57 protein-coding genes and 1 tRNA gene are annotated in these 55147 nt (G+C 70.5%); 29 read left to right on the forward strand and 29 right to left on the reverse strand.

Annotation, left to right across the window (positions count from 1 at the left end; translation table 11 throughout):
• Window positions 1-141: 141 nt before the first annotated feature.
• On the forward strand, window positions 142-315 hold the full coding sequence (locus EZM51_RS15435; RefSeq protein WP_136709211.1) for a CsbD family protein: 174 nt from the start codon (window positions 142-144) through the stop codon (window positions 313-315).
• A gap of 83 nt (window positions 316-398) precedes the next feature.
• On the opposite strand, the gene EZM51_RS15440 is transcribed toward EZM51_RS15435, so the two are convergent.
• The 3 genes from EZM51_RS15440 to EZM51_RS15450 form a co-directional block, all read right to left on the reverse strand.
• Window positions 399-611 (reverse strand): dodecin, encoded by a 213-nt coding sequence (locus EZM51_RS15440; RefSeq protein WP_136709212.1) that lies wholly within the window; start codon window positions 609-611, stop codon window positions 399-401.
• A 143-nt stretch (window positions 612-754) separates the two neighbouring features.
• Entirely contained in the window at window positions 755-1450 is a 696-nt protein-coding gene (locus EZM51_RS15445; RefSeq protein WP_136709213.1) for a hypothetical protein, read from the reverse strand.
• A 22-nt stretch (window positions 1451-1472) separates the two neighbouring features.
• On the reverse strand, window positions 1473-2690 hold the full coding sequence (locus EZM51_RS15450) for a pyridoxal phosphate-dependent aminotransferase (protein WP_248305690.1): 1218 nt from the start codon (window positions 2688-2690) through the stop codon (window positions 1473-1475).
• 232 nt (window positions 2691-2922) lie between these two features.
• Between EZM51_RS15450 and EZM51_RS15455 the strand changes: the two genes are divergently transcribed.
• From EZM51_RS15455 to EZM51_RS15480, 6 genes are all read left to right on the forward strand, one after another.
• A tRNA-Trp gene (locus tag EZM51_RS15455) sits at window positions 2923-2995 on the forward strand.
• Window positions 2996-3035: 40 nt separating this feature from the next.
• A complete protein-coding gene (gene secE, locus EZM51_RS15460) occupies window positions 3036-3311 on the forward strand; it encodes a preprotein translocase subunit SecE (protein WP_136709215.1) in 276 nt (91 codons plus the stop codon).
• A 64-nt stretch (window positions 3312-3375) separates the two neighbouring features.
• Complete coding sequence (nusG, locus tag EZM51_RS15465; protein WP_136709216.1) at window positions 3376-4290, forward strand: transcription termination/antitermination protein NusG; 915 nt, start codon at window positions 3376-3378, stop codon at window positions 4288-4290.
• Window positions 4291-4464: 174 nt separating this feature from the next.
• Window positions 4465-4893 (forward strand): 50S ribosomal protein L11, encoded by a 429-nt coding sequence (rplK, locus tag EZM51_RS15470; RefSeq protein WP_136709217.1) that lies wholly within the window; start codon window positions 4465-4467, stop codon window positions 4891-4893.
• Between the two features lie 133 nt (window positions 4894-5026).
• Window positions 5027-5716, forward strand: coding sequence for a 50S ribosomal protein L1 (gene rplA / locus EZM51_RS15475; RefSeq protein WP_136709218.1), 690 nt, complete (start codon window positions 5027-5029; stop codon window positions 5714-5716).
• A gap of 121 nt (window positions 5717-5837) precedes the next feature.
• A complete protein-coding gene (locus tag EZM51_RS15480; RefSeq protein ID WP_136709219.1) occupies window positions 5838-6059 on the forward strand; it encodes a hypothetical protein in 222 nt (73 codons plus the stop codon).
• A gap of 21 nt (window positions 6060-6080) precedes the next feature.
• Here the strand turns inward: EZM51_RS15480 and EZM51_RS15485 are convergent, their stop codons facing one another.
• Both EZM51_RS15485 and EZM51_RS15490 read right to left on the reverse strand, forming a co-directional pair.
• Entirely contained in the window at window positions 6081-6266 is a 186-nt protein-coding gene (locus EZM51_RS15485) for a hypothetical protein (RefSeq protein WP_136709220.1), read from the reverse strand.
• 39 nt (window positions 6267-6305) lie between these two features.
• Window positions 6306-6575 carry an acylphosphatase gene (locus tag EZM51_RS15490; protein ID WP_136709221.1) on the reverse strand — a complete coding sequence of 90 codons (270 nt, stop codon included), beginning with the start codon at window positions 6573-6575 and terminating at the stop codon, window positions 6306-6308.
• A gap of 38 nt (window positions 6576-6613) precedes the next feature.
• On the opposite strand from EZM51_RS15490, the gene EZM51_RS15495 reads away from it, so the two are divergent.
• The gene (locus tag EZM51_RS15495; protein ID WP_136709222.1) at window positions 6614-6970 is read left to right on the forward strand and encodes a DUF1801 domain-containing protein; all 357 of its coding nucleotides are present in this window, start codon (window positions 6614-6616) and stop codon (window positions 6968-6970) included.
• A gap of 59 nt (window positions 6971-7029) precedes the next feature.
• Here EZM51_RS15495 and EZM51_RS15500 read toward each other — a convergent pair whose 3' ends face one another.
• Window positions 7030-8271 (reverse strand): alkaline phosphatase PhoX, encoded by a 1242-nt coding sequence (locus EZM51_RS15500; protein WP_136709223.1) that lies wholly within the window; start codon window positions 8269-8271, stop codon window positions 7030-7032.
• A 177-nt stretch (window positions 8272-8448) separates the two neighbouring features.
• Here EZM51_RS15500 and EZM51_RS15505 point away from each other — a divergent pair, with 177 nt between their 5' ends.
• The 3 genes from EZM51_RS15505 to EZM51_RS15515 all read left to right on the forward strand — a co-directional run bounded on the left by EZM51_RS15505 (window position 8449) and on the right by EZM51_RS15515 (window position 10989).
• Window positions 8449-9291 (forward strand): glutaminase, encoded by an 843-nt coding sequence (locus EZM51_RS15505; RefSeq protein WP_248305691.1) that lies wholly within the window; start codon window positions 8449-8451, stop codon window positions 9289-9291.
• A 111-nt stretch (window positions 9292-9402) separates the two neighbouring features.
• Window positions 9403-9762, forward strand: a complete 360-nt coding sequence (locus EZM51_RS15510; protein ID WP_136709225.1) for a hypothetical protein — start codon at window positions 9403-9405, stop codon at window positions 9760-9762.
• A 168-nt stretch (window positions 9763-9930) separates the two neighbouring features.
• Window positions 9931-10989 (forward strand): hypothetical protein, encoded by a 1059-nt coding sequence (locus EZM51_RS15515; protein WP_136709226.1) that lies wholly within the window; start codon window positions 9931-9933, stop codon window positions 10987-10989.
• Between the two features lie 86 nt (window positions 10990-11075).
• On the opposite strand, the gene EZM51_RS15520 is transcribed toward EZM51_RS15515, so the two are convergent.
• On the reverse strand, window positions 11076-12440 hold the full coding sequence (locus tag EZM51_RS15520) for an NAD-dependent succinate-semialdehyde dehydrogenase (RefSeq protein ID WP_136709227.1): 1365 nt from the start codon (window positions 12438-12440) through the stop codon (window positions 11076-11078).
• A gap of 202 nt (window positions 12441-12642) precedes the next feature.
• Here EZM51_RS15520 and EZM51_RS15525 point away from each other — a divergent pair, with 202 nt between their 5' ends.
• From EZM51_RS15525 to EZM51_RS15535, 3 genes are all read left to right on the forward strand, one after another.
• The gene (locus EZM51_RS15525) at window positions 12643-13833 is read left to right on the forward strand and encodes a CoA transferase (protein ID WP_248305692.1); all 1191 of its coding nucleotides are present in this window, start codon (window positions 12643-12645) and stop codon (window positions 13831-13833) included.
• A gap of 29 nt (window positions 13834-13862) precedes the next feature.
• Window positions 13863-15098 carry an acyl-CoA dehydrogenase family protein gene (locus EZM51_RS15530; protein WP_136709228.1) on the forward strand — a complete coding sequence of 412 codons (1236 nt, stop codon included), beginning with the start codon at window positions 13863-13865 and terminating at the stop codon, window positions 15096-15098.
• 87 nt (window positions 15099-15185) lie between these two features.
• The gene (locus tag EZM51_RS15535) at window positions 15186-15440 is read left to right on the forward strand and encodes a hypothetical protein (RefSeq protein WP_136709229.1); all 255 of its coding nucleotides are present in this window, start codon (window positions 15186-15188) and stop codon (window positions 15438-15440) included.
• Window positions 15441-15524: 84 nt separating this feature from the next.
• Here EZM51_RS15535 and EZM51_RS15540 read toward each other — a convergent pair whose 3' ends face one another.
• The 4 genes from EZM51_RS15540 to EZM51_RS15555 form a co-directional block, all read right to left on the reverse strand.
• Window positions 15525-15851 (reverse strand): hypothetical protein, encoded by a 327-nt coding sequence (locus EZM51_RS15540; protein WP_136709230.1) that lies wholly within the window; start codon window positions 15849-15851, stop codon window positions 15525-15527.
• 149 nt (window positions 15852-16000) lie between these two features.
• Window positions 16001-16651, reverse strand: a complete 651-nt coding sequence (locus EZM51_RS15545; protein WP_136709231.1) for a response regulator transcription factor — start codon at window positions 16649-16651, stop codon at window positions 16001-16003.
• Window positions 16648-17778, reverse strand: a complete 1131-nt coding sequence (locus tag EZM51_RS15550) for a histidine kinase (RefSeq protein ID WP_136709232.1) — start codon at window positions 17776-17778, stop codon at window positions 16648-16650. The genes EZM51_RS15545 and EZM51_RS15550 overlap by 4 nt, the downstream gene beginning before the upstream one ends.
• 13 nt (window positions 17779-17791) lie before the next feature.
• A complete protein-coding gene (locus EZM51_RS15555; RefSeq protein ID WP_211195941.1) occupies window positions 17792-18247 on the reverse strand; it encodes a DUF6069 family protein in 456 nt (151 codons plus the stop codon).
• A 182-nt stretch (window positions 18248-18429) separates the two neighbouring features.
• Here EZM51_RS15555 and EZM51_RS15560 point away from each other — a divergent pair, with 182 nt between their 5' ends.
• On the forward strand, window positions 18430-19179 hold the full coding sequence (locus EZM51_RS15560) for a Pr6Pr family membrane protein (protein ID WP_136709233.1): 750 nt from the start codon (window positions 18430-18432) through the stop codon (window positions 19177-19179).
• Here EZM51_RS15560 and EZM51_RS15565 read toward each other — a convergent pair.
• The 3 genes from EZM51_RS15565 to EZM51_RS15575 all read right to left on the reverse strand — a co-directional run bounded on the left by EZM51_RS15565 (window position 19076) and on the right by EZM51_RS15575 (window position 23712).
• On the reverse strand, window positions 19076-20560 hold the full coding sequence (locus tag EZM51_RS15565; protein WP_136709234.1) for an FAD-dependent oxidoreductase: 1485 nt from the start codon (window positions 20558-20560) through the stop codon (window positions 19076-19078). The two genes, EZM51_RS15560 and EZM51_RS15565, sit on opposite strands and share 104 nt — an antisense overlap.
• A 35-nt stretch (window positions 20561-20595) precedes the next feature.
• Window positions 20596-22032 carry an aspartate aminotransferase family protein gene (locus tag EZM51_RS15570; RefSeq protein WP_136709235.1) on the reverse strand — a complete coding sequence of 479 codons (1437 nt, stop codon included), beginning with the start codon at window positions 22030-22032 and terminating at the stop codon, window positions 20596-20598.
• Window positions 22033-22227: 195 nt separating this feature from the next.
• On the reverse strand, window positions 22228-23712 hold the full coding sequence (locus tag EZM51_RS15575) for a CoA-acylating methylmalonate-semialdehyde dehydrogenase (protein ID WP_136709236.1): 1485 nt from the start codon (window positions 23710-23712) through the stop codon (window positions 22228-22230).
• Window positions 23713-23803: 91 nt separating this feature from the next.
• Between EZM51_RS15575 and EZM51_RS15580 the strand changes: the two genes are divergently transcribed.
• The 3 genes from EZM51_RS15580 (at window position 23804) to EZM51_RS15590 (ending at window position 26775) form a co-directional block, all read left to right on the forward strand.
• Complete coding sequence (locus EZM51_RS15580; protein ID WP_248305693.1) at window positions 23804-25471, forward strand: PucR family transcriptional regulator; 1668 nt, start codon at window positions 23804-23806, stop codon at window positions 25469-25471.
• A 93-nt stretch (window positions 25472-25564) separates the two neighbouring features.
• Window positions 25565-26008, forward strand: coding sequence for a VOC family protein (locus EZM51_RS15585; protein ID WP_136709237.1), 444 nt, complete (start codon window positions 25565-25567; stop codon window positions 26006-26008).
• Between the two features lie 11 nt (window positions 26009-26019).
• Window positions 26020-26775 carry a helix-turn-helix domain-containing protein gene (locus tag EZM51_RS15590; RefSeq protein WP_136709238.1) on the forward strand — a complete coding sequence of 252 codons (756 nt, stop codon included), beginning with the start codon at window positions 26020-26022 and terminating at the stop codon, window positions 26773-26775.
• 43 nt (window positions 26776-26818) lie between these two features.
• Here the strand turns inward: EZM51_RS15590 and EZM51_RS15595 are convergent, their stop codons facing one another.
• The 3 genes from EZM51_RS15595 to EZM51_RS15605 form a co-directional block, all read right to left on the reverse strand.
• The gene (locus EZM51_RS15595) at window positions 26819-27178 is read right to left on the reverse strand and encodes a cupin domain-containing protein (RefSeq protein WP_248305694.1); all 360 of its coding nucleotides are present in this window, start codon (window positions 27176-27178) and stop codon (window positions 26819-26821) included.
• Window positions 27175-28623 (reverse strand): FAD-dependent oxidoreductase, encoded by a 1449-nt coding sequence (locus EZM51_RS15600; RefSeq protein WP_136709239.1) that lies wholly within the window; start codon window positions 28621-28623, stop codon window positions 27175-27177. The genes EZM51_RS15595 and EZM51_RS15600 overlap by 4 nt, the downstream gene beginning before the upstream one ends.
• A gap of 282 nt (window positions 28624-28905) precedes the next feature.
• Complete coding sequence (locus EZM51_RS15605) at window positions 28906-30039, reverse strand: serine hydrolase domain-containing protein (protein ID WP_136709240.1); 1134 nt, start codon at window positions 30037-30039, stop codon at window positions 28906-28908.
• Between the two features lie 124 nt (window positions 30040-30163).
• Here EZM51_RS15605 and EZM51_RS15610 point away from each other — a divergent pair, with 124 nt between their 5' ends.
• Complete coding sequence (locus tag EZM51_RS15610; RefSeq protein WP_136709241.1) at window positions 30164-30709, forward strand: PadR family transcriptional regulator; 546 nt, start codon at window positions 30164-30166, stop codon at window positions 30707-30709.
• A 35-nt stretch (window positions 30710-30744) separates the two neighbouring features.
• Here the strand turns inward: EZM51_RS15610 and EZM51_RS15615 are convergent, their stop codons facing one another.
• Window positions 30745-32253, reverse strand: a complete 1509-nt coding sequence (locus EZM51_RS15615; RefSeq protein WP_136709242.1) for a helix-turn-helix transcriptional regulator — start codon at window positions 32251-32253, stop codon at window positions 30745-30747.
• A gap of 135 nt (window positions 32254-32388) precedes the next feature.
• Entirely contained in the window at window positions 32389-32829 is a 441-nt protein-coding gene (locus EZM51_RS15620; RefSeq protein WP_349236071.1) for a helix-turn-helix domain-containing protein, read from the reverse strand.
• A gap of 67 nt (window positions 32830-32896) precedes the next feature.
• Between EZM51_RS15620 and EZM51_RS15625 the strand changes: the two genes are divergently transcribed.
• Window positions 32897-33760 (forward strand): NAD-dependent epimerase/dehydratase family protein, encoded by an 864-nt coding sequence (locus tag EZM51_RS15625; protein WP_136709243.1) that lies wholly within the window; start codon window positions 32897-32899, stop codon window positions 33758-33760.
• Window positions 33761-33842: 82 nt separating this feature from the next.
• Here the strand turns inward: EZM51_RS15625 and EZM51_RS15630 are convergent, their stop codons facing one another.
• From EZM51_RS15630 to EZM51_RS15650, 5 genes are all read right to left on the reverse strand, one after another.
• The gene (locus tag EZM51_RS15630) at window positions 33843-35501 is read right to left on the reverse strand and encodes an amidohydrolase (RefSeq protein WP_136709244.1); all 1659 of its coding nucleotides are present in this window, start codon (window positions 35499-35501) and stop codon (window positions 33843-33845) included.
• Between the two features lie 58 nt (window positions 35502-35559).
• Window positions 35560-36423, reverse strand: coding sequence for an ABC transporter permease (locus tag EZM51_RS15635; RefSeq protein ID WP_136709245.1), 864 nt, complete (start codon window positions 36421-36423; stop codon window positions 35560-35562).
• Window positions 36420-37355: an ABC transporter permease subunit gene (locus tag EZM51_RS15640; RefSeq protein WP_136709246.1), complete on the reverse strand. Its 936-nt coding sequence runs from the start codon at window positions 37353-37355 to the stop codon at window positions 36420-36422. Before EZM51_RS15640 ends, EZM51_RS15635 begins: the two co-directional genes overlap by 4 nt.
• Window positions 37356-37362: 7 nt before the next feature.
• Complete coding sequence (locus EZM51_RS15645; RefSeq protein WP_136709247.1) at window positions 37363-38547, reverse strand: spermidine/putrescine ABC transporter substrate-binding protein; 1185 nt, start codon at window positions 38545-38547, stop codon at window positions 37363-37365.
• Window positions 38548-38647: 100 nt separating this feature from the next.
• Window positions 38648-39832, reverse strand: coding sequence for an ABC transporter ATP-binding protein (locus EZM51_RS15650; RefSeq protein WP_248305695.1), 1185 nt, complete (start codon window positions 39830-39832; stop codon window positions 38648-38650).
• Between the two features lie 327 nt (window positions 39833-40159).
• On the opposite strand from EZM51_RS15650, the gene aceA reads away from it, so the two are divergent.
• The gene (gene aceA / locus EZM51_RS15655; RefSeq protein WP_136709249.1) at window positions 40160-41482 is read left to right on the forward strand and encodes an isocitrate lyase; all 1323 of its coding nucleotides are present in this window, start codon (window positions 40160-40162) and stop codon (window positions 41480-41482) included.
• 107 nt (window positions 41483-41589) lie between these two features.
• On the forward strand, window positions 41590-43293 hold the full coding sequence (gene aceB, locus EZM51_RS15660; RefSeq protein WP_136709250.1) for a malate synthase A: 1704 nt from the start codon (window positions 41590-41592) through the stop codon (window positions 43291-43293).
• Between the two features lie 181 nt (window positions 43294-43474).
• On the opposite strand, the gene EZM51_RS15665 is transcribed toward aceB, so the two are convergent.
• The gene (locus EZM51_RS15665; protein WP_136709251.1) at window positions 43475-45871 is read right to left on the reverse strand and encodes a hypothetical protein; all 2397 of its coding nucleotides are present in this window, start codon (window positions 45869-45871) and stop codon (window positions 43475-43477) included.
• A 177-nt stretch (window positions 45872-46048) separates the two neighbouring features.
• Between EZM51_RS15665 and EZM51_RS20620 the strand changes: the two genes are divergently transcribed.
• Window positions 46049-47839 (forward strand): helix-turn-helix transcriptional regulator, encoded by a 1791-nt coding sequence (locus tag EZM51_RS20620; protein WP_169053940.1) that lies wholly within the window; start codon window positions 46049-46051, stop codon window positions 47837-47839.
• A gap of 16 nt (window positions 47840-47855) precedes the next feature.
• On the opposite strand, the gene EZM51_RS15675 is transcribed toward EZM51_RS20620, so the two are convergent.
• Complete coding sequence (locus EZM51_RS15675; protein ID WP_136709252.1) at window positions 47856-49235, reverse strand: ATP-binding protein; 1380 nt, start codon at window positions 49233-49235, stop codon at window positions 47856-47858.
• A 48-nt stretch (window positions 49236-49283) separates the two neighbouring features.
• Here EZM51_RS15675 and EZM51_RS15680 point away from each other — a divergent pair, with 48 nt between their 5' ends.
• The 3 genes from EZM51_RS15680 (at window position 49284) to EZM51_RS15690 (ending at window position 51491) form a co-directional block, all read left to right on the forward strand.
• Entirely contained in the window at window positions 49284-49724 is a 441-nt protein-coding gene (locus tag EZM51_RS15680) for a GNAT family N-acetyltransferase (RefSeq protein WP_248305696.1), read from the forward strand.
• A 14-nt stretch (window positions 49725-49738) separates the two neighbouring features.
• Window positions 49739-50635: a helix-turn-helix domain-containing GNAT family N-acetyltransferase gene (locus tag EZM51_RS15685; protein WP_136709253.1), complete on the forward strand. Its 897-nt coding sequence runs from the start codon at window positions 49739-49741 to the stop codon at window positions 50633-50635.
• A 487-nt stretch (window positions 50636-51122) separates the two neighbouring features.
• Window positions 51123-51491: a type II toxin-antitoxin system PemK/MazF family toxin gene (locus EZM51_RS15690; RefSeq protein WP_248305697.1), complete on the forward strand. Its 369-nt coding sequence runs from the start codon at window positions 51123-51125 to the stop codon at window positions 51489-51491.
• Here EZM51_RS15690 and EZM51_RS20625 read toward each other — a convergent pair.
• Both EZM51_RS20625 and EZM51_RS15695 read right to left on the reverse strand, forming a co-directional pair.
• Window positions 51405-51692: a hypothetical protein gene (locus EZM51_RS20625; protein ID WP_169053939.1), complete on the reverse strand. Its 288-nt coding sequence runs from the start codon at window positions 51690-51692 to the stop codon at window positions 51405-51407. The genes EZM51_RS15690 and EZM51_RS20625 overlap by 87 nt on opposite strands.
• Window positions 51693-51787: 95 nt before the next feature.
• On the reverse strand, window positions 51788-52198 hold the full coding sequence (locus tag EZM51_RS15695; RefSeq protein ID WP_136709254.1) for a hypothetical protein: 411 nt from the start codon (window positions 52196-52198) through the stop codon (window positions 51788-51790).
• Between the two features lie 70 nt (window positions 52199-52268).
• Here EZM51_RS15695 and EZM51_RS15700 point away from each other — a divergent pair, with 70 nt between their 5' ends.
• The 3 genes from EZM51_RS15700 to EZM51_RS15710 all read left to right on the forward strand — a co-directional run bounded on the left by EZM51_RS15700 (window position 52269) and on the right by EZM51_RS15710 (window position 53785).
• Window positions 52269-52508, forward strand: a complete 240-nt coding sequence (locus EZM51_RS15700) for a hypothetical protein (RefSeq protein ID WP_136709255.1) — start codon at window positions 52269-52271, stop codon at window positions 52506-52508.
• Entirely contained in the window at window positions 52508-52813 is a 306-nt protein-coding gene (locus EZM51_RS15705) for a type II toxin-antitoxin system PemK/MazF family toxin (RefSeq protein ID WP_136709256.1), read from the forward strand. The genes EZM51_RS15700 and EZM51_RS15705 overlap by 1 nt, the downstream gene beginning before the upstream one ends.
• 282 nt (window positions 52814-53095) lie before the next feature.
• Window positions 53096-53785 carry a DUF4386 family protein gene (locus EZM51_RS15710; protein ID WP_169053941.1) on the forward strand — a complete coding sequence of 230 codons (690 nt, stop codon included), beginning with the start codon at window positions 53096-53098 and terminating at the stop codon, window positions 53783-53785.
• Between the two features lie 54 nt (window positions 53786-53839).
• On the opposite strand, the gene EZM51_RS15715 is transcribed toward EZM51_RS15710, so the two are convergent.
• On the reverse strand, window positions 53840-55054 hold the full coding sequence (locus tag EZM51_RS15715) for an MFS transporter (RefSeq protein ID WP_136709258.1): 1215 nt from the start codon (window positions 55052-55054) through the stop codon (window positions 53840-53842).
• Window positions 55055-55147 lie beyond the last annotated feature (93 nt).

The raw sequence follows: 55147 nt of genomic DNA on the forward strand, positions 1-55147 counted from the left end.
AACCCCCTCACCCAGAAGGGGTCACTACATACCGTCTAGCGCGTGGTTCCGCCAGTGGCAAGCCCCTGCCGTTTCGCGCGTTCGTCACCTTCACTGGAATCGGGGCACGGCAGACCGCCGCCCGCTGGAAGGAGTTCGACGATGGGTATCGACGACCGCATTGAGAACAAGGCCGAGGACCTCGGCGGCAAGGCCAAGGAAGCCAAGGGCAAGATGACCGACGACGAGCGTCTCGAGGCAGAGGGCAAGGCCCAGCAGGCGAAGGCCGACCTGAAGGACGCCGCGGAGGACGTCAAGGACGCGTTCAAGCACTGACGAGTCCACTGACGAGAGGCGAACGCCCGTCGTTCGGAGCCGTAGGCCCGACGGCGGGCGTTCCCCATGCCCGCCCGCGACGATCAGGCGTCTTCGATCCGGAAGCCGACCTTGAGCGTCACCTGGTAGTGCGCGACGGCGCCGTCCTCGATCTCGCCGCGCACCGAGACCACCTCGAACCAGTCCATGTGGCGGATGGTCGCCGCCGCGCGTGCGATGCCGTTGCTGATCGCGGTGTCGACGCCCTCGGGCGACGTGCCCACGATCTCGGTGACCCGATAGGTGTGATTGCTCATCGTGCCCTCCTCGGTACGGGACACGTCGTCGTGCCCGCTGGTGCCGACGTTACCCCACGCGCCGGGCCCGGTCTCGGCACGAAGCGGACGAGCGCCTCGAGCGCGAGGGCAAGCGCGACCAGGCGAAGGCCGACCTGAAGTGCTCAGCGCAACCACACGCGGAGCGGGCCGATGCGGTGGAAGCCCGCGGCGAGCGGCGCCGCGAGGTCGCCGTCGGTCTCCCAGCCCACGACGGGCCTGCCGGGGCGGCGTCGCCGGGCATCGGCGGCGGCCGCCGGGTACACGGATGCCGCACCGAACACGTTCGACACCCCGATGACGTTCTCGCCGACGCTGAGGATGGCTCCTGCGACCACCGCGCCGCCACGGCGCTCGCCCAGGATCACGACCGTCGGATCGTCGAGCAGCGCCGAGGCGAATGCCTCGGTGCCGCCGTGCGATGCCGCCCACTCGGCGAGGTGTCCCGGCGTGCGGATCGGCGTGAGCACGGGCAGGTCGGGCCCGTCGATGCCGGCGGCGCCCGCGCTCGGCCCGGATGCCGGGAGCATGATCCACTGCGCCTCGAACTGCACGCGGAACCCGCCCGCGGTGAGGTCCACGTCGGCGAAGGAGTCCTTCACGCTCGTCGAGCCCGTCGGAAGGGCGGCGAGCACGACCTCGGGATCGAGCCCGGGTTCGAGCGTCACCGCCTCGGGATAGCCGGCGGGCGTCGGGGCATCTGCGCGCCAGACCCCCTCGGCCTCGTCGGAGCCGATGCCGTGGGCCGCGCACACCGAGGCGCACCACGCGGCGTTGTCCCGCGCCGCGATCGCTGCGGAGAATGCGTCGTGACCCGGCATCCGCTCGCCCGGTGCGCCCGGCTCAGGCGAACAGGCGCTGCAGGCGCTGCACGCCCTCGAGCAGGGGCGCGTCGCCGAGGGCGTAGCTGAAGCGCAGGTAACCGCTCGGTCCGAACGCCTCGCCCGGCACGGCGGCCACCTGCGCCTGCTCCAGCATGAGGTCGGCGAGCTCGAGGGAGGTGGTCGGCGTGACGCCGCCCCATTCGCGGTCGAGCAGCCCCGAGACATCCGGATACACGTAGAACGCGCCCTGCGGCACCGGCACCGTCACGCCCTCGATCTTCGAGAGCTCCGCCACGATGGTGCGGCGGCGGCGGTCGAACGCCCGGCGCATCTCCTCGACCGCGTCCTGCGGGCCCGTGAGCGCCGCGATCGCGGCACGCTGGGAGATGTTCGACACGTTCGAGGAGAGGTGCGACTGCAGGTTCGCGGCGCCCTTGATGACATCGGCGGGACCCACCATCCAGCCGAGCCGCCACCCGGTCATCGCGTACGACTTCGCCACGCCGTTCACGAGGATGGCCTGGTTCGCGAGCGCGGGCACCGCCTCGACGACGGAGACCGCACGAGGGGGCACGCCGTCGGCGTCGTCGGCGTAGGTGAGGTTCTGGTAGATCTCGTCGGACACCACCCAGATGCCGTGCTCGAGCGCCCACTCGCCGATCGCGCGCACCTGCTCCGCCGGGTAGACGGCGCCCGTCGGGTTCGACGGCGACACGAACAGCAGCGCCTTGGTGCGGTCGGTGCGCGCGGCCTCGAGCTGCTCGACCGTGACGAGGTAGCCCTGGTCGGCGCCTGCGAAGACGTCGACCTGCCGGCCGCCGGCCAGCTTGATCGCCTCGGGATACGTGGTCCAGTAGGGCGTCGGCACCAGCACCTCGTCGCCCGGGTCGAGCAGCACCTGGAAGGACTGGTAGACGGCCTGCTTGCCGCCGTTCGTCACCACGATCTGCCCGGTGCCGACCTCGAGGCCCGAGTCGCGCAGTGTCTTCGCCGCGATCGCCTCGCGGAGCTCGGGCAGGCCGGCCGCGGGCGTGTACCGGTAGTTCTTCGGGTCGCGCGTGGCCGCGAGCGCCGCCTCGACGATGTACTCGGGCGTCGGGAAGTCGGGCTCGCCCGCCGCGTAGGAGATGACCGGATGCCCCTCGGCCTGGAGGGCTTTGGCCTTCGCATCGACCTTGAGCGTCGCGGACTCGGCGATGGCGGCGATTCGGGCGGACAGGCGCGGGTGTTCGGTCACGCTGCCAAGCCTACGGCGCGCCGTCGTCGTAGGACAGGGCGGATGCCGCGGGCCGCGGCCGGGGCATCCGCTCGGCTTTACTCTGCCCCGGCGGTCGCATACACTTGCTGAGGTTGTTGAAGTCAGCCAAGCTTGTCTGCGCCTATTTTCAGGGCTCATCCCCAGAAGAACGTGGTCGACTTGTGCTGTCCAGGCAGCGGTGGAACACCGCCGGCATGTCCGGTGGTTCCATAGGGCGGTGGCTCAATTGGTAGAGCAGCGGTCTCCAAAACCGCAGGTTGCAGGTTCGAGTCCTGTCCGCCCTGCGAGCCGGCAGTGAATGCCGGCCCACGAAAGGTGTACGAGGTGGCACGGAAGATCATCGACGAACCCAGCGAGGACGTCGTCGCCAACGCGAAGCGAGACCGCGCCGCGAGGCGCAACCCGTTCGCGCGGATCGCCCTGTTCATCCGGCAGGTCATCGCCGAACTGAAGAAGGTCGTCACTCCGACCCGCAAGGAGCTCGCGAGCTTCACGGTCGTGGTGCTCGTGTTCGTCATCATCATGATGGCGATCGTGTGGGGTCTCGACCAGCTGTTCGGATGGCTCGTGCTGTACGTCTTCGGAACTCCGGGGGTCTGATCGGGCCGTCGGCACCGAGACCTCGGCGCTCGCAGGCGCACGGGAGAGTAAGGAATCGAGAGAAGTGTCAAGGACTGAGCGCGACGACGTCGACTGGGCCACGGCTGCCGAGCAGTCGTCGGAGGAAGACGAGGTGCAGGAGGGCTCGACCCTCGAGCACGATGAGGAGTCGGTCGAGGCGGCCGAGCACCGCGCCGTGCACGTCGTGGACGACGAGGGCGCCGAGGTCGACCTCGTCGCCGTGCTCGACGCGATGGCCGAGGCATCCGACGCCGTGATCGACGACGCCCTCGACATCGACTCGCCCGAAGAGGCCGAGGCGGCGTTCGATGCCGTGATCGAGGAGGACGCCGAGGTCGTCGACCCGTATGCGGAGTTCCGCAGCGAGCTGCGCTTCCTCCCCGGCAAGTGGTACGTCATCCACTCCTACGCCGGCTTCGAGCGCCGCGTGAAGGCGAACATCGAGCAGCGCCGCGAGTCCATGGCCATGGCCGACTACATCTTCCAGGTCGAGGTTCCGATGGAAGACGTGGTCGAGATCAAGAACGGCCAGCGCAAGATGGTGACGCGCGTGCGCATCCCCGGCTACGTGCTCGTGCGCATGGAGCTCAACGAGGAGAGCTGGTCGGTCATCCGGCACACTCCCGGTGTCACGGGCTTCGTCGGCAACGCGCACAACCCGACGCCGCTGCGTTTCGAAGAGGCCTTCAACATGCTGAAGCCCCTCGTCGACATCAAGGACGTCGCACCCGCCAAGGGCGCGAAGGCCGGTGCCGCCGCCGGTGCGACCCGGGCCATCCCCGCCGAGGTCGACTTCGAGATCGGCGAGACCATCACCATCAAGGACGGCTCGTTCGCGGGCCTGCCCGGCACGATCAGCGAGATCAAGCCCGAGAGCGGCAAGCTCACCGTGCTCGTCTCGCTCTTCGAGCGCGAGACCCCGGTCGAGCTGAGCTTCGACCAGGTCACCAAGTTGTAACGTCCACAGTCGAGCAGCAGCGACCCTCCGGTATCATCGGAGGGTTGTGCTGCGTCAGGCACACCGACCACCGCGGCCCGGATCCGCCGGAACTGCGGGAGAGTGCCCCGGCACTCGGCCCTTCGACAAGCTCAGGGGCCGATCGCCGGGCGTTCGAACAGAAAGAGAGAAATCATGGCACCGAAGAAGAAGGTCACTGGTCTGATCAAGCTTCAGATCAAGGCCGGCGCCGCGAACCCGGCCCCGCCCATCGGCCCGGCCCTGGGTCAGCACGGCGTGAACATCATGGAGTTCTGCAAGGCGTACAACGCCGCGACCGAGTCGCAGCGCGGCAACGTCATCCCGGTCGAGATCACCGTCTACGAGGACCGTTCCTTCACGTTCATCCTCAAGACCCCGCCTGCCGCCGAGCTCATCAAGAAGGCCGCCGGCGTCGCGAAGGGCTCGGGCGTTCCGCACACCACCAAGGTCGGCAAGATCAGCCAGGCCCAGGTGCGCGAGATCGCCGAGACCAAGATGGCCGACCTGAACGCGAACGACGTCGACGCCGCCTCGAAGATCATCGCGGGCACCGCCCGTTCGATGGGCATCACGGTCGAATGACCCCGTCCGGTCCCTGAGCTCGTCGAAGGGACCTGCGTTCGCTTCGACCTGCTCGGCGAACGCGCCAGAACTCACGCATTCGTGGCAGCGCCTGCCAGGCGCAGATGACCACACTCTCTCAAGGAGAAGCAACATGGCACAGAAGTCCAAGGCCTACCGGGCCGCGGCCGAGAAGATCGAGGCCGGCAAGTACTACACCCCGAGCGAGGCCGTCGCCCTCGCCAAGGAGACCGGCTCGGCGAGGTTCGACTCGACCGTCGAGGTCGCGCTGAAGCTCGGCGTCGACCCCCGCAAGGCCGACCAGATGGTGCGCGGCACCGTCATCCTCCCGCACGGCACCGGCAAGACCGCCCGCGTCATCGTCTTCGCGACCGGCCCCGCGGCCGAGGCCGCGATCGCGGCCGGTGCCGACGAGGTCGGCGGCGCCGAGCTCATCGAGAAGGTCGCCGGCGGTTACACGTCGTTCGACGCGGCCGTCGCCACGCCCGAGCTCATGGGCCAGGTCGGCCGTCTCGGCAAGGTGCTCGGCCCCCGCGGCCTCATGCCGAACCCCAAGACCGGCACCGTGACGCCCAACCCGGCCAAGGCCGTGGAAGACATCAAGGGCGGCAAGATCGAGTTCCGCGTCGACAAGCACGCCAACGTGCACTTCGTCGTCGGCAAGTCGTCGTTCACCGCGCAGCAGCTCGAGGAGAACGCCAAGGCCGCCCTCGAGGAGGTCGTGCGCCTCAAGCCGTCGAGCGCCAAGGGCCGGTACATCCAGAAGGGCGCCGTGTCGACCACGTTCGGCCCCGGCATCCCGCTGGACGTCAACGCCATCTAGTCTCACACGCTGATCGAGGAGCGCGAAGCGCGCCTCGAGATTGCGAAGGGCTCGCCGGTTCGCCGGCGGGCCCTTCGTCGTCGGCCCTCAGCGTGTCGGTGGGTCGGCGTAGTCTCCAGTCATGAGCGAGCGAACGAACGTGATCTTCGCGTCGGTCGGCACCATCGCCGTCGCGGCCGTCTCGGCGTGGTGGATGATCTCGATCGGAGGCTGGGGGCCTGCCGTCTACTCACTGGTGCTGGCGGGCGTCGTCGTGTGGCGGCTCCTCGTCGCCGAACGCCGCCGCGTCGGCGATGGCTTCGACGAGCGGTCGGCGCAGCGACTCCCCGACGTGTGGAGCTGAGCACGCGGTCGCGACATCCGGTCAGACCTCGTCGAGGCCGTCGTCCGGCGGCTCCTCCTCGTCGTGGAGACCCTCATGCTCGAGCCTCTCCAGGTCGAGCTCGTCGTCGGTGGGCACGTGCTCGCCCGCCACGGCGTCGTTGACCGCCCGCTCGCGCCACTGCTCCTCGTCCTCGGCGGCGGGATCGTCATACCCGGGTTCGGTCACGGCGGCTCCTTCCGTGGTCGCCTCTGCCGGGGCATCCGCTCAGCCCGTCACCCGGAAGCCGGCCTCGCCGACCGGCTCCGCCTCCGAGACGTCGGTGCCGCGCACGACCGCTCCCGGCGGGCCCCCCGCGAGCCATTCCAGCATGGCGGTGACGGATGCCTCGTCGCCCTCGACCTCGGCCTCGACCGTGCCGTCGGGACGGTTCCGCACCCAGCCGGCGACCCCGAGCCGCGCAGCCTCGAAGCGGGCGGAGTAGCGGAAGCCCACGCCCTGGACCTCGCCGTGCACGATCACCCGTCTCCGGATCATGATCCCAGCGTAGGACGCCGGGCGTACCATGAGGGCCCATGGGGGAGATGAGCGACTACATCGCAGGGCTCGAGAGCCCTGAGCGCGACCTGATCGAACGCATCCGGGCCCGGGCGGTCGCGCTCGTGCCCGATGCCGTGGAGGGCCGGAGCTATGGGATGCCGGCGCTGCGCTACCGCGGTTCTCCGCTGCTCAGCGTCATGTCGACGAAGGACCACATCGGCCTGTACCCGTTCAGTCCGCCCGTGGTGAGTGCCGTCGAGGCCGAGCTCGACGGCTGGTCGTGGTCGAAGGGCACCATCCGGTTCACCCCGGAGCATCCGCTGCCCGACTCGGTCGTCGACCGCATCGTGCTGCTCCGCCGCGACGAGATCGGCGCCGCGAAGAAGCGCTGACGCACGGCGAAGGGGCGGGCACCGGATGTCCCGGCCGCCCGCCCCTCGTCGTCAGCGCGTCAGCGCTTGGTGATCATCCACGTGCCGTCCGCGAGGTCCTTCGTGGGGTGCTGCACGTTCAGGAACAGCGTCTTCGGGTCCTTGCCGAAGTAGATGCCCGAGATCTCTGCGCCCGTGTCGCGGATCGACGCGAACTGCTCGACCACGTCGGCGGCGCCATCCTGGTCGTTGTCGAGCCCGGCGACCCACACGTCCGAGAGGTAGTTGTCCTCGACCATCCAGAGACGGCCGGCGGGGCCCTGCGCGAGGTTGTCGGGGTTGTTGAACCCGGTCACGCCCGCGCCCGCGTTCTCGACCGGCGCGTTCACGCCCTTCTCGACGAACGAGCTGAGCTCCTGCTTCGCGAGGTCGATCGCGACGACGCGGTCCTCAGAGGTGTTGGCGACGTAGAGCACGTTGCCGATGACCTCGACGTCCTCGGGGCGGCCGAACTCGGTCGCGGCGACGGCGTTCGCCGCGGCATCCGCGTCGACGACGACCTGGTCCATGTCGAGCGCGACCCACTCGAAGGCGCCGACCTTCTGCTGGTAGGTGCCCGAGTTCCAGAGCTGCTCGGCGTCGCCGAGGCCGGTGAGCTTCAGCGCGTAGAGCTGGCCGTCGGAGAGGTCGCCGCGCGTGGTGGGCTCGAACTTGAAGATCGAGCCGCCGTTGAGCTCGTCGATGACGAAGACGCTGCCGTCGGCGAGCGCCTCGATGCCCTCGTGGCGGAGGATGCCGACCTCGCGACGCTCCTCGATGCGGGTGACGACCGTCGGGTCCTTCGGGTCGAGGAACGCCTCGAAGAGGCGACCGCCCGAGGTCTCCTCGGCGAAGAGCACCGTGCCCCACGGGGTCCAGCGGATGCCGTCGAGACGACGCCAGCCGGCGTCCTGCGCGATGACCTTCGCCTCGCCGGTCTTGAGGTCGACGACCGAGAGCGAGCCGTTCGAGCCCACCTCGTGGGTGCGGTACAGGTAGCGGCCGGCCTCGGGGCCGGTCTCGTTGACGGTGTTCATGTCGGTGAGGTCGTCGGCCCCGGCGTAGATGTCGAGCACGGTCTCGTCGGCCACGAGCTGCTGCGTGAAGCCGGTCGGGATGACGAAGGGCTCGGTCCAGGCGGCGGTGGCCGTGGCGTACGGCGTGCCGTCGATCGGGTCGAAGCCGATCGGGCCGTTGGCGGCGGTGGCCGCCCCGGCGGGGATGAGGGCGAAGGCGGTCGCGCAGAGCGCGGCGCCGGCGATGGTACGGATGCGCATGGTCATACGTGCTTCCTGTTCGGTTGGGGGAACAGTGCTCACGGTAGGCAGGTCAGGATGTCGCGAACGTTCCAGCGGGTGAGCGGCGGCTGATGTTTCGGTGAACAGGACGTGACCCGCGGCGCGGGTCGCCGGGGCCGGGCACGGATGTCGCAGCGGGTCGTGGCGCGTAGCATGACGGCCATGGGGGAACCGACGGGCGACGCCAGGTACGACACCGACACCGCCCTGCTCGGCCGGCCGGTCGACGATGCGCTCGGCGACGCCCTGGTCGAGGTGGCCTCCCGCGTCGCCGACGGGGTGATCGCGGACTACATCCCCGAGCTCGCGGGCGCCGACGACGACGCGACCGACCCGTACTTCCGCCAGTGTGCGCTGCTGGTCACCACGACCGACCTCGCGCTGATGGGGGCGACGCTGGCGAACGGCGGGGTGCACCCGCTGACGCACGATCGGGTCGTCGATGAGGTCGTCGCCCGCGACACGCTCTCGCTCATGGCGACGTGCGGCATGTACGACCGATCGGGGGCGTGGATCTTCCGCGTCGGGATGCCCGCGAAATCCGGCGTGGGCGGCGGCATCGTCGCGGTGAAGCCCGGCGAGTTCGGGGTGGGCGTATTCAGCCCGCCGCTGGATCCGGCCGGCAACAGCAGCCGGGGCGTCGCGCTCCTCGAGATGCTCTCGGCTCGTTCGGGCCTGCACATGTTCGACCACACCGCCGGGCCCCCATCGCCGACGGGCGCCGTCACCGTCGATCGTGCCTCGGGCGTGACGATCGCGCTGCGCGGCGAACTCGACTTCGTCGCGGCCGAGCAGATCGTGCACGACAGCGGCCGCCTCCTCGAGCACACCGGTGCGACGACACTCGGCCTCGACTTCGAGGACGTCACGCGAGTGGCGCCGATCGCGGAACGGCTGCTCGCGGCGACGGTGCGCGAGGCGGATGCCGCGGGCATCACGGTGCGGGTGATCAACGCCGGATCGCTCGACCTCGACCTCGGCCTCGGCTCGTCGGCAGTGAGCTGAGGGCACGGCATCGTCCGGCCCCGCCCTGCACAGAATCACCCATGCCCCATCCGGCAGGATGCGGAATTCGTTCGAGGCGGACGAGGGGATGCCGCGCCTACCGTTCAGAGCATGGACATCCCACTGATCGCCGGCGCGGTCTCGACCGTCGCGTTCGCGGTCAGCAACCTGCCGATGCTGCGCAAGGCGCTGCGCACGCGGGATGTCTCGTCGTACAGCCTCTCGAGCATCGCGATGATCAACGTCGCGAACGCCGTGTACTCGCTCTACGTGATCAGCCTCCCCGTCGGCCCCGTCTGGGCGCTGCACGCCTTCTATCTCGTCTCCTGCGCGATCATGCTCGTGCTCTGCGTGGCTCAGCGACGCGCCTCGGCCCGACGGGTTCCTCGTGCCGAGCACTCCGGGGCCCGCGGGGCCAGCGCGGTCCGAACGCCTCGTCGACGCGTGCCCGCCGGCTCGTCGGGACGCTGAATCCGTCGCACCCGATCCCGGCCCGCAGCACGAGCCGCGTGGTCGCGTGAGCGGTCGGGGGTGGTTGTTCACCGCGGCGCCACCTGGGCTTCGCGGCGTCGTCGCTCGCCGTGCCTACCGTGGCGGTCGCCCTGACGTATTCACCCCGACCCAGCAATGGAGCCCGTCATGTCGTTGTCCAGAACCCAACAGCTCGCGGGGATCGCCACCGTCGCGCTGGCCCTCCTCGTGTCGACCGCAGTTCCCGCCCACGCCGCACCCGGATCCGCGGATGCCCCGAACGACGAGTCGTTCAGCTTCGCCGTGATCGGCGACGTGCCCTACGGCTCCGCCCAGATCGCCCGGTTCCCCGCGATGGTGTCCGAGCTCAACGAGCAGGACGAGCTCCGCTTCGTCGCGCACGTCGGCGACATCAAGGCGGGATCGGCCCAGTGCACCGACGACTACTTCGCCGCCATCAAGGCGCAGTTCGATCGGTTCGAGGCCCCGCTGGTCTACACGCCCGGCGACAACGAATGGGTCGACTGCCACCGGACCAACAACGGCTCCTATGATCCGCTCGAGCGCCTCGACGCGTTGCGCTCCGTGTTCTTCGCCGACCCCGGAAAGACGCTCGGGGCCAACATGCCCGTCACGGTTCCCGACCCGTCCCTCCCCGAGAACGTCACGTTCGGCGCGCAGCGCGTGGCCTTCTCCGTGCTGAACATCCAGGGCTCAAACAACTCGCTGATGCCCTGGACCGGCCTCGGCCTGACCGAGCCCACCACCGCCCAGCTGCAGGAGGTGGCTTCCCGGACCGCCGCGGACGTTGCGCAGCTCGAGCGCACCTTCGCCGACGCGAAGCGGACCAATGCCCGGGCGGTCGTCATCATGGCCCAGGCGGACATGTTCGACCCGTTCCTGCTGCAGCTCGGGGCCGCCGAGCACCCGGAGCTGGTGAGCGGCTTCCGCCCGATCGTCGAGGCACTGGCCGAGGGCGCCCGCGAGTTCGGCGGCGAGGTCTACCTGTTCAACGGCGACAGCCACGTCTACACCGACGACTCGCCGCTGGCGACCGGCTCGCCCTGGCTGGAGATCTACGGCCAGGACGGCGTCGACACGCTCCGCCGGGTGACCGTGCAGGGTGCCGCGACGTCGAACGAGTGGCTGCGGGTCTCGGTGCGGTCGAACTCGGCCCACGGTGACGACGTGCTGAGCTGGGAGCGCGTGCCCTACACCGCGTCCTGAGCGGCTCGTCACGACGACGAGCCCCGGCATGACGCGCGCCCCCGGAACCTTCGGCTCCGGGGGCGCGCGTCGCGTTCGGACCGCGATCAGGCGATGCGGATCATCTTCTTGTTGACGAACTCGTCGGCGCCGAGGCGACCCATCTCGCGACCGGTGCCCGATCGCTTGACGCCGCCGAACGGCAGCTCGGCGCCGTCGGCGAGCACGACGTTCACGAAGACCATGCCGGCCTCGATCGCGTTCGCGACGCGGTCGGCCTGCTCGGGGTCGGTCGTGTAGACGTAGGAGCCGAGGCCGAACGGGATGTCGTTGGCGATGCGCACCGCCTCCGCTTCGTCGGCGGCGCGATACACCTGCGCGACGGGCCCGAAGAACTCCTCCTTCGATGCGGGGTTGTCGCTCGCGACATCCGTCAGCACCGTCGTCTGGAAGAACGCGCCCTCGCGAGTGCCGCCGTGCACGAGCTTCGCGCCGTGCTCGACCGCGCGCTCGACCTGCTTCTCGAGGCCCTCTGCCGCCCTCAGCGACGAAAGCGGTCCGAGTGCCGAGTCGCTCGAGGTGGGATCGGTCGCCTCGACCTCGGCGATCTTGGCGGTGAACTTCTCGAGGAACGGCTCGTAGAGCTCGTCGATCACGATGAAGCGCTTCGCCGCGTTGCACGACTGGCCGCTGTTGTCGAGGCGTGCGTCGACGGCGTTCTGCACGGCCGCGTCGAGGTCGTCGGTCGAGAGCAGGATGAACGGGTCGGACCCACCGAGTTCGAGCACGACCTTCTTCAGGTGCCGACCGGCGACCTCGGCGACCGCCGCGCCGGCACGCTCGGAGCCGGTGAGCGAGACGCCCTGCACGCGCGGGTCGGCGATGACGGTCGCGATCTGGTCGTGCGTCGCGTAGAGGTTCACGTACGCGCCGGCGGGGAAGCCCGCGTCGAGGAAGATCTGCTGGATCGCTTCGGCCGACTCGGGGCACTGCTCGGCGTGCTTCAGCAGGATCGTGTTGCCGATGATGAGATTGGGACCTGCGAACCTCGCGACCTGGTAGTACGGGAAGTTCCACGGCATGACACCGAGCAGCACGCCGAGCGAACTGCGTCGGATGACCGCCGAGCCTTCGCCGGCGAGCAACTGCACCGGCTCGTCCTTCAGGAACTCGGCGGCGTTGTCGGCGTAGTACGTGTAGATGTCACCGGCGAAATCGGCCTCGGCGAGGGCCTGCTCGATGGGCTTGCCCATCTCGCGCACGATGATCTCGGCGAGCTCCTGGCGGCGCTCGACGTGCAGTTCGCCGACGCGCCGGATGAGCGCGGCACGCTCTTCGACGGTCGTGGACTTCGACCAGGTGCGGTGCGCCTCGTCGGCCGACGCGATCGCCGACTCGAGCTCCGAGTCGGTGATCGTGGGGTACGTCTTGAGGACCTCACCGGTCGCAGGATTGGTCACGGCATAGCTCATGGGGCTCCTCTGTCGCTGAGTGCACCTCGGATACGCCGACCGGTCGGCGACGACGGTGCACACCTGCCACCAGCCTAAGCGGCGACCGGATGCCGCGGTACCGACGCGATGGCGGATTCCGCGCGTGGCTTCGACGGAATGTACAACGGCGGGGTGAGGTCTGCTGGGTATGGTGGCGAGTGATCGAGCCGAGGAGGACGCAGTGGGTCACGGCGTGCTGGGCGACATCCGCGTCGCGGACTTCTCCCGGGTGCTCGCCGGCCCCTATGCGACGATGCTGCTCGCCGACTTCGGCGCCGACGTCATCAAGATCGAGTCGCCGCTGGGCGACGACACCCGCCACTGGGTACCGCCGGTCGACCCGGGCGGCCGCGCCACCTACTTCGGCGCCGTGAACCGCAACAAGCGGTCGGTGGTGCTCGACCTCGCGGATGCCGCGGGGCTCGCCGAGGCACGTCGGCTCGCGACCTCCGCCGACGTCGTCATCGAGAACTTCCGCCCGGGCGTGATGGCACGGTTCGGGCTCGACCACGAGACCGTCCGCGCCGCGAACCCCGGGGTGGTGTACTGCTCGATCACCGGGTTCGGCACGGGCGAGGGTGCCGCGCTCGCCGGATACGACCTGCTCGTGCAGGCCGTCGGCGGGCTCATGAGCATCACGGGTCCGCCCGACGGCGAGGCGTCGAAGGCGGGCGTCGCGCTCGTCGACGTGCTCACCGGCCAGAACGCCGTCGCCGGCATCCTGCTCGCCCTGCGGGAGCGCGACCGCACCGGGGAGGGGCAGCTCGTTGAGGTGAACCTCCTGCAGAGCCTCCTCTCGGCGCTCACGAACCAGGCCTCGTCGACCCTCGCCACGGGAACGCCGCCCCGGCGCATGGGCAACCAGCACCCGAGCATCGCCCCGTACGCCGTGTTCCGTGCGGCCGACCGCGAGCTCGTCATCGCCGTGGGCAACGACAAGCAGTTCCGTGCCCTGGCCGACGTGCTCCGCGCACCCGGGCTCGCCACCGACGCGCGGTTCGGGGGCAACGCCGCGCGCGTCGCCCATCGCGACGAGCTGCGCGCGGCCATCGAGCAGGCGCTCGCCGCGGCATCCGCTGCGCACTGGGTCGACGCGCTCACGCGTGCCGGCGTGCCCGCCGGGATGGTGAACGACGTCGCCGAGGCCATCGGATTCGCCGAGTCGCTCGGCCTCGAGCCGGTCGCCGAGATCGCGGAGGGTGCTGCGGCCGCCACGGGTCTCGAGGTGGCCGCTTCGGCCGCTCCTCGGCCGGCGGGGGTGCACCGATCGATCGCGAATCCCATCGGGCTCTCCGCCTTCGCACCCGACTACCGCACGGCGCCACCCCACCTGGGCGAGCACGACGGCGCCGACTGGCTCCCGCGAGCATGACCGCAGACCCAACCACCGAGAGGACCCCGATGACCGACGCCGACGTCACCGCCCCGCGCATCGATGCCGTGTTCGACTTCGACGCCCTGCTCACCGACGACGAGCGCGAGTGGCAGCAGCGCGCCCGGCGCTTCGCGCAGGAGCGCATCCTGCCGGTGATCGAGGACGACTTCGAGCGGAAGCATTTCCGCCGCGAGCTCGTGCGCGAGCTCGGCGAGCTCGGGTTCCTCGGCATGCACCTCACCGGCTACGGATGCGCCGGCGCGGGCGCCGTCTCGTACGGCCTCGTCTGCCTCGAGCTCGAGGCCGCCGACAGCGGCTGGCGCACGTTCGTCTCGGTGCAGGGGTCGCTCGCGATGAGCGCGATCCACAAGTACGGCTCCGAGGAGCAGAAGCAGCGGTGGCTGCCCGGCATGGCGAAGGGCGAGCTCATCGGATGCTTCGCCCTCACCGAGCCGCAGGGCGGCAGCGATCCCGCCGCGATGACGACCACCGCGCGTCGTGACGGCGACGAGTGGGTGCTCGACGGCGCCAAGCGCTGGATCGGCCTCGCCTCGCTCGCCGACGTGGCCGTCGTGTGGGCCAGGGTCGCTGAGCCTGCCGAAGCGGGAGACGCTTCGACGGAGTCCGGCCCTTCGACGCGCTCAGGGACCACGGTGCGCGGATTCCTCGTGCCGACGTCGACTCCGGGCTTCACGGCGACCCCGATCGACGGCAAGCTCTCGATGCGCGCCTCGGTGCAGTGCGACGTCGACCTCGACGAGGTGCGTGTGCCGGCCGATGCGATGCTGCCCGGGGCATCCGGTCTCTCGGGTCCGTTCGGATGCCTCAACGAGGCGCGCTACGGCATCGTGTGGGGCGCCATGGGCGCGGCCCGCTCGTGCCTCGAGTCGGCGCTGGCACGCTCGACCGAGCGCGAGGTGTTCGGCAGGCCGATCGGGCGGAACCAGCTGATCCAGGCCAAGCTCGCCGACATGTTCGTCGAGGTGGAGAAGGGCATCCTGCTCGCCCTCCACCTGGGGCGGCTGAAGGAGCGCGGAGCGCTCACACCCGCGCAGATCTCGGTCGGCAAGCTCAACAGCGTGCGTGAAGCGCTCGAGATCGCCCACCAGGCGCGCGCGATCCTCGCCGGAGACGGCATCACGAACGCGTTCCCCGTCATGCGGCACGCCGCGAACCTCGAATCGGTGCGCACATACGAGGGCACCGACGAGATCCACCAGCTCGTGCTCGGTCGGGCGCTCACCGGGCTGAACGCATTCTGACCCCGACGTGAATTCCGCGATCGCGGAGTTCCACCAGCACGCTCGCCGAGTTATGGTGGGCGTGCGTTCCCACAACAAGGAGAAATGATGAAGGCAATGGAGCCTCGTCTCACGCGCGCCGTCGTCGAGTGGACGGGATGGGGCACGACGCCCCTCCCGGCACGAGACGACGCACGCGTCATCGCGCGATTCGGCAGCGAAGCCGGACCCGCGCTGGCCAAGGCCGCCCGGCGGCTCGAGGCCGACTTCAGCGCCGACTCGGCGCAGTTCCGGGCGAAGCATCCCGAGATCGGGGTCGACGCGGTCGACGCGCTCGCCTGGAGCTCTGCCTACGGTCGCTGACCTGACGCGCCGCGCATGACGCGAGCCGGCTGTCCGAACGGGACGGCCGGCCCGCGGTCTGGTTCCGGTTCGGTCGGCTCCGGGTCAGTTGACACCGGGGATGACGAGCCAGCGGTTCACGAGGATGAACCAGATGACGAGCAGTACGAGCGCGCCGATCGCGAGCCCGCGTCCGCGGCGTCCGCCCATGACGAGCGCGACCACGAGCACGATCATCAGCACGATGCCGAGCACGATCGAGCCGAACGGGATGCCCGGCAGGAAGAGCGACAGCAGGAACAGTGCGGCGACGATGACCTCGATGATGCCGATGATCGACCGGCCGCGTCCGCGGAGGCGAAGCACGCCGTCGACGAGCGCGAGCGCGCCGCCGGCGAGGGCGATGATGAGGAGCCAGGACAATGCGATCATGGTGTTCCTTCGGGTTGGCGTTGGGGGCACCGAGACGCGGGAGGGGACTCCCGCGTCGCCGCCAGAGTAACGGCGCCGAGCAATCGGGGGCGAGGGGTTGCGCAACGCGGTTCCCGACGGTATTCCGCGCGGGGAATGTACCGGGGCCGTCAGAGCCAGCCGTTGTCGCGGGCGATGGCGAGCGCCTCCTGCCGGTTTCGGGCGGCCGTCTTGCCGATCGCCGAGGAGAGGTGATTGCGCACCGTGCTGGGCGAGAGGTGGAGAAGCTCGGCGATATCGGCGATCGGCGCCCCGTCGACGGATGCCGCGAGCACCTGCCGCTCCCGATCGGTGAACGGGTCGGGGGCGAGCCCGAGCGCCCTGCCCGCGAGCGATGGATCGATCACGACCTCGCCCGCGCGGACGCGGCGGATCGCGGCGGCCAACTGCGCCACCGGATCGTCCTTCACCAGGAAGCCCCGAGCGCCGGCCTGCAGCGCGCGCTGCAGGTAGCCCGGGCGCCCGAAGGTCGTGACGACCACGACGGCGCAGGCCGGCACCGCCGCCCGCAGCTCGGGGATGACATCGAGTCCGCTCCGCCCGGGCAGCTCGATGTCGAGGAGGGCGACGTCGGGTCGGCTGCGTCGGGCGGCGGGCACGATCTCGTCGCCGCGGGCGACCTCGGCGACGACGGTGAGGTCGTGCTCGAGCTCGAGCAGGCTCGCCAGCGCCGTGCGCATCATGCCCTGATCCTCGGCGATGAGGATCGTCGTGGGCGCCGTCGCACGCCCGGTCGGCGGTTCGGTCGTCGACTCGGTCATCGGTCGCGCCCTTCGCTCGACTGATCCGGGACGGTGGCGGCGAGTCGGAAGCCCTCGTCGGTCGACCTCGCCGAGATCTCGCCGCCGAGGCTCTGCAGCCGTTCCCTGAGGCCCGCGAGTCCGTCGCCCTCGGGTGCGGCCGCTCCGCGGCCGTCATCGGTGATCTCGATGCGGGCGATGCCGCGTGCGGCCGTGACAATGATGCGGCACCGTCGCGCTCCGGAGTGGCGCAGCACGTTCGTCGTTCCCTCTCGAACGACCCAGCCGAGCAACGCGTCGGCCTGCGCGCCGAGCGCATCCTCGGGCACCGCGACCTCCAACTCGATGTCGGCGGCGGCCAGTGCCGCGCGGGCGGCCGAGAGCGCATCCGCGAGCCGCATCGACCGGTAGCCGGTGACCGCGTCCCGCACGTCGGCGAGGGCGCGTCGGCCGATCGCCTCGATGTCCGCGGCGTGCGCCACGGCGGCGACGGGATCCGAGTCGACGAGCCGACGGACCGCCTCCGACTTGACGACGACGACCGAGAGCGTGTGCCCGAGCAGGTCGTGCAGGTCGCGGGAGAACCGCAGCCGCTCCTCGGCCACGGCGGCGTCGGCGAGCTGCTCGCGCGTGCGGCGCAGCTGGCCGACGACGTCCACGAGGTACCGCACGAGGAACGTGCCGACGCCGGCGAAGTACGTCGAGAAGCCGAGGAACAGGGCGGCATCGAGGGAGTTCCGCTCCAAGCCCGTGGCGATCGCTCCCGAGATGGCCGCCGCGCCCACCATGCCGAGGGCCCAGTGCCGACGGATCGCCACGGCCGCCGCGATCGCGATGAGCGGGTAGACGAACTCCTCATCGGCGTGCCAGTTGCCGACGTACGCCGCCGCCAGCGCGAGGAACCCGGCGAATGCGAGCTCCGATCGCCAGCGCGGTCGGCCCGCCCTCGCGTACGGCAGCCACGCCGTCACGGCGAACCACGAGCCGAGCGCGGCGAGCGCGATCAGGCGCGGCGGATCCGCGGTCGCAACGGCGTCGATCACGGGTCCGACGAGGAGCAGGGGTGCCCAGGCGAGTGCGAACCACGGACTCGGCCGGCGGACGAGCCACGCCAGCACCGGAATGCGGTCGAGGCGCTCGGTGACCATCTTCGAACCCCGCTCACTTCCCAGGGCGGTCGATCCTCGCCCGCGTGAGGCCGACGATCAGGATCGCACCGACCACGACGTGCATCACGGCCAGGCTCGCCAGCGTTCCGCCCTCGGCGCCCATCGAGAGCGGCCCGGTCAGCGACAGGACGAGCACGACCCAGCCTACGACGAGCCACACGCGTCGCCCATGCCGGAAGCGTTCGAGCAGTGCGAGCAGCGCCCAGGCGGCGGCGCCGGCCACGACCGCCGCGACGACGACCGCGATCGGCGTGATCGTCTGCGCGGAAGCCGCGGAGCCGACCGTGAGGCCGAGTCCGAGCAACGGTACGCTCACGGTCCAGACCGCGAGCCCGGCCGCGGCCGCGACGACGAGCGTGAGGGAGCGGATGAGCAGGCGGCGGCGCGCCGCCGACGGGGATGCCGCGGCATCCGGTGCATTCATGCTGGGGTCTGCGGTGATGTCCATGCCATCGACGCTACGGAGCGGCCCGGCGCCGCCCCAGAGGGCGATGTCCCGTCATCCGCAGGACGAATGTCACAGGCGGGCGAACTGCAACGGGCTCGCGGCGCTGCCTCGACCGAACCCTGCGACCGCTCGCCCCGGCGGCGCACCCGGGCTCCCCACAGGGCAGGGCGTAGCGTTGAGGCATGCCTGCTCGAACCACGGGAGACGTGTCCTGGGCTCGGCAGGCGAGACGGGCGCTCGGGATCTTCCGACTGACCATCGCGGCGCTCGAGATCGTGGCGATCGTCGGCAACTACCAGTACGTGCTCGGATTCCGGTCCTTCGCGACCGTGAACTTCTTCAGCTACTTCACCGTGCAATCGGCGTTCGCGGCCGTCGCGACCCTGCTGCTCGCCGGCGCGTTCGCGCTCCTGGCGCCGAGCGATCCCCCCTGGCTCGGTATCCTGCGCACGAGCGTGACGGTCTACGTGCTCGTGTCGGGCATCGTGTTCGGCCTGATCGTGGCTCAGGCATCGACTCGCGACTACCGCGTCGACGTCCCCTGGTCGGACACCCTCCTGCACTTCGTGGTGCCCGCGCTCGCGGTGCTCGCGTGGACGAGCGACGGCGTCATGGGCCTGAATCCGCGCGTGCCCTGGTCGACCGTCGGCTGGGTGCTCGTCTACCCGTCGATCTGGCTGGCCTACACGCTCGTGCGCGGCGCCGACGTCGGATGGTATCCGTACTTCTTCCTGGACGTGGCGCAGGTCGGCGGTCCCGTCGGGGTCGCCCTGTACTGCGCGCTCGTGCTCGTGATCTTCCTCGTGCTGACCGCGGCCCTCGTCACGATCAACCGGTGGCTGTGGCGAAGGGCGCGAGCCCGGGCAGCACGGCTTCCCGGAACACCCCGTCGTTCACCTGTTCCAGTCGCCGAGCCTGCTCGGCGGCGATGAGGCCGATGAGCACGGGCTCATCGGTGCCCGCGGCGACGCCCGCATCGATCCACAGGCCCACCGGCCGAACCGCGCCGACGGTGCTGAGGAAGACCGCGGGTTCGGCCGGCTCGTCGCCGGGCTGCGGCGTGACCGGTACGGGTGCCCGCCAGAACGGCTCCTCGAATCGCATCCGCACGGTGTCGACGACCCCCATGCCGAGGGTCGAGATGGCCCGCTGGTGCATGAGCGGCAGCGCGGGTTCGAACGCGATCGTGTCGGTCTGCAGCACGCCGAGCGGCACGGTCACGATCACCCGGTCGGCGCTGAGGGACTCGCCCGAGTCGAATCGCAGGCTCACGCGCTCGTCGTCGTAGGCGATGCGCACGACCGCGCTCGACAGCACCACCTGGAGCGGCTCCGCGAGCGAGGTCAGCCAGTCCGAGAGCGACCCGGTGACGAAGGCTCCGGATGCCTCGGACCGCTCGACCTCGAATCGTTGCGCCGAGACGGCAGTCGGTGTCGCGCCCGTGGCGGGCTCGACGCCGCTCGCGAGCGCGTGGCGGAGCCAGTCGGCCGGCGTGGTGCCGTCGGCGGCCGGCTCGTCGGGCAGCGGAAGCACGCCCGACGTCGCGAGCGCCGTGGCGAGCGACACGTCCTCGGAGCGGTCCTTCGCCCACGCCTGCGCGGCGGCGATCGCCTGCCAGCCCGCATCCGACGGCTCGACGGCGGTGCCGTCAGGTGTGCGCACCAGCGTGGCGGGTGATGCCGGACGCACCTCGACGCCGGCCTCGGCGAGCGCGAACTCGAGGGACGCGTCGTCGCCGATGAACATCGCACCGAACTCGGCCGTTCCGTCGCCGGCCGGGTCGTCGACGGTGTCGACGCGGCCGCCGATGCGCTCCCGTGCCTCCAGGACGATGACCTCGTAACCGGCGTCCAGGAGTTCGCGCGCCGCCGTGAGCCCGGCGACGCCCGCGCCGATGACGGCGACCCGTTCGCCCGGGCTGCCCGGGCGCATGACGTGGACGGCCGCGCGCAGGCCGGAGTCGCGTGCGCCCTGCAGCGTGCCCGGGGCATCCCTCGAGCAGGCCTCGCCGGCGAACACCAGCCGCTCGCTCACCGGCTCGCCGAGCGCCTCGCGAAGCTCGGGGGTGGCGCCCACGGCGTCGAAGCTGAACGCACCGCGCGCGAAGGGGTCGTCGGCCCACCTCGAGCGCTGCATCGAGATCGGCTCGGGCACGCCGGGGATCGGCGTCGGCGTGGCGGTGCGCGTCGGCGTCGACGTGGGAGTCGGCGGCGGCCACGTGCAGCTCGACAGGGCGATGGCGGCGATCCCCGACAGCGACGCGGCGAGGAAGGTTCGCCGGGCCATGCCGCCGGACGCCGCCCGAGAGTCCATGGACTCAGGCTATCCGACCCTGCAAAAGAAGGGCCTCAGCCGACGTACCCGTCGGCCACCGTGATCGCCTCGTCGATGATGTCGAGGCCGCGCATCAGCTCGTCCTCGGTGATGACGAGCGGCGGCGCGACGTGCATGCGGTTGAAGTGCGTGAACGGCCAGAGCCCCGCCTGCTTGCACGCGGCCGCCACGGCGCCCATCGGGGCGGCATCCGCCCCCGACGCGTTGAACGGCACGAGGGGTTCGCGGGTCTCGGTGTCCTTCACGAACTCGATGGCCCAGAACAGGCCGAGGCCGCGCACCTCGCCGACCGACGGATGCCGCTCCGCGATCTCGCGCAGGCGCGGCTCGACGACGCGCGACCCGAGGTCGCGCACGTGCTCGAGGATGCCGTCGCGTTCGAACACCTCGAAGGTCGCGACGCCTGCGGCGCAGGCGAGCGGATGCCCCGAATACGTGAGCCCGCCCGCGAACGCCACCGTGTCGAAGTGCGACGCGATGCGCTGCGAGATGACCACGCCGCCGAGCGGCACGTAACCCGAGTTCACGCCCTTGGCGAAGGTGATCAGGTCGGGCACCACGCCGAAGTGGTTCACCGCGAACCACTCGCCGACCCGGCCGAAGCCGACCATGACCTCGTCGGCGATGTAGACGATGCCGTGCCGGTCGCAGATCTCGCGCACGCCCTGCAGGTAGCCGGGCGGGGGCACGAGCACGCCGTTGGTGCCGACGACGGTCTCGATGATGATCGCGGCGACCGTGCCGGCGCCCTCGAGCGTGATGACCTGCTCGAGGTGCGCGAGGGCGCGCTCTGCCTCCTCCGCCTCGCTCGACGCGTGGAACGACGACCGGTACGGGTACGGCCCGAGGAAGTGCACGACGCTGCCGTCGCTCGGCTCGTTCGCCCAGCGGCGCGGGTCGCCCGTGAGCGAGATCGCCGTGGCCGTGCCGCCGTGGTAGCTGCGGTACATCGACAGCACCTTGCGTCGCCCGGTGACGGCGCGCGCCATGCGCACCGCGTGCTCGTTGGCGTCGGCGCCGCCGTTGGTGAAGAACACCCGGTCGAGGTCGCCGGGAGCGACCTCGGCGATGCGACGCGCGAGCTCGCCGCGCACGTCGTTCGCCATCGACGGCTGGATGGTCGCGAGGCGCCCCGCCTGCTGCTGGATCGCGGCGACGAGGTCGGGGTGCTGGTGGCCGAGGTTGAGGTTCACGAGTTGGCTCGAGAAGTCGAGGTACGCGTTGCCCTGGTAGTCCCAGAAGGTCGAGCCCTCGCCGCCGGCCACGGGCAGCGGGTCGATGAGGGCCTGCGCGCTCCACGAGTGGAACACGTGGCCGCGGTCGTCGGCGCGCACCTGCGCGTCGGCCGCGGGGTCGGGCAGCGGATGCCGCGTGCCGTGCCGGTCGACGTACGTCGCCGCCGTGGCATCCGTCGTCGCCGTCGTCGTTGTGTCGGTGAGCGTGTCGGTCATCTGGAGATCTCCATCTCAGTGCTCAGAATTCAGGAAGGGCTGCTCGGAACCGCAGGTATCGGTGTTCAGAATTCAGGAAATGAGCGAGCAGCGGATGCCGCGGTGTGCCAGAACTTGGTCGTGACCGGCGGCATCCGCCCCACGCTCCTGAATTCTGGACAGAGCCGTTCCTGAATTCTGGACAGGCGGCAGGGGTCAGTGGTTCGACGGGAAGCCGAGGTTGATCTGCGACTCCGACGGGTTCGGCCAGCGGCTCGTGACCACCTTGGAGCGCGTGTAGAAGTGCACCGACTCGGGGCCGTAGATGTGCGAATCGCCGAACAGCGAGTTCTTCCAGCCGCCGAACGAGTACGCGCCGATCGGCACGGGGATCGGCACGTTGACGCCGACCATGCCGACCTCGATGTCGAACTCGAACCGGCGGGCGGTGCCGCCGTCGCGCGTGAAGATCGCGACGCCGTTCGCGAACCGGTTCGCGTTGATGAGCGCGACCGCCTCCTCGTAGGTCTCGACGCGCACGACCGAGAGCACGGGCCCGAAGATCTCGTCCTCGTAGACCTTCATGCCCGGCTTCACGTGGTCGATGAGCGAGACGCCGACGAAGAATCCGTCGTTGTCGAACTCCTGCTGCGTGCCGTCGACCACGACCGTGGCGCCCTCGGCGCCCGCGCCGGTCACGTACGAGGCGACCTTGTCGCGGTGCTCGCGCGTGATGAGGGGACCCATCTCGCTGGAGGCATCCGTGCCGTCGCCGATCTTCAGCGAGCCCATGCGCGAACGCACCGCCTCGACGAGGTCGTCGGCGACGTCGCCGACGGCGACGAGCACCGACACGGCCATGCAGCGCTCGCCGGCCGAGCCGTAGGCCGCCGAGACGGCGGCGTCGGCCGCGCCCTCGAGATCGGCATCCGGCATCACGACCATGTGGTTCTTCGCGCCGCCGAGCGCCTGCACGCGCTTGCCGTTCGCCGACGCGCGCTCGTAGATCGACTTCGCGATGGGCGTGGAACCGACGAACGAGACCGCTCGCACGTCGGGGGAGTCGAGGATGGTGTCGACCGCGACCTTGTCGCCGTGCACGACGTTGAGCACGCCGTCGGGCAGGCCCGCCTCCTGGAAGAGCTTCGCGAGGAAGACCGACGCGCTGGGGTCCTTCTCCGAGGGCTTCAGCACCACGGTGTTGCCGCAGGCGATGGCGGATGCCACCATCCAGAGCGGCACCATGACCGGGAAGTTGAACGGGGTGATCGCCCCGACCACGCCCACGGGCTGCTTCACCGAGTGCACGTCGACGCCACGGGCGACCTGCTCGGAGTGCTCGCCCTTCAGCAGGTGCACGAGGCCGGCGGCGAACTCGACGTTCTCGATGCCGCGCGAGATCTCGCCCGCGGCATCCGACAGCACCTTGCCGTGCTCGCTCGTGAGGATCGCGGCGAGCTCGCCCTGCCGCTCGACGAGGAGGTGGCGCAGCTTGAAGAACACGTCGGCACGCTTCACGAGCCCCATCGCCCGCCAGCCGGGCAGCGCCGCCTTCGCGGCGGCGATCGCCTGCTCGACCTCGGCGGCGGAGGCGAACGCGACCTCGTGCTGCTGCACGCCCGTCGCCGGGTTGTAGACGGGACCCGTGCGTTCCGCTTCGGCGACCTCGCGGCCGGCGATGACGTGTCGGATGAGGCTCATGAAGTGTTCCTTCCGGAGGAGTCGGACAGATTGCCCGGACCGTCGTCTAGACTGATGCTCCCAGCATTGCAGAGGCAGAGAGGCCCGCCAGATGGCAGAACGTCGCGAAGACGAGTCGTTTCGAACGGATCGTTCGGGTCCCCTCGCCGACGCTGACGGCCTCCCCACGGTGCGCGAGATCCTCACGCTCGAGGCCGTCGCGCAGGGCGTGCCCGAGGTGCTCTCGGGCGACGACGCGCTCGATGCCCGCATTCGCTGGGTTCACGTCTCCGACAGCGCCGGCGTCGCCCGGCTCCTCAACGGCGGCGAGCTGCTGCTCTCGACGGGTTCCGGCTGGCCGACCGACCCGGCCGAGCTCGGAGCATTCATCGCGGGCCTCGTCGAGGCCGGCTTGGCCGGCCTCGTGCTCGAGCTCGGCGTGCACTACCGGTACGTGCCGGCGGTCGTCGAGACCGCGGCCCGCGAGCACGGGCTCGCGCTCGTCGCGCTGCACCGCGAGGTGAAGTTCGTGACCCTCACCGAGGCGGTGCACAGCCGCATCATCTCGGAGCAGACCGCGGCGCTCCGGGCGCGTGACGAGGTGCGCGAGCGCTTCACCGCGCTGAGCCTGCGCGGCTCGCCCGCCGACTTCATCGTGCACCAGCTCGCCCAGACGCTCGGCGCGGCCGTGGTGCTCGAGAACCTCGCGCACGAGGTCGTCGCCGCCGAGGTGCCGCCCGCCGCCGAGGAGGACGTGTTCGCGACCTGGGAGGCGAGATCGCGCCTCGCGCACCGGCATGATGCCGAGCGCCGCCGCCGGGGTGTCGCGGTGGGCCCCGACGAGTGGCTCGTCGTGCCTGTCGAGGCACGCGGCATCCGTTGGGGGCACCTCATCGCGCTGCCCGGGCCCGCGCACCCCGCCGGCCGCGCGAGCGTGCTCGAACAGGGCGCGATCGCGCTCGCCCTCGGACGGCTCGCCGACGGCGAGTCCGACGAGTGGGTGCGCATCGGTCGCCAGCGCCTCGTCGACGGCCTGCTCGCCGGGCGCTTCGCGGGCCTCGCCGGGGCGACGGCACGCCTCGAGGCGGCCGGACTTCCGATCGAGGGCGCCCGGCTCCACGGACTCGTCGTCACGGGAGCCCCCATCGCGAGCGGGTCGGCGGAGGCCGCGGCGCGCACGCTCGGCGGACGGGCGATCGACGCGGCGGCGGACGACTCCGTCGCGCGCGGCCCCGCCCGCATCGTGCTGCTCTCGCTTCCCGCCGATCTCGGCGACGCCCAGGCGGCGACCCTCGCCTCCGCGCTCGTGGGCGGCGACGCGGCATCCGCCGACCGCCTCGTGCTCTCGATCGGCTCGCCGGCCGAGGGTCTCGACGAACTGCTCGGCTCGCTGCAGGAGGCGATCGACCTCGCGCGCGGTGCGCGGCCGCACGGCGCCCGGGGGCCGGTGGTCCGGCGTGCCGACGATCGTCCGCTCATGCGGCTGGTGACCTCGCTGCGCGACGACCACCGGTTGCTGCGGCACAGCGAGCGCATGCTCGCGCCGCTCATCGAGTACGACCTCGCGCGTGGCGGCGGCGACCTGCTGCACGTGCTCGGCGCGCTGCTCGCGCATCCCGGCAACCGCACGGCCGCGGCCGCCGCGAGCCACCTGTCGCGCTCGGTCTTCTACCAGCGCCTCACGCTCATCGGCGACCTGCTCGGCGTCGATCTCGACGATGGCGAATCGCTCACCGCGCTGCATCTCGCGCTGCTCGTGCGGCAGAGCGTCCGACGCTGAAGATCCTGTTCACTTGCTATTGACAAGTGCACTTGCAAAGAGCAAGCTATGGATCGAGAACGAATCCACCACCGATCCGAAACGGAGCAGCACATGTCCACCAGCATCTTCGTGAACCTGCCGTCGAGCGACCTCGAGCGGTCGAAGGCGTTCTACACGTCGCTCGGATTCACGATCAACCCGAACTTCACCGACGAGAACGCCGCGTGCGTCGTGCTCAGCGACACCATCTACTTCATGGTGCTGACGCGCGAGTACCTGTCGACGTTCACCGACAAGCAGATCATCGACCCGAAGACCCAGGCGCAGGTGTCGATCGCGCTGACCCGTGACTCCCGCGAGGAGGTCGACGACGTGCTCGCGAAGGGTCTCGCGGCCGGCGGCAGCGAGCCGCGCCCGGCGCAGGACTACGGGTTCATGTACTCACGCGACCTCGACGACCCCGACGGCAACAACCTGTCGTTCCTCTTCATGGAACCCGCCGCCGCCGAGATGGGCCCCGACGCGTACATGGCCAGCCAGTCGACCAGCGCCTGACGGGCGACCGCATGGCCACACGCGGGGCGCGCGGCTTCGGCCAGTACAGCGGGGTCGCCCGAGCTCTCGAGCGGGTCGGCGACCGATGGGCGCTGCTCATCGTGCGCGACCTGCTCGTCGGTGCGCGCCGGTACGGCGACCTCAAGGCCGGGCTGCCGCGCATCCCGACGAACATCCTCAGCGATCGTCTGAAGGAGTTGCAGGAGGCCGGCGTCGTCCGCCGCGTGCCGACGGTGCGCGGCGGGTACGAGCTCACCACCCTCGGCCGTGGGCTCGAACCCGTCGTCGCCGCCCTCGAACGCTGGGGGTGGTCGGTGCTCGGCGAGCCCGGCGCCGGCGAGCAGGTCACGCCCGATGCGGTGACCGTGGCGCTGCGCACCGCGTTTCGCCCGGATGCCGCGGCGGCGCTTCCGGCAACCGAGTACGTGCTGCACGTCGCCGACGTCTCGGTCTCGGCGATCGTCGCCGGCCGCGAGCTCGACGTCGCGCCCGTCGGTCCGGGTGCCCTCCCGCAGCCGCGCCGCGCGATTCCCGACCTCGCGCCCGAGGCCGTGCTCGAACTCGCCGTCGCGCCGGCGGGGTTCCGCGACCTCGTCTCGGGCGTGCGCGGAGCCGTCTCGGTGAAGGGGCCGCCCGACGGCGTGAGCATCCTCGACGGAGGCAGCGCCCTGCTCGAACGCTTCCGGCTGACGTTCCGCATCGACCCCGTCGGCCCGCCCGACTCGTCTGCCGCGAACGAGGGCGAGCCCGAGGCATCCGTCGCCTGAGGCGGTTCTGGAGCGGCGGATGTCGCCCGAGTCGGCCCGCCCGTCAGGGCGTGACGTACACCTTGCGGAGCGTCTGCCGTACCGTCCACACGGTGCGCATCCCCGACTCGAGCCGCACGACCGAGCCCGGCGCGAGGATGATCGGGTCGGCGACGGGATGCTCGAACTCCACCGTCGCGGCGCCGGCGAGAACGACGAACACCTCGTCGGCCTCGACATCGTGCATCGCGCCGGGGGTCATCTCCCAGACGCCCACCGTGCGGCCGTCGGCCTCGTCGAGCACCAGGTGTCCGGTCGTGGGAGCGCCGTCGACGACCTGCTCGGGGTCGACGGGAACGTGCTCGAGCGTGATTGACGCGGCATCCGTGATCACGCCCGGATGCAGGCGGGGCGCGTCGCTCACGAGTCGAACCCCAGTCCGAGCGCGTCGAGGGTCTTCAGGAGCATGTTGCGCCTCCCCTGTTCGTGATCGGCGCGGTCGAGCGACCAGCGCGTGGCGTTGATGCCGATGGCCGCGGCCGGCTCGGGCGGGAACGGCAGCGGACGCTCGCGCACCATGCGCAGGCGCGTGCGCTCGTTGTCGCGCTGCTCGAGCCGGTCGAGCATCACCTCGGCGGCGAAGCGCGTCGACGCGACGCCGAGCCCGGTGAACCCGGCGGCGTAGGCCACCCGGCCGTCGCGGGCGGTGCCGAAGAATGCGCAGAATCGGGTGCTCGTGTCGATGGCGCCCGCCCACTGGTGCGTGAAGCGCAGGCCCTCGAGCTGCGGGAACGTCGTGAAGAAGTGGCTCGCGAGCCGCTCGAACGACTCGGGCCGGCGCTCGTAGGCGGCGCGCACGCGGCCGCCGTAGTGGTACACCGCGTCGTAGCCGCCGAACAGGATGCGGTTGTCGCGCGAGAGCCGGTAGTAGTGGAACTGGTTCGCGAGGTCGCCGAGCCCCTGCCGGTTCGACCAGCCGATCGACCGCAGCTGGTCGTCGGTGAGCGGCTCGGTCATCAGGGCGTAGTCGTACACCGGCACCGTCATGAGGAGATTGCGCTTCAGGAGGCTCGGGAACACGTTCGTCGCGAGCACCGCGCGCTGCGCCACGACCCGGCCGCCCTCGGTGACGACCGTGACCGCGCCCGTCGAGCCCGGCGTGTCGATGCGTCGCACCGGGGAGCGCTCGTAGATCTCGACGCCGAGTTCCTCCGCGACGCGCGCGAGCTCGACGGCGAGCTTCGCGGGGTGCAGGAGCGCGCTCGTGCGCGTCTCCCACACGGCGGCCAGGTACGTGGGGGAGTCGACCTCGGCGCGCAGGGCGGCCTGGTCGAGGAACCGCACCGAGTCATCACCTCGTGCCGCGGCATCCGCCATCTGACCGTGCAGCCACTCCACCTGGTGCGGCTCGACCGCGAGACTCAGCGCACCGTTCCGCTCGAACTCGAAGTCCATGCCGTAGTCGGACTCGGATGCCTCGATCGCGTCGAGGTTCTCGAGCCCGAGCCGGTCGAGCGTCTCCATCTCCTCGGGCCAGCGCGCGAGCCCGTTCTCGCGGCCGTGCGTGAGGCTCGCCTCGCAGAAGCCGCCGTTGCGTCCGGATGCCGCCCAGCCGACGGTCTTCGCCTCGACGAGCACGACGTGCGCTTCGGGATTGCGCCGCTTGGCGAGCACGGCCGTCCACAGGCCCGTGTAGCCGCCGCCCACGATCGCGAGGTCGGCGACGCGCTCGCCCGTGAGTGCCGGGCGTGGCGCCCTCGCCGCAGCGGTGACGTCGTCGAGCCAGAAGACGCGCTGCTCGGTGCCGGCGAGCGAGTGCTCGATGACGGATGCCGGTGGCCGGCGCCGTTCGAAGACGGTCGTTCCCACGTGTTCCCCTGTCGCGGTCGTGTCATCCCATCCTCCCGCGTTGTGCGCGGTCGCCGCCAGCCACGCGCTGTCCGGGATCGGCTCGGCGTCGGACGCGTTGCCCGGACGCCGGTGCCGCCGCACTGCGAACGTCGGATACTGCGGATATACGATCCGGCGCGCCGGGTTTCGGGCCGGATCCGCGGGGTGGCGGATCGTATATCCGCAGAAGGGGGCGTGAAGGCGGCGGGCGACGCGGCGACCGCCGGAACGACGCGGGCGGTCGCGGTCAGTGCCGGACGGTTACCGGGAGGCGCGCGCCAGCGCCTGCTCGATGCGGATGAAGGTGCGGAAGCTGCGGACCATCTCGCGCGTCGACGCGAAGTTCAGCACGACGTCGACCTCGTGCACCGGGTCGTGGAACAGGTGCGTCGCGAGGATGCCGATGTGCCCCACCGGCCGCGGCAGGCCGCGCAGCAGCGGCATGAACCCCTCGAGGCGGATCTCCATCATGCCCGCGCCGTAGTGGATGCCCGGACGGAACCGGTGGCGCACCCGAGCGAGGTGCGCGAGGCTCTCGGCGCTGAGAAGCTGCCCGCCGTGCAGGGCCCGGTTGAACGTCAGCAGGTCGCCCGGCGTCGAGATGAGACCGCCTCCGGCCCAGTCGCAGCTCATGCTCGTGAAGCGACTCACGTCCTGACGGCCGAGGCGGAACGGCGCTATCGTGGCCACCGCGGTGGTCGCGGTCGTCGGAGCGCCGACGGCGAGCGCGGCCGCGTAGTCGCGTTCGGGCAGCGAACGGAACATGAGCGCACTGTCGATCATGCCGAGCGGGTGGAGGATTCGCTCGTGCAGCACCTCGTGGAAGCCGCGACCGGTGGCCTCCTCGATGATGCGGCCGAGGAGGATGTAGCCGGTGTCGGAATACCCGAACCCCGCGCCCGGCCGGCCGACGGGCCGCTGTCGCTCGCGGCTGAAGTCGAGCAGCTCGGCCGGCGTCCAGAGGTGGTCGGGCTCGCCCAGCACGAGATCGATGAACGGGAGCCCATCCCGCACGGGGCCCTCGAAGTAATCGGCGACCCCCGATGTGTGGGTCAACAGGTGCTCGATCGTGACCTGGTCCGCGAGGTCGACGCCGTCGATCACGTACAGGTCGCGGAGTTCCACGGCGGGCAACAGCTCGGTGATCGGCGTCTCGACGACGATCGCACCCGACTCGACGAGCTGCATGACCAGCGTCGCGGTGAACAGCTTGCCGATGCTCGCGACGTGGAATCGCTGCGTCGCATCGCCGAAGCGGTAGTCGAGCGCGCCGTCGGACGAGCGCACGGCGACCTGCGGGGCGCCGAGCGGGCCGCGTCGACGCGCGACGGCAGCCAGGTGCCGGTCGAGCTCAGCGGTGAACCGCTCGGGGTCGAGGTGTGCGGTCGGCGCCATCGGGGACGCTCCCTCTCAGTAAATATCGAACCGTGATGTCACGAATAGGTATATCGCGCTCCAGAGCATACAATCATTTCGAGGAGCGGCACAAGGCAGTGGCTGACGACGGGGAGGCGAACACATGGGAAACGTGATCCTCGGGCTGCTGCTACTCGGCCCGCAGACCCTCTACTCGCTCAACAAGCAGTTCCAGCAGGGCATCTCCCTGTTCTACCGCGCCAGCTACGGCAGCCTGCAGAGCGCCCTCAGATCGCTGCTCGCGAAGGGCCACGTCACCTTCGTCGAGGGCATCGAGGGCGGTCGGAACAAGAAGACGTACTCGATCACGGATGCCGGTCGCGATGCCTTCGACGCCTGGATGCGCGCGCCCGTGGCCGGCGGCGACCTCGAGGTCGCGGCGCTCTCGAAGCTCTTCCACCTCGGCCTCGTCGACGACGACGCCACGCGTGCGGACGTGCTCGACGACATCGTCGCGGCGATCGGGCGGGAGCTCGAGGCGCTCGAGCGGTTCTCCGCGGAGATCGACGCGCTCGACGTGCCGGGCGAGTACCGCCGCGTGTTCCGCTACCGGCGCGCGACGCTCGACTACGGGCTCATGGCGCATCGGGCGGGGCTCGAGTGGTTCGCGGCGCTCGCGGAGGAGGAACGGCGGCGCACCGCGGGGTGACGGGGCCGCTCGCGGAGGGGGAGCGGCGGCGCTTCTCACTCCTCGGAGTGCGGGGCGTGCGCCTCGAGGAACTGGAACACCTCGGTCTGGTCGACGCCGGGGAACGTGCCCGTCGGCAGCGCGGCGAGTAACGAGGTCGGCGTGCGCGCGGCCGGCCACGAGGCATCCGACCACTTCTCCGAGAGCGACGACGGCGCGCGGCGGCAGCACGTCTCGTCTGGGCAGCGCGACACCGAGCGGTGCGGCGTCTCGCGTCCGCGGAACCACTTCACGTGCTCGAACGGCACCCCGACCGACACCGAGTACTCGCCCTCCTTGGCCTTCTCGATGCGCGACGTGCACCAGAACGTGCCCGTGGGCGTGTCGGTGTACTGGTAGTACGGGCTGAACCGGTCGTCGATGTCGAACACCGTGCGCGCCGTCCAGTAGCGGCAGACCGTGGTGCCCTCGACGGCGCCGAGCGCATCGCTCGGGAAGCGCACCTTGTCGTTCTCGTACGCCTTGATGATGGTGCCCGACTCGTGCACCTTCATGAAGTGCACGGGGATGTCGAGCCGGGCCGTCGCGAGGTTGGTGAACCGGTGCGCGGCCGTCTCGTACGAGACCGCGAAGTGGTCGCGGAGCTCCTCCATCGAGATGCGGCGGAGGTTCTTCGCCTCGGTGAGGTAGCGCACGGCGGCCTCCTCGGGCAGGAGGATGGCGGCCGTGAGGTAGTTGGTCTCGATGCGCTGCCGCAGGAAGTCCGCGTAGCTACGCGGCTCCTCGTGGCCGAGCACGTGCGACGAGAGCGCCTGCAGGATGGGCGAACGCGAGTCGCGCGACGGCGAGTTCTGCGTCGGCAGGTAGATGCGGCCGTTGCGCTTGTCGGTGACCGAGCGGGTCGAGTGCGGCAGGTCGCCCACGTAGTGCAGCGAGAAGCCCAGGTGCGACGCGATGTCGGCGACGAGCTGGTGCGACACCGGCCCTCCGGCGTGCCCGACCGCCTCGAGGAGCTCGGCGGCCTTCTGCTCGAGCTCGGGATAGTGGTTGTCGCGGGCTCGCATCTCGGCGCGGAGCTGGGCGTTGGCCCGGCGGGCCTCCTCGGGGGTCGCCGCGCGCTCGCGGTGCAGGCGGTCGATCTCGTTGTGCAGCGCGAGGATCGTCTCGAGCGTCTGGTCGTTGAGGCCCTTGCCGACCCGGAACGCCGGCAGCCCGAGCGCGGCGAACACCGGCCCGCGCTGGGCGCGCTCGACGGCGATCTCGAGGGCGGCGCGCTCCGACGGGGCATCCGCCCGCAGCAGGTCGTCGACCGTCGTTCCGAGCGCGAGCGCGATCGTGCGCAGCATCGAGAGCCGCGGTTCGCGCTTGCCGTTCTCGATGGCCGAGACCTGCGACGGCGCGCGGTCGATGGCGGCGGCGAGCTCGCCGAGGGTCATCCCGATGGCCGTGCGGCGCTCGCGGATGCGGCGACCGAGCGTCAGCGCATCGACGCCATCGCCATCGTCCGCAGGCTCGACGGTGACGGCCGAGAGGGCCGTGCGAGCGATCGGATCTGCGATGACCATGTTTCGATGGTCACACGGGCGAGCGGATGCCGCAAACCGAAGAAGTGGCGAAGTTCTGCCAAGCGGACCTGTGGGTCCGCATATCCGGCCCAGATGGTCATGATCGCGGGTGAAGGAGTGGCGGAATTCCGTCGGTCAGTCGTCGGATGCCGCGGCCGCGCGCTCACGGGAGGCGAGGAGCTCCGGCACGTTGCGCTCGGCCCACTCGCGCATGGCCTGGATCGGCTCGAGGAGCGAGACGCCGAGCGGCGTGAGCGCGTATTCGACGCGGGGCGGCGACTCGTGGAACTCGGCGCGCGAGACGAGTCCGTCGCGCTCGAGCGCACGGAGCGTCTCGGTGAGCACCTTCGGGGTGACCACGCCGACACGCGCCTTCAGCCGGGTGAACCGCAGTGCCCCGTCCGAGAGCGCGAGGATGACGAACATCGTCCAGCGCTCGCCGATGCGGCCGAACACGATGCGGCTGGGGCAGTTCGGGTCGAGCACGTCGACCTCGGCGACGTCGCACGGTTCGCCCGCGGCGGATCCGGCCGTCATCGAGACGCCGGGCGGCTGCAGGGTGGCGGTCGGCGACATGGGTCCTCGGTTTCGTCGGGGGAACTTCCGTTGAAGTAACCGGTATCAAATCCATACCGTACCATTCATGCGAATTCTCCTCACCGGTGCAACCGGATACATCGGATCAGCCGTGCTCGACCGTCTCATCGAGGCCGGGCACCACGTCGTCGCCGCCGTGCGCAACGACGAAGCCGCCGCCGTCGTCGCGGCCCGCGGCGCCCGGCCCGCCGTCGGAGACCTGACGGATGCCGCGTGGCTCGGCACCGCGCTCGCCGACGTCGATGCCGCCGTGCACGCCGCCGCCCCGGCCGACGGCGCGGCCGAGTTCAACGCGTCGGTCATCGACACCGTCGTCGGCTCGTTCTCCGGAACCGGCAAGCGCTTCGTGCTCACCAGCGGCCTCTGGATCTACGGCGACGGCGAGGACATCGACGAGGACGATGCACCCGACGCGCCCGAGCTCATGGCGTGGCGCCTGCCGCTCGAGGAGCGTCTGCTCGCCTCGGACGTGCAGACCGCGATCGTCACGCCCGGCGTCGTCTACGGGCGCGGTCGGGGCGTGCTGGGCCTCATCACCGACGGCCCGCGGGCGGCAAGCGGGGCCCTCACGCTCATCGGCGACGGCGAGCAGCACTGGACCTGGGTGCACGTCGACGACCTCGCCCGCCTCTACCTGCTCGCCGTCGAGCACCCCGAGCCGCTCGGCCGCCTCATCGGATCCGACGGCAGCCCGACGAGCGTGCGCGCGATCGCAGAGGCGGCGGCCGGACCGGCCGGCGTCGTCGCCCAGTCCGTCGACGCCACGCGGGCCCGGTTCGGCACCGCGTTCGCGGACGCCCTGCTCATGGACGAGCGCGCCCGCGGCGGCAGGGCGCGCGATCTCGGCTGGGTGCCCGAGCACACGAGCGTGCTCGACGAGGTGCGCGCGGCGCGCGCGACGGCCGCGTAGCACCCGGCGACGGATAACGGGCGACGGATGCCGCGGCGAGCGGCCGCGGCATCCGTCGCCGTGTTCGCGTCCGCAGCGATCGTCACGCGTCGGGGGCCGCGTACACCCGATCACCCTCGACGAACGTCTGCAGCACTCGGGTCGCCGCGATCTCGGACGCCGGGCCCGCGAACGGGTCGCGATCGAGCACCACGAGGTCGGCGAACTTGCCCGTCTCGATGGTGCCGGTGACCTGGTCGAGGTGGTTCACCCACGCCGACCCGGCCGTGTAGGCGGTGAGCGACGTGGCGAGGTCGATGGCCTGCTCGGGCAGGAACGGGCCGTACTCGCCCTCCGTGTACGCCGGCGCGGCCGTGCGGTTCACGGCAGTGTGGATGGCGGCGAGCGGGTCGGGCGTCGACACCGACCAGTCGCTGCCGGCCGCGAGCACCGCGCCGGCCCGCATCAGGTCGCCGAACGGGTACTGCCAGGCGTCGCGCGGGGAACCGAGGAACGGCAGCGTCAGCTCGACCATCTGCGGTTCGAGCGCCGCCCACAGCGATTGCATGTTCGCCGCGACGCCGAGTTCGCGGAATCGCGGCACGTCCTCGGGGTGCACGACCTGGATGTGCGCGATGTGGTGGCGGTGGTCGCCCCGGCCGTTCACGGCGATCGCGTGCTCGACCGCGTCGAGGCATTCGCGCACCGCGCGGTCGCCGATGGCGTGGAAGTGCAACTGGAAGCCGAGGGCGTCGAGCTCGGCGGCCGCCGGGTTCAGGACCGCCGGGTCGACGAACGAGATGCCCGAGTTGTCGGTGACGTGCCCGTGCCCGTCGCCGTACGGTTCGAGCATCGACGCGGTGAAGTTCTCGGCCACGCCGTCCTGCATGATCTTGATGCTCGTCGCCGCGAACCGGCCGCCGCGATACCGCTCGCGCTTCTCGACGAGCTCGGGGATCTGCTCGAGTCCGCGCGTGCGGTCCCACCAGATCGCGCCGACGACGCGCGCGGTGAGGCGACCGGATGCCGCGGCCGCGACGTACGCGGGCCCCGGATCGCCGGCGTCGCCGTAGCTGCCCACGATCGCGTCCTGCCAGCCGGTCACGCCGAACGAGTGCAGGTACCGCTGGCCGAGGAGCAGCGCCTCGGTGAGCGTCTCGAGGCTCGTCGCGGGCAGCAGCCGGTTCACGAGCGACATCGCGCCCTCGTGCAGGGTGCCGGTCGGGTTCCCGTGGGCGTCGCGCTCGATGCGGCCGTCGGCCGGGTCGGGGGTGTGGCGATCGATGCCCGCGAGCCGCAACGCGGCCGAGTTCACCCAGGCGCCGTGCCCGTCGCGGTTGGGCAGGAACGCCGGGCGGTCGGGTACGACCCGGTCGAGCGCGTCGGCCGTCGGGGTTCCGCCCGGGAACGCCGACATCGACCATCCGCCGCCGAGCACCCACTCGTCGTCGGCGTGCTCGGCCGAGTACGCCGCGATGCGGTCGAGGTACTGCGCCTCGGTCGACAGCTCCGACAGGTCGCAGCGCATGAGGTCGAGCCCGCCCCACACGGGATGCACGTGGGCGTCCTGGAATCCGGGCACGAGGAGTCGGCCGCGCAGGTCGACCACCTCGGTCGACGATCCGACGAGGTCGTGCAGGTCGTGCTCGGAGCCCACCGCGATGATCCGCCCGTCGCGCACGGCGACGGCGCTCGCGCGCGAACGCACGGTGTTCGCAGTGAAGACGGGGCCTCCGGTGAAGACGAGGTCGGCGTGGGGCATCGGGTTCCGTTCAGTGAGTCGTCGGTCGGTTGCCGGTGAGGTGTCGGTGAGTCGCCGGTCAGTTGCCGGTCATCGTGCGCGCGATCTGCGTCGCCGAGTCGCCGGCCCGCCGCAGCACGAACGCGACGAGGCCGAGCGCCAGCAGGGTGAGCACGAGCATGATGGTCGACACCGAGGCGATCTCGGGTCGGAGTCCGCTGCGCAGGGCGCTCAGCACGTACACCGGCCACGGCGTGGTGCCCGACACCTGCACGAACGCGGCGATGACGGTGTTGTCGAGGCTCAGCGTGAACGAGAGGAGGAAGCCCGCGAGCACCGCGGGCATCGCCAGGGGCAGCGTCACCCGCCGGAACGTCGCGAACGGCTTCGCGTAGAGGTCTGCCGAGGCCTCCTCGAGTTGCGCGTCGAGCCCGACGAGCCGGGCGCGCACGATGTACGACACCACCGCCGTCGAGAACAGCGAGTGGCCCACCACGAGCCGCACGATGCCGTCGTTGAAGAGGCCGATGCCGAGGTCCTGGCCGAGGAACACCAGCCAGGGCAGCAGCGCCACGGCGTCGACGATCTCGGGGGTCACCGACACGAGCAGCAGCAGTCCGATGAACCAGACGACCCATCGGCCCGGATGCCGCGCCATCGCGATGCCCGCGAGCGTGCCGAGCACCGTCGCGACGAGTGCCGCGATCGCGCCGGTCTGGATCGACACCCACACCGCGTCGCGGATCGCCGGCTTCTCGAGCAGGGTGAGGAATCCGTCGAATCCGAACTCGTTCCAGGCGACGAGGAGCCGGCCCGTGTTGAACGAGTAGATGACGATGACGATGATCGGGGCGAAGAGGAAGAGGAGCACGAGCACGCCCCACACGTTCAGGGCGACATCCGACCACGATCTCCGCGGTCCCCGAGCCTGTCGAAGGGTCACGACGCGACCCCCTGCGTCTCGCGTGCGGGAGCCGGGGCCTCGGCGGGTGCGCCGCCGTTCGCCGCACCGATGACGAGTCGGTTGCGAATGCGGAACGGCAGGGTCACGAGCCACACCACGAGCGCACCGATCGCGACGGTCACCATGATCACGAGGATGAGCATGACCGCCATGGCGGAGCCGAGCGCCCAGTTCTGCGCGGTCTGGAACTGGCTCGCCACGAGCTGCCCGACCATGTTGCCCTTCGCGCCGCCGAGCACGGTGGCGGTGATGTAGTCGCCCATCAGGGGGATGAACACGAGCAGCACCCCGGCGATGACGCCCGGCCGGGCGAGCGGCAGGGTGACCCGGGCGAACGTGCGCCACCGATCGGCGCCGAGGTCCTTCGACGCCTCTCGCAACGGGGTGCCGACCCGGTCGAACGCGACGAAGAGCGGCAGGATCATGAGCGGCAGGTAGTTGTAGACCACGCCGATGAGCACCGCCGTGCGGGTGTAGAGGATGTCGAGCGGTCCCGCGATGAGGCCGAGGTCCTGCAACAGCGACGAGAGCCAGCCCTCGGGCGCGAGTATCACCTGCCAGCCGATCGTGCGCACGAGGAAGTTCGTCCAGAACGGCACCATGACGAGTGCGATGAGCAGGCCCCGCTTCGAGGGCGGTGCCTTCACGGCCATCCAGTACGCGACCGGGAGCCCGATGACCAGGCACAGCGCGGTGCCCGCGAGGCCGATCCAGAGCGTGTTCAGGAACGTCGTGAAGAACGTGGGCGACAGCGCCTCGAGATAGCGGTCGAACGACAGCACGTCGTTCGCGTGCGTGCCGAAGATGCCGGGCTTGTATCCGAAGCTGAACCAGACCACCATCGCCACGGGGGCGACGAAGAAGACCAGCAGCCACGCCCACGCGGGGATCGCGAGGGCGAAGCTCGGCATCCGCCGACTACGCACCGGCGGCGGCCTTGGTCTTGTTCCAGATGTCGACGCGACGCTGCTGTGCCTCGTTCACCTCCCCCTCGCGCATGGTCTCGATCTGCTCCGGCGTGAAGAACACGAGGTCGAGCATGGGCAGCTCCGCGTCGACCGCCGCCTCCTCGATGCCCGTCGCGCCCGTGTGGTAGCCGATGTAGTCGAGCTGCTCGAGCTGGTTCTCGGGCGTGAGCACGAAGTTGATGAACGCGTGCGCCGCTTCGGGGTTCGGCGCACCGGCGGCGATCGCCCAGTTGTCCATCCAGATCTCGGTCTCGGGGCCGGGGAGCACCCACTGCCAGCGGTCGGGGTCGGGGCTCTCGAGGATGCCGATGCGGGCGTCGCCGTTCCACACCTGCATCAGCGCGTGGGTGGCCTGCGGGATCGCCGCGCCGCCGGGATACGAGTCGAAGGCCGAGATGTTCGGCGCGAGCGTGTTCACGAGGTAGTCCTCGGCCGCCGCGAGCTCCGCCTCATCGGTGGTGTTCCAGTCGATGCCGTTGGCCCAGAAGTAGATGCCCGTGAGGTCGCCCGGGTCGTCGAGCACGCTCGTGCGGCCGGCCGCCTCGTTCTGCGCGGCGTCGAGGAAGTCCGACCAGGACGCGAGCTCGCGGGTGATGACGGTCCGGTCGTAGACGTAGCCCGTCGTACCCCACGCCTTGCAGATCGAGTACGCGTTGTCGGGATCCCAGGCGCGGCCGAGGAACGCCGGGTCCATGAACTCGAGGTTCGGGATGAGGTCGAGGTTCAGTTCCTGCAACAGGCCGTTCTCGATCATCTGCGGGATGAAGACGCCCGTCGGCACGACGATGTCGTAGCCCGACGTGCCCTTCGCGGCCACCAGCTTCGAGATGAGCTCCTCGTTGGAGCCGAACGAGTCGAGCGTGATCCGCGGGCCGAGCTCGTCGGTGAAGGCGGCGAGCACGTCGGGGCTGTCGTAGTCGCCCCACGTGTAGATCGACAGCTCGTCCTCGAGGGCGCCGCCGGTGGCCTGGGGGGCGGTCGAGGTTCCGCCCCCGGGCGTGCATGCGGCCAGGAGGCCCGTGGCGCCCGCAGCCGCCGCGAAGCTCAGGAACCGGCGCCGCGAGAGTTCGCTGCGGATCATCTTCGCGGCGCTCTCGCTCGCGAGGATGCGGACGGGGTTGCGGTGCTCGGTCATGTCGGTCTCCGTCGTGATCGGTGGATGGACTCAGAGAGTGGGTGGTGCGACGTAGCNGGTGCTCGGTCATGTCGGTCTCCGTCGTGATCGGTGGATGGACTCAGAGAGTGGGTGGTGCGACGTAGCCGCCGGCGCTCGCCGCGTCGTCGGCGGGGAAGAGCAGCACGTTCTCGGCGCTCCACGTGCACACCGCGGTATCGCCGACCGCCAGGTCGGGCGCGTCGGGGGTGGGCCGCCGAACGATGAGGCTCTGGTCGCCGCCGAGGCCGACGAGGTACTGCATCGTCTCGCCGAGGTGCGCGACGCCGAGGACCGCGCCGCGCACGGTGTTCACGGTGTCGGCGGGTCCGGCCGCGACCCGACCGCCCGGGGCATTCGCCGCGATCCCGACGAACTCCGGACGGACGGCCGCCTGCCCCTGTTGCCCTTCGGTCAGCTCGGCGCGGATGCCGCGCACCCGCGCGTGCGGCGAGTCCACCGCCGTGCCGCCGTCGACGACCGTGCCGCGGAAGAAGTTCTGCTGTCCGACGAAGGCCGCGACGTACGCGGACGCGGGCCGCGCGTAGATCGTGTCGGCGTCGGCGAGCTGCTCGATGCGCCCGTCGCGCATGATGGCGATGCGGTCGCTCATCGACAGGGCCTCGCCCTGGTCGTGCGTGACGAAGACGAACGTGATGCCGAGGCGCGACTGGAGGAGCTTCAACTCGAGTTGCATCTCCTCGCGCAACTGCCGGTCGAGCGCGCCGAGCGGCTCGTCGAGGAGCAGCACGGACGGCCGGTTCACGAGCGCGCGGGCGAGGGCGACGCGCTGCTGCTGACCGCCCGAGAGCTGGGTGGGCTTGCGGTCGGCGAAGCCGCGCATCTGCACGAGGTCGAGCGCGTCGACGACCTGCTCGCGGATCGCCGCCCTCGGCGTGCGGCGCTGCTGCAGGCCGTACGCCACGTTCTCCGCGACCGACATGTGCGGGAAGAGCGCGTACGCCTGGAACACGGTGTTCACGTCGCGGCGGTACGGCGGGATGCCCCGCACCGAGCGCCCGGAGATCAGGATGTCACCCTCATCAGGTTGCTCGAATCCGGCGATCATGCGAAGGGTCGTGGTCTTGCCGCACCCCGACGGACCGAGCAGCGAGATGAACTCGCCCGGCTCGATCGTGAGGGACATCCGGTCCACCGCGACGGCCGGCCCGTAGCGCTTGGTCACGCCGTCGAGCACGACGGCGCCCTTCGCCTCCGCGTCGCGGGTCGAGGAATCCACCAGGTCCTCGCTCGTGGCTGATGTCACGTGGGGACCTCCACAGCTCGTTCGCACCTCTTCGTGTTCCGCCATTCAAGTGGGGGCCGCTCGCCGGTGCAATCCGCCGCACCGCGGTCGGGACAGATCATCGCCGGATCGGGCCCAGCCCGACGATTCGTCCGAGGCGTCGGCGAATGACCCCGCAGGACCCGGTTGTTCTGCGGCGCAGAAATACCGCGGAAGTTCACCCCCCGAATCGTCGGGTGCGGGTGCTCAGCGGCCCGCAGCATGGAGGAAACAGGCCCGGGCGACGCCGAATCAGACGCCGAACGGGACACCGAGACATCCGCACCGCTGCACCGAAGGAGCACCACGATGAGCACGAACCGCCCCGGAGACCAGACCCAGACCGCTGCCGAGCTGCAGCTCGAGTGGGACGCGAACCCCCGGTGGACCGACGTCCGTCGTGACTACACCGCCGAGGACGTCATCGCCCTGCGCGGCCCCGTGCGCGAGGAGCGCACCCTCGCCAAGCGCGGCGCCGAGAAGCTCTGGGAGGACATCCAGAAGAACACCGGCACCGCGTTCGAGCGCATGGAGGACCCGGAGTGGTCGGCCGCGCTCGGCGCCCTCACCGGCAACCAGGCCGTGCAGCAGGTGCGCGCCGGCCTGAAGGCCATCTACCTCTCGGGCTGGCAGGTCGCCGCCGACGCCAACCTCTCGGGCCAGACCTACCCCGACCAGTCGCTGTACCCCGCCAACTCGGTGCCGGCCGTCGTGCGCCGCATCAACAACGCGCTGCTGCGGGCCGGCCAGATCGAGCAGGGTACTGACGATCGCGACTGGATGGCCCCGATCGTCGCCGACGCCGAGGCCGGCTTCGGCGGCCCGCTGAACGCCTACGAGCTCATGGGACAGATGATCGAGGCCGGCGCGGCCGGCGTGCACTGGGAGGACCAGCTCGCCAGCGAGAAGAAGTGCGGCCACATGGGCGGCAAGGTGCTCGTGCCGACCTCGCAGCACATCCGCACCATCAACGCGGCCCGCCTGGCGGCGGATGTCGCGGGCGTGCCCTCGATCATCATCGCCCGCACCGACGCCCTCGCGGCGACCCTCCTCACGAGCGACCACGACGAGCGCGACAAGCCGTTCGTCACCGGCGAGCGCACCGCCGAGGGCTTCTACAACGTGCAGAACGGCATCGAGCCGGTCATCGCCCGCGGCCTCGCCTACGCCGAGTACGCCGACATGCTCTGGGTGGAGTCGGCCGAGCCCGACCTCGACCTCGCCCGCCGGTTCGCCGAGGCCGTGCACGCGAAGTTCCCGGGCAAGCGCCTCTCGTACAACTGCTCGCCGTCGTTCAACTGGAAGCGCCACCTCGACGACGACCAGATCGCGAAGTTCCAGCGCGAGCTCGCGTCGATGGGCTACGCGTTCCAGTTCATCACCCTCGCGGGCTTCCACTCGCTGAACCACGGCATGTTCACGCTCGCCAAGGACTACAGCGAGCGTCACATGAGCGCCTACGTCGAGCTCCAGGAGGCGGAATTCGCCTCGGAGGCATCCGGCTACACCGCCACGCGCCACCAGCGCGAGGTCGGCACCGGCTACTTCGACCAGATCGCCACCGCGCTGAACCCCAACAGCGCCACCCTCGCCCTCGTCGGATCGACCGAGGAAGAGCAGTTCAACCACTGACCGAGGCTCGCTGAGCCCGATGAAGTTCGCTGAGCCCGTCGAAGCGAGTACGTGCCTCGTCGCGTCCCTTCGACGGGCTCAGGGACCGAGTTTCCAAGGAGACGACCATGAACCCCACGACCGGCTCGACCCTCGAGCGAACGGATGCCGCGGCATCCACCCCCACCGACCGCACCGCGAGCGAGCCCAGGCGCGCGACCGGCAGCTTCCAGACCGTCGAACCGCGCATCGAGGTCGCCGCGCCGCTCGGCGAGCGCTACGACGAGATCCTCACGCCCGGGGCGCTGCGATTCCTCGCCGACCTGCACGACCGGTTCGCGCACACCCGGCACGAGCTGCTCGCCATCCGCCTGCAGAACCGCGTCGACGCGGCGAACGGGCGCGACCCGAAGTTCCTGCCAGAGACCGAGTGGATTCGCAACGACGCGTCGTGGCGGGTCGCCGGCGGCGCCCCCGGCCTCGAGGACCGACGCGTCGAGATCACCGGCCCGACCGATCGGAAGATGGCGATCAACGCACTGAACTCCGGCGCGAAGGTGTGGCTCGCCGACCAGGAGGACGCGACCAGCCCCACCTGGCAGAACGTCATCGAGGGACAGCTGTCGCTCTTCGACTTCCTGCGCGGCAACCTCGAGTACACGAGCCCCGAGGGCAAGGAGTACCGCGTCACCGCGACCGAGACGCCGACCATCGTGATGCGGCCGCGCGGCTGGCACCTCGTGGAGAAGCACCTGAAGTTCCACGACCGCGCCGGCCGGGCCATGCACGCGTCGGGCTCGCTCGTCGACTTCGGGCTGTACTTCTTCCACAACGCGCAGGCGCTCATCGCCGCGGGTCGCGGTCCGTACTTCTACCTGCCGAAGCTCGAGTCGCACCGCGAGGCGAAGCTCTGGAACGACATCTTCGTGTTCGCGCAGGACGCGCTCGGCATCCCGCAGGGCACCGTGCGCGCGACCGTGCTCATCGAGACCATCCAGGCCGCGTTCCAGATGGACGAGATCCTCTATGAGCTGCGCGACCACTGCGCGGGCCTCAACGCCGGACGTTGGGACTACATCTTCTCGATCGTGAAGACGTTCCGTTCGCGCGGCCGTCGCTGGGTGCTGCCCGACCGCAAGCAGATCACGATGACGGTGCCGTTCATGCGCGCTTACACCGAGCTCCTCGTGCAGACGTGCCACAAGCGCGGGGCGCACGCGATCGGCGGCATGAGCGCGTTCATCCCGAACCGGCGCGACCCCGAGGTCACCGAGCGGGCGCTCGCCGCGGTCGCGGCCGACAAGCGCCGTGAGGCGGGCGACGGGTTCGACGGCACCTGGGTGGCGCACCCCGACCTCATCCCGACGGCGCGGGCGGAGTTCGATGCGGTGCTCGGCGACCGGCCGAACCAGGTCGATCGCCTCCGCGACGACGTGCACGTGACCGCGTCCGACCTGCTCGACATCCCGTCGGCCGGCGGCCAGGTCACCGAGGCGGGCGTTCAGGACAACATCTCGATCGCGATCCGCTACCTCGAGTCGTGGCTGCGCGGCGTCGGCGCCGCGGCCATCGACAACCTCATGGAGGATGCCGCGACCGCCGAGATCTCGCGCTCGCAGGTCTGGCAGTGGCTGCACGACAACACCGTGACGGCCGAGGGCACGCGCATCGACCAGACGTCGATCGTGCGCCTCATGGCCGCGGCCGTGGCCGAGCTTCCGCGCTTCGACGGCGACCGCTTCGACGACGCGATCTCGGTGTTCCGGTCGGTCGCGCTCGAGCCGGAGTTCCCGACGTTCCTCACGATCCCGGCGTACACCCGGTTCCTGTAGGACGTCGCGGCCCGAGCCTCAGCTCGTGCCTCAGCTCGTGCAGGAGAATGGGCGCCATCCCCTCCCATCAGGGGGGATGGCGCCCATCCTCCTGCGGTCCCGGATGCCGCAGGGACACGTCGATCCGCGGCATCCGGGGCTCCTGGCCGGTGAGTCGGCCCGGATCATGCGACCCCCGCGGTCACCACGCTCGCTTCGGCGACTGCCGCATCCGGCGACGGTGCAGTGCTCCGGCGACCGCGGCGCCCGCGAACGCGACCAGGGCGATCAGCAACGGAAACACGGGGTCGGCCCCGGTCGAGGCGAGCGCGGCGGTGTCACCGGACGATGCGCCGGCGCCATCGGGACCTCCCGCCGGGCCCTCGCCGGAACCGTCGGGAGAACCGAGCACCTCGAGCACGTTGAGCGCGATGTCGGTGCCGTCCCAGCTGAGTTCGAGGGTCACCCCGTCGACCGTGAACTGCTGGCCGGGCACGGCGTCGTTCCCGGCCCCGCCGTTCGTCGTGACGACCGTGAATTGGTCGCCCTCGACCGGGACGAAACCGTCGGCGAACGCGATGCTCCACTCCGCCGTCGCGAGCTTCTGCACGTCGACGTCGACCTGGTCGAACGCGCAGGGCTCCGTGCCGCCGAGTTCGAGCTCGACCGTGCCGGTGCCGCCGAGTTCGTCGATCACGGCGAGACAGCCCGGTGATGCGCCCGGGGCGAGCACGCCTCCGTCGAGGGCGATGCCGCGCAGCGTGCCGGTGCCGCCGAGCGTTCCCTGCACCGTCGCATCCGTCTGGGCGAAGGAGCCGTGCACATCGACTCGGCCGTCGGCCACCAGCAATCGAGACCCGGCGGCGAGGTCGGCCCAATCACCGTTCAGTTCGAGCGATCCGATGCCCTGGTGCGCGAATCCGCCTCCGCCGCGAAGGTCGCCGGCCCATGAGGTCGTCGCGTCGCCGCCGACGGTGAACTCCGAGGCCGCGTCCACCAGCAGCAGGGAACCGCCCGCGCCGGCGAGGGCGCCAACGCGCTCGCGGTCGTTGACGACGACGTCGCCGCCGTCGATCGTGACCGTCGCCGTGTCGGGGATGAGATCGTGAAGTTCGTCATGAGCCGTGTGCCGTGTGGTCACGTGCGCCGCCTGCACGAGCAGGTCACCGGGGACGGAGTCGTCGCGGTTCAGGGCGATGACGCCGGTCTCGGCGACGGTCGCGCCCGTGTAGGCGCTGGTTCCGCCGAGGTCGAAGAGGATGGGCGCGTCGCTGCCGGCGCTCGCCAGGTGCAGCGGACCGGTTCCGGAGACGCCGGCGAGGCTGATGGCCGAGGGCGTCGCGAGGGTCTCGACCCGGCCGCCGCCGTCGAGCTCCAGGTCGTTCACCGTCAGGCTCGCCGTCGGCGCCGACGTCGCGATACGCGAGGTCGCATCGATGCGGATCGTCTCGTCGAGGGTGATCGTGTCGTCGGTGCCGATCGTGGCGCCGTTCACGGCCGTCGTGATCGCCGAGCCATCGGGCCCGAGCGCGAGCGCGTCGCCCGCGGTGAGCACCGATCCCGCTCCGCTCACCGAGGTCCGGCCGAGGTGGCCGAACTGCCCCTCCGCGATCGTCAGCGTGCCGGCGCCCTGCTCGGTGCCGACGATCAGCTCGCCGTCGGGGTTGGAGGTGAGCGTCGCGAACTGCGGGATCTCGGCGGCGCCGTCGAGCCCCAGCGTGCCGTCGCCGACGGCGAGTCCGCCCGCGAAGCTCAGCGGGCTGCCGCCGGTGCCGCCCTGCACGCGCACGTCGGCGCCGACCGTCACCTGCGCGTCGAGCGACACGGCGTGCGGCCCGGCAATGAGCGAGTACGGTGCGAGCGCGCCCGAGGTCCCGAGTACGAGAGGCCGGGGGAAACCGGTGTCGGCGGTGAACTCCAGCGTCGCGGCGTCGTCGACGGTCAGGGGGCCGGCGTCGGGTCCGCAGTCGGTGCCGCCGCACCGCAGGGTCACGTCGTCCTCGATCGCGATCGCGCCCGCGTACTGATTGCCGCGGGGCGCCAGGGTGCCATCGCCGCGCACCACGAGGTGCTCGGCCGGGCCGCCGATGCGGCCGTCGACGATCGCGCCGTCGTACAGCGTCAGGATCGCGGTGGCACCGGGGTCCTGCGCGTAGGTCAGCCCGTGCCCCGGTTCGATGGTGAGATCGGCGGCCACGTGGTCGAGGTGTTCTCCGGCCGACTGGTGCACGATCAGGTCGGCGACCAGCGACGTTGCGCCCGCCACCGTGAACGCGTTCGTCTCGACGGGCGCGCCGGCAACGCTGTACCCCGTTCCCTCCCATCGGATGCTCGAGAACACCGTGCCGAAGAGGTCGTTCGAGGTGGCGACGACCGCGGGGCCGGTCGGGAAGATGAGGGTGTCGGATGCCCCAGGGGCCGAGCCGGCGCAGTCGGTCCAGTTCCCCGGAGTCGACCAGTTCGCGTCGGCGGCGGCACCGGTCCAGGTGCAGTCCAGTCCGATCGCCGTTGCGGGAGGCGCGGCCAGTATGGAGGCCAGGATCAAGGCGGATGCCGGCGCGAGCACGAGGGCGGCGCGGGCAGGCGTCATCACGGTCATGGCTTCGAAGCTACGAGCCGGTGCAGCATCGGCGCAGTGGGGGTTTCCACGCAGACGTGCATCGTCCGGTGGGAGAAATCACGTACCGGATCGGTCCTGGGCAGCTTCCACCGAGGTTCACCGAGGTCCTAGTCTTGGGGCACCCGAGGGTCGATGTACCCCGGTTCAGGAGGGTGGATGCGTTCGATCATCGCGGTGCTGGTGCCCGGTGAAGGGGCCGCGCTCGGCACCCGCGGCTTCGATGGGCTGGTGTTCGGAGCGGTCGGTTCGCGCCTCGCAGAGTCGGGCGACCCCGGCGCGGTGGTGCGACTCGCGCGCTACGAGCAGTTCGCGGGCCGTGAGGTCGAGGCGGACGCGCGCCTGAAGGCGCTCATCGACGACACCGGGGCGCCGGCGGGCGTGCGCCGGGAGGCGGCATCCCAGCGACGACTGGGTATCGCCTTCGAGTCGGAGTTCGGCGACATCGACTGGACTCGCGAGGTTCCGCCGTCGGAGCTCGACTCCGTCGGGGTGCGCGAGCTCGTGGCCATCGCCTTCGGGCGACTCATCGCCGACGGCCGCGAGCCCGAGGGCGGCTGGGCCGACGACTTCGTCCCGCCCGATTGGGCGGCCCAGCAGCAGCTCGTGCTCGACGCCGCCGAGGCGCTCCTGCGGCTGCTCGATGTGGCAGACCGCGACGAGGTGCTGGCATCGATCGACCTCTGCGTGTGGGTGCCGATGATCTCGCTCGCTCACGGCGACCATGACACGTTGCTGCGGGTTGTGTCGGCGGCGCGGCGGACGCACGGCCTTGCCGGGTTGCGCGTACTCGACGTGTTCTTCGACTATCTCGAGGGCATCACGCACGTGGCGAAGCTCGAGGTCGTCGAGGCGATACCGAAGCTGGAGTCCGCCATCGCCGGATTCGCGCAAGGCGCTGACCGGCGCTGGTGGATGCTCGCGAAGGCGGCACAGGCACTTTCTGCGACGATCGCCCGAACGGAACTCCCGTCCGATCTCGATGAGCTCGAGCGGGCGCTCGTCGCCGGTACCTGGCGACGCGGGAGGCGCTCGCTCGGCCAGGCCACCCTCATGCTGATGGCGATCGTGCTCGCGAGCCACGGTGATCTCGACGGGGCGAGGCGGGTCGCACTCGCCGATGGCGGGCTCGATGAGCTCGTCGTACCGAACACCGACCGGATGTTCGTGATCGAAGCGGTGTGCATGGCCGCCCTCGCCGAGGGCGACGTCGAGACATGCGATCGGATGCTCCGCATCGCGGACCACATGATGGCCTCTCCGTTCGTCGTGCTGGTGCGCGACCGCATCCGGGTCGCCGTCACCGCGCACGTGCGCGGCGCGGTGCCCGCGATGCTGCCGTCGGCTGAGCCCGATGCCTCGTTCGAGCAGCTGCGCACCCGTTGGCTGCTGCTCGCTCAGACCGTCGAGCACGGTGAGCGGGATACTGCCTTCAACGCACTCGCGGAGTTCGACGCCTACGCCAGCCGGGTGAGGGCGGCGGGCGTGAGGTTGCGCGCGGTCCGACTCTTCCACGCGCGGGCGGCGGACGCGGCTGAGGTCGAACTCAGTCCGCGGCAGCTCGAGGTGGCGACGCTGGCGGCGGCCGGGTTGGCGAATCGAGAGATCGCCGAGCGTCTGTTCCTCGGGGTGCGGACGGTCGAGGGATACATCGCGGGCGCGATGCGCGCGCTCGGGCTGACCAGGCGAAGCGAGTTCGCGACGGCCGCGCTGCCGGTGCGCTTCGCCGGTGCCGACGGGAGACCCAGCGGAGAGGCCGTGCGGCTTCCGCTGCGTCAGGGCCAGGTCGCGGCATTGATCGCGGCGGGTGCCTCGAACGCCGGCATCGCCGCAGCGCTCGGCATCAGCGAGAAGACGGTCGACAAGCACATCGCGGTGATCAAGCAGCGCATCGGGGTCGGCACCCGCACCGCCATTGCGGCGGCGTTCACCGGCGCTCCCCGATCCTGATCGCGGCGGGGCCCAGTCAGCGCAGCGGCACGCCGACGTCGCTGCCGCCCTCGGGCGTGACCCGCGTGGCCATCTTCAGGAGCGTGGGCGCCGGCACGAATCCGCCCGCGAAGAGCGCCTCGCCCTGCCGGAACCAGGGCGACCGCGCGACGAGCTCGGCCGGCGCGTAGCCGAAGTAGGTGCCGAGCTCGACGAGGTCGATCGGCGACGACATCTTCATCAGCGCGAGGTTGTCGCACTGGCTGATGATGCCGGGATGCACCTTCGACGGCCGCTGGGTCGAGAGCAGCAGCCACAGCCCGAACTTGCGGCCCTCCGCGGCGATCTGGATGAGCCGCTCGCGCACCGCGACGGCGAGCGCCGAGTCGAGGCTTGGTGACGCCAGGTTGTGCGCCTCGTCGATCACGAGGAGCACCGGCCGGCGTTCCTCGCGTCGCTCCCAGAGCTCGTCGAGCACCGAGAGCGCGACGACGAGCTGCTGCTCGGGCGTGGAGAATCCGCCGAGGTCGAGCACCGTGGCATCCGGCCGCTCGTCGATCACCTCGGTCGCCGCGGTGCGGCTGCCCGCCCACACCTCCCACTCCAGGACGCCGAGGTTCTCGAGGCGGAGCGCCAGCCGGCGGTGGGCGGGGTCGTCGGAGTCGCGGAGGGTCGGCAGGATCCCCTCGATCTCGATCGTGTCCAGCACGTCGCGCATGTGCAGCAGCGAGTTGAACTCGTCGCGATCGGCGACGGGGTCGAGCTGCAGCACGGCCGCCTTCGAGGCGACGGGCATGGTCGTGAACCGGGCCCGCAGCGGCTCGGCACCCTCGACGTTCGGACGGAGCACCCGGATGTCGCGCTGCGCGAGCGCCTCCGCGGTGGGCCCGGTCGCGCCCGGGTTCAGCTCGCCGATGCGCACGAAGTCGGAGTTCGGGTCGAAGATCACGATCGGCAGGGCGGTATGGGCGATGAGCTGCTCGAGCACGACGCCGAGCGCGTACGTCTTGCCCGACCCGCTCTGCCCGCACCAGAACGTGTGCCGGTTGAAGCGGTGGGGGAGGAGCCGCGCGGGGCCACCCGGGGGCGTGAGCGCCGTGCCGACCTCGAGTTGGGCTCCGCTCGTGCGATGCAGCAGGTCGAGGGTGTCGAGGTCGGCGGGTACGACCGCCGCGCGTTCGAATGCGTGGCTGCTCCGGGTGTCGAGGCGTCCGTCGACGAGTTCGCCGAGCAGGCGTCCGCGCAGCACGGGCGGCTCGGTCTCCGACCGCGATTCGACGAGCGCGAGCTGGCGCACGCCGTCGTCGGCCACGGTGACGAGCGAGCCCGCGACGATGGACGAGCCCGAGGCATCCGCCGCGGTGAAGGAACGCCCGTCGGTGGAGCGTGCTGAGATCTCGATGGTGTCGGCGCCCATGGTGACGATCCTGCCATCGGGGCGCTCGCTCTGCGAGAATCGGTGATCGTGTCCGAGATCGTGATGCGCCGAGCGACGGCGACGGATGCCGCGGCGCTCGCCGAGCTCGCTGCCGAGACGTTCCCCCTGGCCTGCCAGCCGAACACGCCCGCCGAGGCGATCGCCGCGTACATCGACGAGGAGCTCACTGTCGCGCGGTTCGAGGAACACCTCGACGATGCGGCGCGGGTCCTGTTCGTCGCCGAGGAATCCGGCGGCCGTCTCGTCGGGTACACGATGCTCATCACGGGAGAGCCCGGCGATCCCGATGCCGCGGCGGTCGTCGTGGCCAGGCCGGCGGTCGAGCTGAGCAAGGTCTACACGCGAGGTGCGGTGCACGGCACGGGCGTGGCCCAGGCAAGCGGTTCACGTTCGGGGGCCGGGTGGAGGAGGACTGGGTGCTCGAGCGCCCGCTCGTCCCGTGACGATTGTCATCGTCGATATCTCTGACTAAAGTCAGCAATATGGTCGATTCGGTCGATTCCGCCGCCGTGGCGAGGGTGCGCGCGTTCAATCGCGCGGTCACGACGCGCATCGGCGCGCTGCAGGACCACTACCTCGGCAGCGCCCGCCCGCTCGGGAGCTCACGGGTGCTCTGGGAGATCGACGGCGACGGCGTCGAGGTGCGCGACATCCGGGAACGGCTCGAACTCGACTCGGGTTACCTCTCCCGGCTGCTGCGCTCGCTCGAGCGCGAGGGACTCGTGACGGTCGACGCGTCACCCGCCGACTCGCGCGTGCGCAGCATCCGCCCCACCGACGCCGGACGCGCCGAGCGCGCGGAACTCGACCGGCGCAGCGACGAGCTCGCGGCCTCGCTCCTCGCCCCGCTCGGCGACGGGCAGCGACGACGTCTGGTCGACGCCATGGACACCGTGATGCGCCTGCTCGACGCGGGCCTCGTCGAGGTGGAGCCGGCGGATGCCGCGTCCGACGATGCCCGGCGGTGCCTCGTGGCCTACTACGACGAGCTCGCCCGACGCTTCCCCGACGGCTTCGACCCCGGCCAGAGCCTGCATCCCGACACCCACGAGTTCGCGGAGCCCACCGGACGGTTCGTGCTCGCCCGCCTGCACGGCCGCGCCATCGGCTGCGGCGCGGTGCTGTTCGAGGATGGCGGGCGCGCATACCTCAAGCGGATGTGGGTCGACGAGTCGGTGCGCGGCATGGGCGTCGGGCGGCGCATCCTCGAGGCGCTCGAGCAGGCCGCACGCGAGCACGGCGCGACATCCGCGGTGCTCGAGACCAACGCGACCCTCACCGAGGCCATCGCCATGTACCGGGCGTCGGGCTACGCGGAGGTCGAGCCGTTCAACGACGAGTTCTACGCCGACCTCTGGTTCGAGAAGCCGCTGGCGTAGGGTCGGTCGCTCAGCCCGGACGTCTCGTGGACGTTGAGGCGCGTCTTCGCGAGCGCGCGGTGGAACGCACGTGTGCACCGTGCGCCGTGGCGGTGCCCCGATGGGATGCGTGGTCGTCAGGCCACCAGCGAATGTACGGGTACAGAGGAACGCTGCCGAACGCCCTTCGTGATCCCGCGGATGACCAGCCATGCCAACGGCGCGGCTGCCAAGAGGAGAATCTCGCCGACGATGCTCACCCACATCGCGACACGGAACTGTTCGAGGTCCTCGGCGGCCAAGAAGAGGCGGGTCGTTTGCCCTATGGAGACGTTGCCGACGACCGTCGTGCGATCCGGACGGCTCTGTTCGCTGGATCGCGTGCAACTCCAGCGATCCGTTCGAGGCGTCGGCACCGCTGTCTACACCCTGTGGGATGTGGAAGACCGATCCTAGATGGAGTCGCCGATGAGCTCCGTGATCGAACGCATCGGACAGCCCTCCGCAGATGGTCCCTTCCTCACCGAGTCCGAGCGCACCTGCTCGAGGCGACCGAGTGGTGATCGCCCACGGCGACATCGTCTGGGTCGACTCCGGGTCCCCTCGTGGCTCCGAACCGGCCAAGCGACGACCGGCCGTCGTCATGCAGGAGGACCGGCTGCTCGCCACCAAGATCGCCACAGCCCCGGTCGTACCACTGACGTCGAACGTCGCGCTCGAAGCGTTCCCGGGCAACGTCCTGGTCCCGGTCGACGCGTCCGGACTCGGCAAAGACTCCGTGGCGCTCGTGTCAGAGGTCGGGCCGATCAGTCGGGAGTTCCTCGACCCGTACCCGCGCGACCGGCGGAACCCACGCCGCCCGCCGCCGCAATCCTAGGAGCGCTATCGAGGTGACGAGCGCAGCAATGCCGACGGCGATCGTGCCGTACCTCGCGATGTAGTGGCCGGCCAGTATGATCTCGCGGTTGCACTCGGTCGCGGGTGGATTGCAGCGGTCGCCGACGAAGAACACCACGACCGCGTACGAGGCCAGAACTCCCAGAGCCGGCGTGAGCAGGAGCAGACCGATGATCGTCAAGCCGCGATCCTCACGGTTGATGGGTTTCTCGGCCGTGTTCGTCTTCACCGGTCAAGTATCACGGAGGACGGGCGCGGCGCGATCGGCGCTGAGGCTCAGATCATGAACGCGCCCTCACGCGAAGGATCCATCAGCAGGCTGGGATCTGACTCATACGATCGCGCAGATCGTTGACCGATCAGCCCGAGGACCGATCTATCTCGCGTCTTCCGCATTCGGGAAGCGCCATCGGCGTGGACGGTCTGCGATTCGATCGCCTTGAAGCCTGCGATCGACATAGACATGACGAGGCCGGCGGCGATCAACGCGGCACCGAGCGGAGCAAGGGTCGTTCGCGCGATGGCGAGTATGCCTTCGAATGCCAGCTGCGCTGCGTTCCACTCCGCCGTGTTCACTCCCCACCACGCGGTGAGCGCATGGGGTGCCGACGCGACCAGAAGACCGCCGGCCAACGCAATGGCCACTCCCCACCCGATCACGACTTTCGGCATGGACTCCGTGCTCATTCGCTGTCTCCTCGCAGAATTCGGACCCGACGCATACCAGCTGGTTGACGGTTCGACGTATGATTGAGGTGTGACCACGCAGATCGCCATTCGACTCAACGACCTCGAACTCGAAGCTCTCGACCTCGAGGTCGTCGAGGGCCGTGCCGCGAACCGGTCCGAAGCCGTCCGCCGCGGGATCGCCCGCCTCCAGCGAGAACAACGCTACCGACGGGAAGAGGCGACGCTCATCGAACTCGCCCGTCGTGGCGAGTCGGTCTACCCCGACCTCGACGGCGTGCTCGATCTGACGCATCCCGAACTGGACTGATGCGCACGATCGCGTTGGTCCAACTGGACAAGCGTCGTCCTGCGCTGATCTTGACTCGTCAGTCGAAACTCCACCTCCTGACCTGGGTGACCGTTGCACCCATCACCAGCACGGTCCGAGGAATCACCACCGAGGTCTCGGTTGGGCCCCGCAACGGAGTTGACCACGAGAGCGTCATCAGTTGCGACAACATCACCACGGTACGAAGGAGCGCGGTCGGCGACACGATCGGTCTCCTCTTCGATGACCAGGAGCAGGCACTGGCGCGCGCTATCAGCGATGCCTTCGACCTGGACCTCTGGTAGCGCGCGTCGGTTCGCTACAGGCCACTGCGGCCGATCGCCAAGCCCTGCCGTCCGTTGCTCGCCAGCTCTGAGGATTCTCGTCCGGCCGGCTCGCGAATCTCTCCGCGATGGTATGCGTGCTGATCGTCGACCTCGCCCCCCAAGCAGTCCCGCGTGCCCGCGACGCTCGCTCTTGAATGGAGCCCGTGGATGGCAGTCCGGCGTTCGCAGGATCGGGGTGGCGCTCATGGGAGCCGAAGTACTCGTAGAAGACGTCTCACTTCGCGTCGGCGTCGACGCGCGATGGCGGCCGCTGCTCAGGCTCGGTGCCGGCGCGGCGGTGTTCGTGGTGATCATGATCCCGTTCCAGGCGTTCGTGTTCATCCTCAGCCCCCGCCGCAGACCGTCCTCGAGTACTTCGACCTCTTCGAGCGCAATCCCCTGCTCGGCCTGCTGGATCTCGACCTTCTCCTCACGATCGACTACCTTGCGATGATCCCGTTCTACTTGGCCTTGTTCGTGGTCCTCACGCGAGCATCAGCGACGTCGGCACTGGTGGCCCTGATCGCGGGCCTGTTCAGTGTGGCGCTCTACCTCTTCTCGCGCGAGGCGACGTTCTCGATGTGGCTCCTGAGCAGCCAGTACGCATCCGCCGCCACCGCAGCGCAAGAGGCAGCACTCGTGGCCGCCGGCCAGACGCTGCTCACCCTCTACAACGGTGGTTCGTTCGGTCTCAGCTACATCCTCGGCGCCGTCAGCACGCTGATCTTCTCGGTCGCCATGGTCAGATACCGTGTCTTCGGGCTTCTCCCCGGCATCGTCGGAATCATCACCGGAGTCACGATGCTCGTCCCAGCCAACCTGGGCCAGATCGGCGTGATCGTCGCGATGCTGTCACTGATCCCCACCGCGCTGTGGCTGATCCTTCTCAGCCGCGCATTCTTCCGCACCGCCAAACCGACCACCTCAGGCGGCCGCTTCAGCCGCCGCTAGCGTCAGGCGCTCCCGTCCACGCCGACGTCCGATCCGAGAAGCCGCCGGGCGAGATCAGGCCTGCTCCGGCAGTTCGGAGCGGCGCGACCGGAGCAGGAACGGTGCGCAGATCGCGATGATGACACCCGGGACGACGGCGCTCATTGCGAGTGCCTGCCCGGGCTCGGCAACGTCGGTGAAGGCACCGAACACCGCGGCGCCGAGCGCCGCTCCGAACTGCACGGCGGTGTCCATCCAGCCGTTCGCCTCGGTGCGTACCGAGGCATCGGCGCGGGCGTTCGCGGCGAGATAGCCGGCGATCAGCGCGGGCGCGAGGAAGAGGCCGCTCAGGACGAATCCGATGAGCGCCACGACCGTTCCGCCGACGAGTCCGGTGGCGGCCATGACGAGGAGGAGCACCGGGGTCAACACGAGCAGTTGACGCTCCAGCAGCGACCGCAGTTGCATGGAACCGTAGAGCAGGCCGCCGATGGCGCTCGCACCCGCGAAGAGTGCGAGGAGCACGCCGGAGAGCAGGGCGCTGGACTGCTCGGCGGCGACGGCCGGCGCCGCGATGTCCACGGCACCGAGGACGATCCCGGGAGCGACCATCGCGAGCACGACCGGCAGGAACCCTCGGGTGCGCAGCGGCGAGCGGCCGGGCGCCTCGGCCTGATCGGCGCCGTGCGATCCGCGCTGCTCGCGAGAAAGCGGGCTGGTCACGAACAACGCTGCACCGACCGCGACGCAGCCCACGGAGAGCAGCAGCGACGCGAACGGGTCCACGGCCGCGGCCAGGAACGCGGTGAGCAGGGGACCGACCGCGTACGTCACCTCGCCGGCGACGGCATCGAGGCTGAGCGCGCGCGTGCGCAGTCCGCCCGGGGGCAACGCCATCGACCACAGCACCCGCATGCTGGTCGCGAACGGCGGTGAGGATGCCCCGGCCACCGCGCCGAGGCACAGCAGCACGGGCAGCTCCGCATGCGCGTTGAGGCCGAGGGCGACGAGCGATGCGGCGTAGGTGAGGCTGAGCGCCGTCAGCACCACGGTCTGCCCGCGCCGATCGATCAGCCGGGCGCGCCAGGGCGTGGCCACGACGTTCGCGATGCCGAGCGTCGCGATCACCACGCCCGCGACCGCGAACGAGCCCGTGGACCGTTCGAGCAGGAAGACCAACGCGAGGCCGGATGTCGCAAGGGACAGCCGCCCGATGACGCTCGGCAGGAAGGAACGAGCGACGTGTCGCGTGTGCAGCACAGCTCGATAGGACAGGTGTTCGGTGGGCATGCCAGTCTCCGGTGCCGATGGGCCCTCGACTCGGATCCGCGGATGCGCGGATCATCGGAAGCGCGGAGAGCCCGTTTGCCTGAAAGGTGGGTG

Origin of the sequence: Agromyces sp. H66 (genome assembly GCF_004959775.1) — a bacterium.
Classification (GTDB): domain Bacteria; phylum Actinomycetota; class Actinomycetes; order Actinomycetales; family Microbacteriaceae; genus Agromyces.

Coding starts and splice junctions, on each gene's coding strand:
- EZM51_RS15435 (WP_136709211.1), top strand. CDS start 142: ATGGGTATCGACGACCGCATTGAGAACAAGGCCGAGGACCTCGGCGGC.
- EZM51_RS15440 (WP_136709212.1), bottom strand. CDS start 611: ATGAGCAATCACACCTATCGGGTCACCGAGATCGTGGGCACGTCGCCC.
- EZM51_RS15445 (WP_136709213.1), bottom strand. CDS start 1,450: ATGCCGGGTCACGACGCATTCTCCGCAGCGATCGCGGCGCGGGACAAC.
- rplK (WP_136709217.1), top strand. CDS start 4,465: ATGGCACCGAAGAAGAAGGTCACTGGTCTGATCAAGCTTCAGATCAAG.
- rplA (WP_136709218.1), top strand. CDS start 5,027: ATGGCACAGAAGTCCAAGGCCTACCGGGCCGCGGCCGAGAAGATCGAG.
- EZM51_RS15480 (WP_136709219.1), top strand. CDS start 5,838: ATGAGCGAGCGAACGAACGTGATCTTCGCGTCGGTCGGCACCATCGCC.
- EZM51_RS15490 (WP_136709221.1), bottom strand. CDS start 6,575: ATGATCCGGAGACGGGTGATCGTGCACGGCGAGGTCCAGGGCGTGGGC.
- EZM51_RS15495 (WP_136709222.1), top strand. CDS start 6,614: ATGGGGGAGATGAGCGACTACATCGCAGGGCTCGAGAGCCCTGAGCGC.
- EZM51_RS15500 (WP_136709223.1), bottom strand. CDS start 8,271: ATGACCATGCGCATCCGTACCATCGCCGGCGCCGCGCTCTGCGCGACC.
- EZM51_RS15505 (WP_248305691.1), top strand. CDS start 8,449: ATGGGGGAACCGACGGGCGACGCCAGGTACGACACCGACACCGCCCTG.
- EZM51_RS15510 (WP_136709225.1), top strand. CDS start 9,403: ATGGACATCCCACTGATCGCCGGCGCGGTCTCGACCGTCGCGTTCGCG.
- EZM51_RS15515 (WP_136709226.1), top strand. CDS start 9,931: ATGTCGTTGTCCAGAACCCAACAGCTCGCGGGGATCGCCACCGTCGCG.
- EZM51_RS15520 (WP_136709227.1), bottom strand. CDS start 12,440: ATGAGCTATGCCGTGACCAATCCTGCGACCGGTGAGGTCCTCAAGACG.
- EZM51_RS15530 (WP_136709228.1), top strand. CDS start 13,863: ATGACCGACGCCGACGTCACCGCCCCGCGCATCGATGCCGTGTTCGAC.
- EZM51_RS15535 (WP_136709229.1), top strand. CDS start 15,186: ATGAAGGCAATGGAGCCTCGTCTCACGCGCGCCGTCGTCGAGTGGACG.
- EZM51_RS15540 (WP_136709230.1), bottom strand. CDS start 15,851: ATGATCGCATTGTCCTGGCTCCTCATCATCGCCCTCGCCGGCGGCGCG.
- EZM51_RS15545 (WP_136709231.1), bottom strand. CDS start 16,651: ATGACCGAGTCGACGACCGAACCGCCGACCGGGCGTGCGACGGCGCCC.
- EZM51_RS15550 (WP_136709232.1), bottom strand. CDS start 17,778: ATGGTCACCGAGCGCCTCGACCGCATTCCGGTGCTGGCGTGGCTCGTC.
- EZM51_RS15555 (WP_211195941.1), bottom strand. CDS start 18,247: ATGGACATCACCGCAGACCCCAGCATGAATGCACCGGATGCCGCGGCA.
- EZM51_RS15560 (WP_136709233.1), top strand. CDS start 18,430: ATGCCTGCTCGAACCACGGGAGACGTGTCCTGGGCTCGGCAGGCGAGA.
- EZM51_RS15565 (WP_136709234.1), bottom strand. CDS start 20,560: ATGGACTCTCGGGCGGCGTCCGGCGGCATGGCCCGGCGAACCTTCCTC.
- EZM51_RS15570 (WP_136709235.1), bottom strand. CDS start 22,032: ATGACCGACACGCTCACCGACACAACGACGACGGCGACGACGGATGCC.
- EZM51_RS15575 (WP_136709236.1), bottom strand. CDS start 23,712: ATGAGCCTCATCCGACACGTCATCGCCGGCCGCGAGGTCGCCGAAGCG.
- EZM51_RS15580 (WP_248305693.1), top strand. CDS start 23,804: ATGGCAGAACGTCGCGAAGACGAGTCGTTTCGAACGGATCGTTCGGGT.
- EZM51_RS15585 (WP_136709237.1), top strand. CDS start 25,565: ATGTCCACCAGCATCTTCGTGAACCTGCCGTCGAGCGACCTCGAGCGG.
- EZM51_RS15590 (WP_136709238.1), top strand. CDS start 26,020: ATGGCCACACGCGGGGCGCGCGGCTTCGGCCAGTACAGCGGGGTCGCC.
- EZM51_RS15605 (WP_136709240.1), bottom strand. CDS start 30,039: ATGGCGCCGACCGCACACCTCGACCCCGAGCGGTTCACCGCTGAGCTC.
- EZM51_RS15610 (WP_136709241.1), top strand. CDS start 30,164: ATGGGAAACGTGATCCTCGGGCTGCTGCTACTCGGCCCGCAGACCCTC.
- EZM51_RS15615 (WP_136709242.1), bottom strand. CDS start 32,253: ATGGTCATCGCAGATCCGATCGCTCGCACGGCCCTCTCGGCCGTCACC.
- EZM51_RS15620 (WP_349236071.1), bottom strand. CDS start 32,829: ATGTCGCCGACCGCCACCCTGCAGCCGCCCGGCGTCTCGATGACGGCC.
- EZM51_RS15625 (WP_136709243.1), top strand. CDS start 32,897: ATGCGAATTCTCCTCACCGGTGCAACCGGATACATCGGATCAGCCGTG.
- EZM51_RS15630 (WP_136709244.1), bottom strand. CDS start 35,501: ATGCCCCACGCCGACCTCGTCTTCACCGGAGGCCCCGTCTTCACTGCG.
- EZM51_RS15640 (WP_136709246.1), bottom strand. CDS start 37,355: ATGCCGAGCTTCGCCCTCGCGATCCCCGCGTGGGCGTGGCTGCTGGTC.
- EZM51_RS15645 (WP_136709247.1), bottom strand. CDS start 38,547: ATGACCGAGCACCGCAACCCCGTCCGCATCCTCGCGAGCGAGAGCGCC.
- aceA (WP_136709249.1), top strand. CDS start 40,160: ATGAGCACGAACCGCCCCGGAGACCAGACCCAGACCGCTGCCGAGCTG.
- aceB (WP_136709250.1), top strand. CDS start 41,590: ATGAACCCCACGACCGGCTCGACCCTCGAGCGAACGGATGCCGCGGCA.
- EZM51_RS15665 (WP_136709251.1), bottom strand. CDS start 45,871: ATGACCGTGATGACGCCTGCCCGCGCCGCCCTCGTGCTCGCGCCGGCA.
- EZM51_RS20620 (WP_169053940.1), top strand. CDS start 46,049: ATGCGTTCGATCATCGCGGTGCTGGTGCCCGGTGAAGGGGCCGCGCTC.
- EZM51_RS15675 (WP_136709252.1), bottom strand. CDS start 49,235: ATGGGCGCCGACACCATCGAGATCTCAGCACGCTCCACCGACGGGCGT.
- EZM51_RS15685 (WP_136709253.1), top strand. CDS start 49,739: ATGGTCGATTCGGTCGATTCCGCCGCCGTGGCGAGGGTGCGCGCGTTC.
- EZM51_RS15690 (WP_248305697.1), top strand. CDS start 51,123: ATGGTCCCTTCCTCACCGAGTCCGAGCGCACCTGCTCGAGGCGACCGA.
- EZM51_RS15695 (WP_136709254.1), bottom strand. CDS start 52,198: ATGAGCACGGAGTCCATGCCGAAAGTCGTGATCGGGTGGGGAGTGGCC.
- EZM51_RS15705 (WP_136709256.1), top strand. CDS start 52,508: ATGCGCACGATCGCGTTGGTCCAACTGGACAAGCGTCGTCCTGCGCTG.
- EZM51_RS15710 (WP_169053941.1), top strand. CDS start 53,096: ATGGCGGCCGCTGCTCAGGCTCGGTGCCGGCGCGGCGGTGTTCGTGGT.
- EZM51_RS15715 (WP_136709258.1), bottom strand. CDS start 55,054: ATGCCCACCGAACACCTGTCCTATCGAGCTGTGCTGCACACGCGACAC.